The following is a 57,671-nucleotide window of genomic DNA, read 5'->3' on the forward strand; positions in this document are numbered from 1 at the left end:
TGAAATGCCACTAAACCTGACTTCTGGTGGATAGCTTTTCACCATAACAAAAGGGGTGACGCCAATCACACCGACAGTCAGACCAGTGAGGGAATAAGCACTAAATAGTTTGAGCGGTTCATGGCTGATATTGTGGTAGAAAAACCATGTTGTGGCAGCCAATAGGATGCAACCTATAATCAGCACGATACCGGCTCCCCAGCTTATCGCATAAGTATCCGGTAGAGATACAGCCAATCGCCAATGAGATAATCGCCAGACTGTTTGCTTTCAACGTCAGTGATTGTTCAAGATTAAATACTGTCTGCATATCGGTTGGCGTCATCAAGATGACAACAACAATGCCAGCAGAAAGGAGCCATGTAAGCAGCATGGAAATAGAGATGGCGCGCTTGTAATTAAAAACGACAGTTTTTAGTGGCAGCTCTTCTGCCAATGCTTTGCGTTCCTGCATTTCCTTGAAGACAGGGGTTTCATGCAGCCAGCGGCGCAGATACATAGCGCATAAACCGAAAATACCGCCTAAGAAAAATGGCAGACGCCATGCCCAATCCAGGACTTCTTGTCTGGAATAAATCGAAGTAATAATGGTTGCGACAGAGAACCAAATAAAATCCCCAAACTCAATCCTGCCGTTAAAACACCACAGGCAAATCCGATGCGTTTATGGGGAACATGTTCTGCCACAAAAACCCAGGCTCCGGGTACTTCTCCACCAATTGCGGCTCCCTGCATAATCCGCATCAGTAGCAGCAGGATAGGGGCAGCCATGCCTATGGCGTCATAGGTGGGTAACATGCCGATAGCCAGTGTTGGTACAGCCATTAACAATATGCTGAGTGAAAACATTTTTTTACGCCCAATGAGATCACCAAAATGGGCCATGATGATCCCACCTAAAGGCCGAACCAGATAACCCGCCGCAAAAATACCGAATGTCTGTAGTTGTCTGAGCCATTCAGGTATATCTGCAGGGAAAAAGAGTTCCCCAAGTGCAACAGCAAAAAAGATAAAGATAATAAAGTCGTAAAATTCCAGAGCGCCACCTAAAGCCGCTAAGGACAGTGTTTTATAATCTTGTTTATTTAATGGACGATTGTAGTGTTCTGACATAAGTTACCGATTTATAGTTATAAAATGGGTTCTGAGGTATTTATTTTCAATGTTCTGACCAGACTCAAAATAGATGAAAATAAAACTTATGCTATATTAAAAGGTATTTATTCTACAAATTTTAAAAAGAATCCATTGTGGTAATATGTCGCTTAGATTTGAACAGAGGAAGAATCTACAGCTACATATTCAGGAGAAATGTGAAATAGAAGAGTACCCAACCCACATGTTATACCACTTTCATGTCGAATATTTTTTGTCAATTAAGGGGCGAAATACTCTTCCATAACGCGATGAATTCAGAACTTACTTTGGCAGATGTTGTTTCAATAATGAAATAACGGTTTCAATATCCGGCAATGAAGGATGCCCAACTATTCGTTGTAGTGAAACATCAAAATTTTCGTGCCAAACGGGTTCAATAACGTAATAGCCATCATCACGTAATTGCGTAATATTGCGGCGTGTCACTTTTTTTCCCACATCACGTGTCCCATGACAGGAAAAAAAAGCACAGGAAATGTGGAGGCCAGAATAACCGTGGTTAATCGATTGGTTGCGCCACCACAAGCAACGGTTGCAAGTGTATTAGCGGTTGCAGGTAGGACTGCCAGAATGTCATGATCCGCGACAATACGTGAAGGTTTGTCTGTTGGCCAATCGTGTGGCATCTCTCCACTAATGACCCGATCGGCATAGAGTGCTACGGTTGAGGCGGGTAAAAAGGTGGTGGCATTGTTTGTCATCAATACTGTTAATGTACAGTCAATTGTCGCCTTAATTGCTGAAAGATATTGGGGGAGGAGAGTGATATCCACTGATCCGGTTGCCCCAATTAAGATCCGAGGTTTTATCTGTGGAATTATTTCATCATTTTTCATCGGTAAATTAGCCTCTTGTTCTAAAAATAAATGATTAGCTATATGCGTTAGCGTGTTCCAGTAATCCGTCTAGTTGTACTAAGTAAGAACCCTTATTACGACGCTCTTGCCATTCCCGCGGATATCCCAAAGAGACTTCCAAATGAGCAACATCTTGAATATATTCGAGATTGGGAATGTGTAAGTGTCCATATACCACCATACGAACCCCTTTTTTTGATGCCCATCGGTGAGTTTTTTCACTGCCACACCAAATAGAAAATTCGCTATTGCGTAAGGACTCGAGCGGCTTACGGATGATGGGGAAATGGCTTATTAGTACGATATTTTCGCCATCTGGAATGGCATTCAAGCGTTTTTGGGTATATTGGATACGTTCCTGACACCAATCGATAATATTTCTATGAGGATAGGTTTTCAGGAAGAACTCATCAGAGCTAATGACACCACAACGACGAGCGCGCTCGATGGCCTGTTCCGCTGTATAGTCACAGGTATTTCTAAATGAATAATCGTATAGGGTAAAAATAGGGGCAATGATCACCGTTGCCCCATTCCCCATGCGGTAATGACGAAACTCATCTTCAGGGGTGAGTACGTTATGTTGTCGGCAGATATTGACCAAATGTTCATAACGCAGTACGCCAGGTAACTTTAATTGATCTTTTGGTGTGCACCAAAGTTCATGATTTCCTGGTGTCCAGACGACTTGAGCAAACCGTTGTGAAAGCATACTGATGACCCAGGTAAAATCTGACTCCTGTTCTGCAACATCGCCTGCCAACAGTAGCCAATCGTCCGGTGTTGATGGTCTAAATGATTCAACGATAGCCCTATTTGTTGCGTGAGACACATGTAAGTCACTGACGGCCAACAGCATAAACTCACCTCTCTAACTTTACCTGTAAGTTTCTTTAAAAATTAGGGCGTTCCTGGAGGCGCTTCTCCCCATCCCCACTTGGGTACAGTTTCGCGACGTGAAGGGGTAGCATTGGGTTGAGAATTGGCCTCAGCTCTGCGTGAACCCCATTCGATATAACTTGCAAATGCTGAACGAAATTCAGGATCAGAAGGTAAACCGATTTCATCAGCAGATTCCATCAACAGTTCTACCCATCTTTTTCTTTGTTCGGATTGAATGCTTCTGCCTCTGTGGCGGCTTAGCATGACTTTGAAGCCGCCACGATCTTTGGTATAGCGATCTTCTCCGCCGAGCACTTCTTCCAACCACATGGCGACATGGCCTGGATGATCGGATTTCATGTTTTTGAACAGCGGAGCAAGCAGTTCATCTTTTTCGACCTTGGCATAAAAGGTGTCCATGAGTTTCATAAGCACCTCACGGCCACCCATCCATTCAAATAAGGTCGGTGTTTCATTTGCCATAACATAACCTCTCGTATGAATATATTAATGATGTTGCGACTCAGGTAATGACTACTTTTTGATACCTATTACCCTGACTCCAAAGACGCAATGGCCTTGACCTTATCCAACCGCCCCTTTGGTATGAGATTGTCACCGAATGAATAAGAATCTGAATAATTAACCATTGATATGATGGGTTGAACACCACGATAGGCAATAAAAGAAACTTCTGGATCTATCTTAAAGAAGCAGGTTGCATCGTCCACAGCCATATCCCAGTTTCCGGTCTTTGCCCAGATTAAGAATGATCGAGTTCCATTGACTAACATTGACTGATCGAATGAGACACGATTTGCTGTTCATTTGATTCATACCAACATATCCTATCCAACCGTGAATTATTGTGTTTTAAAGTCCAATTGATTTACTGATGATTTCTTGCAGCACTTCACTGGTTCCACCGTAAATAGTCTGGGCGCGGCTATTCAGCCAATTCTTGCCAGCAATGGAATCCCGCATGTAACCTAAGCCGCCGTGCAATTGTAGGCAACGATCTGCTACTTTCATTTGCAGTTCGGTCGTCCACCATTTGATGCGAGCCGCATCGACTAAACTGAAAAGCCCCTGATTAAAAAGATCAACGGCATTATCCAGGTAGATTCGGGCAATTTTTACTTCGGTATCTAATTGCGCAAGAACAAAACGGTTGTATTGAAAAGAGCCGATCGGTTGATTGAAGGCTGTTCTTTCTTTCACATATTCCAGTGTGCTCTGCAATATATGTTCTGCACTGGCAACCGCCACGGTTGAGATGCTGAGGCGTTCGCGGGGCATAGCCGACATAAAGTAATAGTTACCGAGGTTTTCACGGCCAATCAGGTTGGTGACAGGAACTTTACAGTCATGGAAAAAAAGTTCAGCCGTGTCGCTGCCATGCCAGCCAATTTTCTTTAATGGCTCTCCTCTGGTGAATCCGGGCATATCCCGTTCTATTGCCAGTAAACTGATACCCTGGCCTTGTTGCCCCTCGTCTGTTTTTACCGCTACCACGATCAGATCCGCATTGATGCCATTGGTGATGTAAGCTTTGCCGCCATTCACCAGATAGTTATTGCCTTGACGTTTAGCCACGGTTTTAATGTCTGCTGTATTGGAACCCCCACTCGGCTCCGTCATGGCAATGGCGGCAACCCGTTTTCCGCTACACAATTCTGGTAGCCATCTTTTTTTCTGCTCCTGATTACCGAGAGCAAAAATGTAGCTGGCAACAATATCGTTATGAGCAACGATCCCTGGTACAGTCACACCTGCTTTGATAAGTTCCTCTGTCAGAATGACCGCGAACCGATAATCGTTTTTTCCCAATCCCCCAAACTCAGGGCTGACACTCATACCTAATAACCCTGACTGGCCTAATTTCTCCCAAAAGGTGCGCTCAACCAGCCCATTCTCTTCCCATCTTTGATGCTCAGGGACGATTTCACGCTCCAGGAATTCACGACAGGATTTCCGGTAATTATCAAAATTATTAATCTCAATACGCATATTCACTCCAGGTTCTTTGGCGGCCCATTGTTTTATTTAAATGGTTTTATTCAGCAAGATTTGTTTAATAACATCCCAGTGGCGGTACACAGCAAAGTGATCCCCTTCAATATGGGTGAGTGAAATATCGTTAGCGGTGTAATTTTTCCAGGCTTCCATGTCTGCTAAAGTGACATAACTGTCATGAGTGGCGGAAACCAGCACCAGTGGATAGTTCACTTGTATATTGCCAAGCCGGGGAAATTGGCTGCGTATCAGGTAATCATTGCGCAATTGCCGGATGATGGGTTTTATCAGCGCAGGTTCGTTTAAAATTGCTTCGGGTGTCCCTTGATCCGCTCTGGTTTTCTGAATCAATTGCTCATCTGTCCATTCATGCCGTTCATCTTTGGGTTGACGATGAGGGGGGACAGAGCTGGATACCACGCTAAATAAAGGGGAAGTGCCATAGTTTTTCATTAACGCCTGACCCACCGCGATACTCAGCACGCCACCAAAGCTATGACCAAAGGTGATCCACTCCGTAATACCTTGCACTTGTTTCTGCTGGAAATCGGCCCAGATATCTGATGCCAGTCGTTCAATTAGGGCGTCGAGATCGTGAATTTCAGGCTCTTTAGCTAGATAACCACGACCTGGGATCGCAACGGGTTGTAAGGTTGCAAATTGGGTGGTCATGAGATCATTTAGCCAGGGGCGATAAATCGCTGTTGTTGCTCCTGCATGGGGAAAGGCATAAATCACCCGTCTGCGATTAGTTGCCATTTGTCCTCCGCTCGCTGGTGGTTTCTCTCTCTATTAAAAAACTGACAATGCGTTCAGCAGTCATAATGGTTGTCAGATTTGTTGGCATAGAGGGAATGGTGGGGAATAGAGAAGCGTCAGCAACTGTCACGCCCGTAATGCCGTGGACTCGGCCATCTTCTTGCGTGGCGCTATCAGGATCATCATGGGTGCCCATTCTGAGCGTTCCAGATGCATGCCAGCCTGGATTAACCAGGTTTTTGATTGCACTGTTCATGATTTCATCGTTATGAATCATGGAGTCTGACCAAAATTGGATGCCATCAAGGAAAACATCCACTTCTGGGTGGCGTAAAACTTGCCAAATCTTACGTACTCCCCCGACAAGGCGTGCGATATCTGATGGGGAGTGAGTCAATGGCAGATCAATTTGGGGTAATACCGTGGGCGTAGCGGAATTGATGAAAACTCGTCCTTGGATCTCTGGGCGCATTAACATGACGGAAGCACCAACCAGCATTGGATAAGTCACGCGATCTCTGAACCCCGGTACGGTGTCACTGGCAACATTGTTCAGCAAGCCAATCTGTACATCAACTTTTGCGTCATAACCGCTTCTAATACGGGCAGCAATTTGCCGCCACGGCAAGCCCGTAGTACAAACACCGGCTTTAGGCAGTGCCCAGAGTACCACGGAAGCATGGTCAGTTAGATTTTTGCCAACGGCGGGCACTTGCGCAACAACAGGGATATCTAATTTGTTCAGATGTACTGGATCACCGACACCTGAGCGTTGTAATAAAGTTGCTGAACCAATTGCGCCAGCGCAGAGAACAATTTGTTTGGCCTGATAAACCTGCTCTTCTCCCGCCTGAATAATTTTTACTCCTGAAGCGACAGTACCGTTGAAAATGATCTGCGTGACCAAGGTATCTGTCAGCACATGCAAATTTTCTCTATTCAGGATCGGTTCAAGGTATGAACGATACACATCGACTCTTTCGGCGCCGTTAACGACATTGGCGGGAACAGGGCCGACAGCGGGATCTTCACCGATATTGAGATCATCGACGTAAGGTACACCAAACTGTTCGCAGGCATGGGCAAAAGCCATATCAAGAGGGTGGATCTCGTTATTTGCTGGTCTGCGCAGACACATCGGTCCTTGTGAGCCGTGGTTATCATCACCGAGATAGTCAGTGTCATTCTCCAAATGCTTAAACCACGGCAGAACCTGCTGCCAAGACCAATTAGGGCAACCCATTTGAGTCCATTGATCGAAATCGCTTGGAAATCCTCGTAGGGCAATGGCACCGTTAATGGCGGAAGAACCCCCAAGGACTTTCCCCACGCGATAATTGAACGGCTTGCGCTCCTTGTGCTTACGAGTTTGTTGTTTGTTATCTGGTCTATGAGCAGGAAAAGCAATGAGAGCGGCGAACCGATCATCATCATTGCGCACATTGGCTTCGTAATCCCAGTTATACCCTTCCAGCACCAACCTTGACGCATCCCTGAGTGGGCTAGCAGGGTTGTGTACATCAGATCCGTGGCCTGCTTCGATCAGCAGTACGGATTTTGTGCTATTTTCAGACAGGCGAGAGGCTGCCACGCATCCTGCTGAACCACCGCCTACCACGATATAATCATATGTTTTGGTCATGCTCATTCACCGTTTGGGATTGGATGATTGTTTCGATGATGCGAGAGAAAGACTGAATATTAGAGTTCATGAACAACCCTTCGATAATGTCCTGTTCGCCAACTGGCGTAATATTAAATTCCTGTCGCAGAGCACTCAGTAAACCGACGGCATGGAGTGAATCACCGCCAATATCAAAAAAACCATCGGTGACATCAAAATCGTCATGCTGAAGCTGTGCTTGCCAGAGTTTCAGGATCTTCGCTTCTATCTCATTCGCCGGTGCAACTGGAGCATCAGCGTGTTCTTCGCTATCAGACCAGGGAACAGGCAGCGCTTTACGGTCAATTTTTCCATTACTGGTTAATGGCATATGGGGCAATAAAATGTAATAACTGGGCACCATATAAGAGGGCAACGTTTTGCGGGCAATTTCCCTCAATTGATCCTGAAAATGAGTCGGCTCATCCAACGTTTCTGGTGTTTCAGGCACAACATAGGAGACGATATGTCGTTGCCCGGTTTTGGCATGAACGGGGGCATCAATGACGACATGGCTGGCATTGTCGTGGGTTAAAAGACAGGCTTCAATTTCACCTAATTCAATGCGATAGCCATTGATTTTTACCTGATTATCTTCACGCCCTAAAATCTCTATCAAACCATCGGCAATATATCGTCCCAAGTCCCCTGTTCTGTACAGTCTTTCGCCTGTGGTGGGATGAGTAATAAAGCGTAGGGCTGTTTTTTCTGCGTCTCCCAAATAACCTTGAGTTACGCCGATTCCGCCAATATAGAGTTCTCCGGTTACCCATTTGGGGCAGGGAAGAAGCCAGTTATTCAAAACATGGAAAGTTTGATTTGCTAACGGCTTGCCATAAGGAATGCTTTTCCAGTTTTTATCAATTTTCTCAATGGGATAATGTATCGACCAGATAGAGCCTTCAGTCGCTCCACCGAGACTGATGATCGCAGTATTTGGCAAACTTTCCCGAATACGCTCAGGGAGATCGACAGGTATCCAGTCTCCGCTCATGAGAATTAGCCTTAATTGGGTTGCAGACAGTGCGGAACTATTTCTGTCTACCAATACTTTCACGGGAGCGGGAACACTGTTCCAGATCGTAATTTGGTGTTTGATTAGCATGTCTAGCCAGATTTTTGGATCATTGGCTGTTTCTGGCATGGAAAAAATAACTTTTCCTCCTGCCCCTAATAGTCCGAAATAGTCATAGACGGACAAATCAAACCCAGCAGGTGCGACAGACAACACAACATCTTTTTCTGTTACCTGAAATTTATGATTAATATCAAGCACGGTATTGGCCGCATTACGGTGGGAAGCCATCACCCCTTTCGGCTCCCCAGTTGAGCCGGAAGTAAAGATGACATAGGCCAGATCATCTAATCCTTGCATTGAAGGCATGGCAGACCAATGTGCCGTAGCTATTTGCTCTGTATCCATTGCCTGATGCATAGAACACTCATCCAGATTGATGCGAAGTAAATCCGTAAATTCATCATGTGCAAAAACCGTGCTGTCAGTGACAATCCCTTTGGCTGAACAGCGGTTGAGTAAACTCATGCGGCGTTCCGCAGGTAGTTGGGGATCAATGGCGACATAGGCAGCACCTGACATAAGAACACCCAGTAAGCCAATGACTAACTCAGGACTTTGTGGCAGGGAAACAGCGACAATATCATTGGGATGAATGGGGACAGCAGTTCGTAGTTGTTGTGCTATCGCATAGGCTCTGTTAGCCATTTCTGCATAAGTAACTTGTTTTTCGCCTTGTATAAGAGCAATGGCATTGGGAAATTTGCCAGCGGCTTGCAAAACCATTTCATGTAGCAGTTTGATATCAAGCTCGGTATCTGTTGCATTGGCTTTTGTTCTTTCCAGTAAATCTGAGGCAGGTAATTTCACCAATGATACGTTTTGATCCCAGATTGAATCGTCTTCTGCACAAGTCGTTATCAGTGCCATATAGGCATCTAACATGGTTTCCACCATGCCATCAGGGAATAGCTCATTAACTGTATTCCAGTTAATTTGTACATGCTCATCAACACGAACAATTTGGTTCTCTAACCAGATTTGTGGAGTTTGATTGCTGCTATAAACCTGGGTCGCTTCCGTCCAGCCAATATCTGCCACAACGTTATCCAAATTGGCTGTCAGGGTGTTGCTAAATACGACGGGGGCGGTTGCAGCCCGATTGCCATGACTGCGGCGGGTCAGTTCTCTTAGAACTTGAACACCATTGTAGGAACAGTGCCAGCGGTTCAGCATCAAATTAGTCTGGATCTGTACCAAACGATCATTGAGGCTTTCTTCTCCTGTACCTCCAATTCCCAGTAACATGGGTTGCAGGAAATTACCGACTACATTTTCAATACCATCAAAGTAGGGGCGGCGACCAAATTGCGTAACTGTCAGTGTAAAAGTTTGACGTTTCGACCACTGGCGAAGCACTTCTGTGTACATGCCGAGAAGTACAGTTTCTAACGTTAACTTACGTAATTCTGCTTTTTTTCTAAGCGCTAATAATGTTTCAGAAGAAATTGTTCGGCTGTAACGTTTGAATACAGGCGGAGAAATTATCTCTGGCGCATTTTTTAACGGTAACTCAGGCGGTTGAGGTAAATGCTCTAGCTGATGTTCCCAATAAGTTTTATCGCGTAATCCTTGGGGTTGTCCCTGTAGATAACGTTCTAATTTGATATAATTGGGGAAATTTAGATTGTCAGGTAGAATAGGTAGTTTATGGCCTTGATAAACTTGCCACCAGTCACGTAATACCAAACGGACACTATGAATATCGACAAACATCAAGTCGAAGTAAATATGCAGACGGGTAATATCATTATTTAATATTGTTGCCCGTATATCGAATGTAGGTGCTTTATCGACAGGTAATAATTGAGTTTCCATTTCCTGACGAAGTTTTGCCAGCCTATTGTCTTTTTCTGACTCTGACCACTTTCTACCATCCTGAATAGGAATGACGTAATTTAATGGTGCGGGTAAAATTCGCTGTTGCCCATCTAAAGATAAAGTTGCCCTTAACATAGGGTGATATTCAATGATTTTGTTTAATGCGTTATTTAATGAATTTATATCTAATGAATGAATATTTAATTCAATATATAGGCAACTGGTTAATCCTCCTAGTTCTAGTCCAGGATTACGCCCAATTAAATAGGCATATTGAATATCTGTTAGTGGGGAGTTTTCTGACTCAATCGTATCTTCTTGCGGAGTTACAGGAATAATATCATTTATTAATGGTAATCTGTTTTTGAGTATCCCATTAACCTGCTCTTTTAATTTTGATAGCTCTACTTCTAAAATTGTATTTTCTGGTTTATATAATTCAGGGAGATTAGCGGTTTCTAATCCGGATTCTTGTAATGCCTGGAGAAAATTTTGCATGCATTATCCCTTGTATTTGATTAATAGGTTAATTTATGTTTTTGAGGTTATTTTTTATCTTTGAAATAAAATAGTGCTGGAATATGGTTGAAATTATCAATAAATAATCTTTTTACAGTTCACTAATTTATTTTGGTGAAAATAAATATCATTTACTATCAGATTAATATATTGACCTGCATGTTTAAGATAAAAGCAGTGCATATTTAGACGCCTCATTAATCTTAGTAATGTGTTTAAGTTCTATTTGTTGGTTTTCTTTCGTGCAAAAATAACATGTTTATAACTAAATGTAATATCAAATAATAATGTTTTATTAACAATTCTTGTTGTCGATGTAGGTAAATTAATAACATTTTGAAATTATGTTATTGCATTATTTTTAAGTTTCTTAATGGTCATTTTATGAAATTATTGTATTTATGATTGGCAAATTCCCCATCGTTTTTCTCTCTGGTTAAATTTATTCATTAGAATTTATATAATTAATTTTTTGATTATTATATTTATCCAATATTGATTGGATAAATTTTTTGTGATTTATTTTAAGGGTTTTAATAACTGATTGTTATTAATTGATAGCTTATGTCTATCTTGCTGATAGGAAACAATTCGTAAATTGATTTAACTATAATGTTCAATATAATAATTGAATTAAGGGTGTGGGGTATTTTGCCCCCACATTTCATTTATAAGCTACATTTTAGTAACTTAAAAGTTTTTACTGAGGATCCAATATGAGTACATTAATTGAATTAACCGAAGATAATTTTGATAGTGTGGTCAGTACTAAAGGGATTTGTGTTGTTAGATTTTGGGCGCCATGGTGTGGTCCATGTCGGGCGGTAGCACCAACGTTTAATCAGTTATCAATCGATATGAAAGATAGTGCCACTTTTGGGGAAATCAATATTGATGATGCCCAAAATATCGCTATGAAATATGGTATTCGTAGTATACCAACGACATTAGTCTATAAAGATGGACAACCTGTAGATTCTCTTGTTGGGGTTGCTTCATTATCACAATTTAAGAATATGGTTTCTCAAAATTTATAGTTCAGGTCAAATTAAACTTGAGGGTTTGAAGAGCCTGCCTTACCTAACCGTCTAAACCAATATCATCATTTGTTTTTAATTAGCAAAAAACGTCGTAAAGCCCCGCTTTCAGGGCGGGGATATAAGGCGAAAAGCCCGAAGGGCTTTAAAGATCACTCTGGCGTTTCCTGTTGCCCACAGAACACCTTTGCAGTAATCGCGATCGACAATATCATCAGGGAATGAGTTAATTAAACCGAATATTTCTTATTATGAAAATAGGCATCAAGTAAAATTGGAATAATAGCTACTGTTGCTAATAGCGCTCCAATCCAACCCACAGAAGGTAACCCATAACCTGCCTTTATAGCTAATCCACCCAATAAGGGAGCTAATGTAATCCCAAATTGAAAAGCTGATACATTGGTTGCCCCGGCTAGTGTTGGCGCATCTGCTGCGATTGTGTAAACCCTATTCATCACAGCAGGGTTAACAACAAAGCCAAACATCCCAAGTAGAAATACCAAACAAATTGCCGCTATCAAATTTTCTGCCCAAACAGCCAATGCGAGAGAAATAACAATTACGCCAAGTGTTCCAATAACCAGAGTCTTGAATGGATATTTATCGGCTGTCCTCCCACCAATAGTTAACCCGATAAAAGCGCCAATACCAAAAAGGGAGAGCACTGCGGGTAACCAAGCAACAGCTAATTGACTCGTATCAATAAGCAATGCGCCTAAGTAGCCAAATGTCGCCATGTAAGCTGCTGTTGTGAATATGGTAGTGCCATACGCAATCCACAATTTGGGTTTAGCCATGACTCTTAGTTCAGTATGTAATGTAAGTTCCTGTCCCTTGCTTTGTATGTCAGGCAGCATGAACCACAAAGCAAATGCTGTAATTGAAGTTGCTACTGCAACAGCCCAAAAACCTGCACGCCAACCAGCTATATCACTGATCATGGTTCCCAGTGGCCCTCCGACAACCATTGCTAAACTTAGTCCACTCACCACAATGGATAATGCCCTAGCGGTACGATCCTGAGCCACTAAATTAACGGCTGTCGTTGCAGCAACGGCCCAAAACCCAGCGTAAGCTACACCACTTACAATGCGGGCAATCAACAATGACCAATAGTCTGGCACAAGCATTCCAATGGCAGTAGCCGCAACAAATAATGCTTGACTGATTAACAACGTTGCGCGTTTTGGCCAGCGCAGGGTTGCCACAGCCAACGGTGGTGCTCCCAACAAAACACCAATGGCAAAGGCTGAAATCAACATACCTGCGGAGGGTAAAGAAACCTGCAAGTCTTCGGCAATCTTCGGTAACACGCCTGAAATTAAAAATTCAGCGCTTCCCATTGCAAACAAACTTAAACCAAGGAGATAGACTGCTATAGGGATCTTTGATTGAGTGACATTTGAGATAGACATAGTGAACTCCAGAGTTGTTGACTAAAGGTAGAGTACAGTATTGTTATTCAATTAAACAATTTATTGTTTGTGTTTTAAGCTCAATTTATCAAAAATAAGCGCTTAAAAATAACAGTGAAAAAATAAATTTGGCCGATGAGTTTTGGCTCATCCACCTTGGGTCATCAAATTAATTCATTGGGGAAATATCTATAGGGATATTTTGGCGTCTGACTGGTTTAAATCTATCCAATATTTCTATACGCATTAAACTTCAAGTTGCAATTTACAACACGATATGAAACCTGATTTCTCCCCGCAAAGCGGGGAGAAATCACACGCATCTTGAAATTAGATTGGTATATGCGTAAGCAGTCTAAAACTTACGATAAATTCCATTCCGGCTGAAACAGCAAAAATGATGGATAAGATCCAAATTGGATAACAATAAGAAAAAGAGGTGAAAGTAAAAATGTATATTCCGTCGATAAAAATAATACAAATTTATCGACGGTTACTTAAAAATAAAATCAAGAAAATAATGTTAATAATAACGCAGATAAATATAGACCAATACCATAAATAGTATGTGTTATCAGGCTTCTTAATCTGGCTGTGTTGGGAGCCGGTGTTTTAGATGCAGCCATCCCCAGTCCCATTCCAGGTTGCATAATGAAGAAAGGGGCAACTACAGTAACGATACCGATAATTAAAGCTGGCAGAAAAGTTGGGTTTTTTGCCCAATCTAAACCATAAATGAGTAACAAAAGGCCGGCAAAAATGATGCCAATCAAATAGTGAGCAAACCAACCAATTCCGGTTTCACCTTTCACCGGTTCAGCCTGTAGAATGCTAGTATGGGTTAATTTACCTTTGGGAATATGCCCAATCCAGCGTCCTACCATGCTATAGTTCAGTGAGGGAATGCCGAAACACCGTTTTATGAAAACCGCCCAAAGATCCATAACAACCGTTGCACCAGCGCCAATCAGTACAGAATAAACAATAAACTCCAATCCTTCATTCATCTGTTGCGATCCTCCGAATTGTGGCTATCTATTAATGGTCAATCAATCAGCAAGTACTCGAAATGGCATAGAAACTCTGATACCATTACATTCAATTAATGCATTGAGTGTAATAATGGTGGAAGCGTAAAGTCAATGTTTGATAAACAACTTATTGTCGAGATTGCGGAAATTGCTAAGGTACTAGGAAATCTTCATCGGTTGGCACTACTTGAATGTTTGGTTAACACTGAACATTCCGTGGAAAAGCTATCAGAGCTTTCCGGTTTGTCAATTGCTAATACTTCCCAGCATCTCCAGCAGCTCAAACGTGCAGGGTTACTTCAGTCCCGTAAATCAGGCAAGCATGTGTTTTATCGTCAGAGCGAAGGGCCCATTATGGAGGTTATTTCCGTACTCCAGCGATATGCCGAATTTAACCGCGAAGAAATGCGCAGATTGATTGATGATTCAAACAATCAGGAAATAATTTCATGGGATGAGTTGTTGGACAGAATTAAGGAAAACAGCACGATATTACTGGATGTCAGACCCGAAGAAGAGTTTGAACAAGGCCATTTACCCAATGCCATTAATATTCCTGTTAATGAGTTGGAGAACAGACTGGATGAATTGGCTACTCATCAGAAATTGATCGCTTATTGCCGTGGCCCTTATTGCGTGCTTTCTGCCAATGCCCTCGCATTGCTGCGTGCTAAGGGAATTCAAGCCCGTCGGTTTAAAAAAGGTTTTTCGGGTTGGAAAGAGGCCGGAATGGGGATCAAAACAAAATCTTGATTTTTTAAGCACAGGCAGTGCAGAAAATGAGGGAAATGGCATGAAATACCAGATACTGGCCCATGAAATCATTGTGGGTGTTGGTGGTAAAGCAAATATTGCCAGTCTCGTTCATTGTGCGACTCGGTTGCGTTTTAAACTATGGGATCGTTCACTCGCCGATATCAATAAACTAAAAGCCCATCCCGATATCATTACGGTTGTCGAAAGTGGTGGGCAATTTCAGGTTGTGATTGGTAATCAAGTCAAAGAGGTATATCAGGTTATCCAACAAGTGTTGGCATCTTCTGATGAAACACCTTCAATGCCAAATCCAACTGGCAAGCGCGATAACTTATTTAACCATTTTATCGATATTATTTCGGGTATCTTTACCCCATTTTTAGGGGTAATGGCAGCTTCCGGGATCTTAAAAGGCTTGCTTGCCGTTACCATTGCATTTCATTGGCTAACACCTGACAGCGGTACTTATCGTATCTGGTATGCTGCCAGTATACCGCAGGCAAAAAGTTTGGGGGCAATCCATTTATTACAATGGGAATTGGCGGAGCCTTGGTACATCCCATAATTATCTCTGCTTTCGAGGCATCTATAGTTGCTGGCAGCACAACTGAATACTTTATGGGTATCCCACTCTCATTTTTGAATTATAGCTCTTCTGTGATCCCCATTATTTTTGCCTCCTGGATAAGCTGTAAAATAGAGAAAAAATTGGATTCACGCCTGCCCGCCGCCATTAAAACCTTCATTACTCCCCTTGTCTGCCTGATGTTGGTTGTTCCACTCGTCTTTATTGTCATTGGGCCAGTAGCGATATGGCTAAGCCATTCATTGGCTTATGGTTATCAGGCAGTGTATGAGTTTGCCCCGGCTCTGGCAGGGGCGATTATGGGGGCAATCTGGCAAGTTTGTGTCATTTTTGGGCTGCATTGGGGATTAGTACCAATCATGTTCAACAACTTAACGGTTTTGGGGCATGATACGTTAACTCCCTTGTTGTTACCGGCCGTAATAGGGCAAACGGGGGCTGCATTAGGCGTTTTCTTGCGTACCCGCGATGCTAAATTAAAAATGTTGTCTGGCTCTGCTGTTACCGCTGGTATCTTTGGTATCACTGAGCCTGCGGTTTATGGGGTTACCCTGCCTTACCGTTGGCCGTTTATCTTTGGCTGTATTGCTGGTGCGATTGGTGGCTCTGTGGTTGGTTATTACCAAAGTGCTGTCTATTCAATAGGACTAAACAATATTTTTACTTTTACTCAAATGATCCCGCCATCAGGAGTCGATAATACCGTATGGGGCGCAATGATTGGCACATTGCTGGCGTTTATTATCGCGACCATTTTGACGTGGTTATTTGGCCTGCCTGCTGTTACCAATTCACCTACAGAAAACAATACCGATAAAAAACCAATCTGAATTCCTACATCAGCCTTAAATATCCATGAGGGGAGGGTTTGCATGAAACAGTTTCCAACGTATTTTTTATGGGGAGGCGCGATTGCTGCCAATCAAGTTGAAGGTGCTTATTTGACGGATGGAAAAGGTTTTTCCACTTCAGATGTTTTGCCACAAGGGATTACTGGCCCCGTTGTTGAACGTGATCCTGCGGATGAAACTCGATATCTCAAGGATATTGCTATCGATTTCTATCACCGTTACCCCGAAGATATCGCCCTGTTTGCAGAAATGGGATTTAAATGCTTACGTACCTCGATTGCCTGGAGCCGGGTTTTTCCTCATGGGGATGAAAAGCAACCCAATGAAGCGGGCCTGGCATTTTATGACCGACTATTCGACGAAATGGCCAAATATGGCATCCAACCTTTGATCACATTATCTCACTATGAAATGCCGTGGACGCTAGTCAAAAAATATGGCGGGTGGGGAGATCGCAGATTGATCGCCTTTTTTGAACACTATGCGCGCACGGTATTTAATCGCTACCAGAGTAAAGTGAAGTTATGGCTGACATTTAATGAAATCAATATGTCGCTGCATGAACCGCTGACAGGTGTTGGATTATCGAGAAACAGTACTCAATCAGAGATCTATCAAGCTATTCACCATCAATTGGTTGCCAGCGCCAGGGCAGTGAAATTGTGCCGAGAGATCATTCCTGATGCCCAGATTGGTAATATGTTGCTGGGTGGTTTGATGTATCCATTAACCTGTAAACCCGAAGATGTATTGGCAACGCTTCAGAAAAATCAAAAGTGGTTGTTTTTTGGCGATGTCCAAAGCCGTGGGAATTATCCTGGCTATATGTTGCGTTATTTTCGCGAGAATGGCATTGAACTTACAATTACAGAGCAAGATAAGCATGATCTGAAAAATACGGTCGATTTTATTTCATTCAGTTATTACATGAGCGGCTGTATGACCGCAGATGAAGCGGAATACCAGAAACAGCAGGATAATATTCTGCATATGGTGACTAATCCTTATTTGCCTAGTTCAGAATGGGGTTGGCAGATAGATTCCCTTGGGTTACGCACGATATTGAATTTGCTATGGGATCGCTATCAGAAACCTTTGTTTATCGTTGAGAATGGCTTGGGTGCGAAAGATACACCGGAAGCGGATAGCAGTATTCGGGATGATTATCGTATTCAATACCTTAGCGATCATCTTATCCAGGTCAGAGAAGCGATTGAAGATGGTGTGGATATTATGGGATATACCAGTTGGGGGCCGATTGATTTGGTCAGTGCTTCAAAAGGTGAGATAAGCAAACGTTATGGTTATATCTATGTTGACCAGAATGAACAAGGAACCGGTTCATTGGCGCGACGTCGTAAGAAGAGTTTTTATTGGTATAAGCGGGTGATTGAAACCAATGGCAGTAGTTTGGGTGAGTAATTCTATTTTTTTATCCATAAGGTTCTGAGCCTGTTCAGAACCTTTATGGTATTCAATGAATTGGACTTTTAACGACGTGCACTTTTCGGCCTGAACGCGGCGACAACGCTTTCAGCCGTTTCCACATAAGGGCCATCCAGCAATTGGATGCAATAGGGAACACTGGCAAAAATTCCCGCTACCAACACCTTGCCATTTTCGTCTTTTAATCCTTCCAGTGTTTCTGCGATGGCTTTCGGTTGTCCGGGAAGGTTGAGAATCAGCGCTTGATTGCGGATCACGCCGACTTGTCGGGATAGGATGGCGGTTGGCACAAATTGGAGGCTGATTTGACGCATCTGTTCCCCAAATCCTGGCATTTCACGATCCGCAATTGCCAACGTTGCATCTGGTGTGACATCACGACGCGCAGGTCCTGTTCCCCCCGTGGTGAGTACCAAATGGCAGCCCAGTTCATCGACCAATTCACACAATGTTTGTTCAATCAGGATTTGCTCATCAGGAATAAGGCGGGTTTCTACGCTAAAAGGTGTGGTAATCGCTTTTTTCAGCCATGTTTCCAGTGCGGGCAGCCCTTTATCCTGATAAACACCGTTTGAAGCACGATCGGAAACAGACACGAGGCCAATGCGCAATACATTCATACAAACCTCAATTAATTATAATAATAGGAAAAATAATAAAATTTGTGGGTGGTAACGTGAAATAAACAAAAGGCGACCTATTTTGTCGCCTTTGTGCAAGAAAAAATAGCGTATCGCTTGAAATTACAGCAAGTCAGCGATCATGCTTTCAAGTTTGCCTTGGTCTACTGCAAACTTACGGATACCTTCTGCCAGTTTTTCCGTTGCCATTGCATCCTGGTGGTGGTTCCAGTAGAACTCAGCTTCAGTCATTGGTGCTGGGCGCTCTTTGATTTCGCCTTCATAACCCAATTTACGTTCAACTTCACCCGCTGTTTCTGACAGCTCTTTCAGCAGTGCTGGAGAGATTGTCAGGCGATCACAGCCTGCCAGTTCCAGAATTTCACCCGCGTTACGGAAACTTGCACCCATAACAACCGTGTTGTAACCGTGTTCTTTGTAGTACTGATAAATTTCAGTAACGGAAATCACGCCTGGATCTTCATGCGGTGCGAATTCTTTCTGGTCACTATTTGCTTTATACCAGTCAAGGATACGGCCAACAAATGGAGAGATCAGGTAGACCCCCGCTTCTGCACAAGCACGTGCCTGGGCAAAGGAGAACAACAGAGTCAGGTTACAGTTGATGCCTTCTTTTTCCAGTTGTTCCGCAGCACGGATACCTTGCCAGGTAGAAGCCAGTTTGATCAGAATGCGATCGTTGCTGATACCTGCTTCGTTGTACAGCTTGATCAGACGTTTTGCTTTCGCTACGCTTGCTTCGGTGTCATAAGACAGGCGTGCATCAACTTCAGTGGAGATACGGCCAGGGATCAGTTTCAGAATTTCCAGACCAATGTTGACAGCCAATTTATCGCTGGCATCAATAACTTGTTGTTCACGGGAATCGCTTTGACCACGCGCCCATTCAACAGCTTCATCGATCAGTTGGCGATATTCTGGAATTTGTGCTGCATTCAAAATCAGGGAAGGGTTGGTGGTCGCATCTTGCGGCTGATACAGTTTCATCGCCGCGATATCCCCGGTATCTGCTACTACTGTTGTCAGTTTACGCAGGGAAGTCAGTTTATCGGTCATGTTTAATATCTCATCGTTATACGTAAAATTTTTGGCAACATTGCCTCGCCATCTGGTGATAATAACATGGTCAGGCGCGGCTGTAAGGTAGGAAAATTCTCTTGCTAAGATTCTCCTCTTTTTGTCTTTTTTGCTAAAGTGAGAGAAGTCTGGATTATTAGGAAAAAATAATGCTTATTACCATTTCACCGGCAAAAACACTTGATTATGAAAGCCCTCTTGCAACCCAAAAATATAGTCAACCACTGCTATTGGCGGAAGCCCAACAATTGATTGAGATTTGCCGGACTTTAACGCCTGCGCAAATCGGCAGTTTGATGAGTATTAGTGATAAGTTGGCAGGATTGAATGCTGCTCGTTTTGGTGAATGGCAGCCCCATTTCACGCCAGACAATGCCCGCCAGGCGATTTTGGCATTTAAAGGTGATGTTTATACCGGTATGCAGGCTGAAACTTTTTCTGCTGACGATTTTGATTTTGCCCAAACACATTTAAGAATTCTATCTGGCCTGTATGGCGTTTTGCGTCCTCTCGATTTGATGCAGCCTTATCGTTTGGAAATGGGCATTAAGTTAGAAAATCCACGTGGTAAGGATCTGTATCAGTTTTGGGGCGACCGCATTACTGAAAATTTAAATGCGGCTCTGGAACAGCAAGGTGATGAGATTCTGGTCAATCTGGCATCAGATGAGTATTTTAAATCAGTAAATAGCAAAAAGCTGGCAGCCAGAGTTATCAAACCTGTTTTTCTGGATGAAAAAAATGGAAAATACAAGGTCATTAGTTTCTATGCTAAAAAAGCCCGTGGCCTGATGAGCCGTTTTATTATTCAGAACCAACTGACCGATCCAGCACAGCTGGTGGCGTTCAATCTGGAAGGATACGCTTTTGATGAATCTCTTTCTAAAGGAGATGAGTTGGTATTTAAGCGTTCTGAGCAACATTAATTTTCAATACCTGATATCACTCCACCTATAAATAGGCGGAGTGATAAATGCCATGTTATTTCGATGTTTTTTCCATCAAAAATTCACGCAATGTTGAGAAATCAGCGGGCATAAAGTGGGATAACAAGTCCAGATCTGCGCGCTCAGATAATGCTTGTGGCAAGGGCAATGGTTGGCCGAGAGTGGCCTCGACGCTTTCCTTAAATTTGGCTGGATGAGCAGTGCCCAGGAACAAGCCATATTCCCCTTCTTGTAATTGATCTCGCAAAACACGATAAGCGATGGCAGCATGTGGTTCGGAAATATAGCCTTTTGCCGCCAGTTCGCGCATGGTGCTTTGAGTGGTTGAGTCATCCACAACCCCGTTTGCCAGTTCACTCAGTGCCCAGCCTTTGCGTTTGAACAATTCTTCAATACGTGGCCAGTTATTGGGCTGGCTGACATCCATGGCATTGGATAGCGTCGGAATGGTCTGATGTGGCTGCCACTTACCTGCCGCTAAATAACGAGGAACGGTATCATTGACGTTGGTTGCCGCGATAAAACGTTTTACCGGTAGTCCTAATGATTTTGCTAGCAGCCCGGCGGTTAAATTACCAAAATTTCCGCTTGGGACGGAAATGACCAATTGCTCACGTTTTTCTGCGGGGATCTGCGCAACGGCTTCAAAGTAATAACAGATTTGTGCCAGTAGGCGGCTGATATTAATTGAGTTAGCTGAGTTGAGATGTAAAGCCTGTTTCAGTTCTTCGTCATCAAAAGCCTGTTTGACCAATGCCTGGCAAGCATCGAAATCCCCCTTGATAGCAACTGTATGAATATTGCCACCCAGAGTACAAAAGAGTTTTTCCTGCAATGGGCTGATCTTGCCTTCGGGATAAAGGATCACCACCTGTACGTTATGCAAGCCATAGAAAGCATGGGCCACTGCGGCGCCGGTATCACCGGATGTTGCAGTTAAAATCGTGACGGGCTGCTCTCCTGCAATTTGAGCAAGAATTTGTGCCATAAAACGGCCACCAAAGTCTTTGAACGCCAGTGTCGGGCCGTGATAAAGCTCCAGTGAAGCGATATCATCTTCGACAGTTGCTACAGGGGCAGGGAAGGCAAACGCGTTTTTTACGCGGGCTGCCAATTGTTCTGTGGGAATTTCATCGCCAATAAAAGCAGAGAGAATGCGTTGGCTGCGGCTGACAAAATCCAATTTCAATAAATCGTCAATTTCATTACGGCTGAATTCTGGCAAATCCTGCGGAAAAAAGAGGCCCTGCTGTTTACCTAATCCTTGTTTTACCGCCTGTGAAAAACTGACCTGCTCACCGTTATCTTTTAAGTTATATAATTTCATGGTTACTTTACCTGTCGTGCGCCTGCGAGATCCAGACGGCAAATGTGTACAAAGCCTTCATCATTCTGTACGTAATGTTGTTGCAGCCACTGTGCAACCTGTTCTGCTACAGCCATTTCATGGCAAATTGCAAACAGTGTCGGGCCGGAGCCAGAAATGCCGCACGCCAGCGCCCCTAATGTTTTGACTGCATCACGTGCATGAGCAAAGCCGGGTAACAGTTGTGTGCGATAAGGTTCTGCCACAACATCTTGCATTAATTTGGCAGCCAACCCTGATTGCTGGGTATGGCAGGCATGGATAAAGCCAGCAAAGTGACGTCCGTGCTCAATGATGTCCTCACGGGCATAGTGATTGGGTAGGATTGCACGGGCTTCTGCTGTCGATACTTTGATGCCGGGATAAGCCATTACCCATAGCCAATCAGCAAATGTGGGAACAGGCAGACAGGTGGTATCTTCCTGAGATAATATCAATTGCAATCCGCCCAAATAGCAGGGCGCGACATTATCATAATGAACACCACCGGAAATACGTCCTTCTAATTCTCCCATCATCTCCAGCAACTGGTGTTGGTTAAATGGGCGGCCAGCATATTCATTCAATGAGACTAAACCAGCGACGACAGAGCAGGCACTGGAGCCTAATCCCGAACCGATCGGCATATTTTTCTCTAATGTCATGGTAACGGGCAGGTCTTTTCCCAGTCGTTGACAAAAAAGCTGCCAGCATTGATAGACGATATTCTGTTTGGGATCGGCCGGTAATTTGCCAACAAACCGTCCTTTATTATTCAAACTGAAACTATCAGCTTCACTTACAGAGACACAATCTCCAAGTAACGAGCCATCAATGGGAGAAACTGCTGCGCCAAGCACATCAAATCCGACGCCAACGTTCCCGATAGAGGCAGGCGCATAAACCCTGATAACCATTAAACCCCCAATTTCCATGACAGAGTGCGTAATATATCAGCAAAAACACCGGCTGCCGTTACATCATTTCCTGCGCCATAACCACGTAATACCAGTGGAATGGGTTGATAATAACGGGTGTAGAAAGCCAAAGCATTTTCGCCATTTTTGACTTTATAAAGCGGATCGTTGCCATCAACAGAGACAATTTTCACTGTACAACGGCCTTGCTCAATTAAGCCAACATAACGTAATACTTTTCCTTGTTCTGCGGCTTGTTCCGCACGTTGGCTAAATTCCTGATCCAGTTGTGGTAAATGTTGCAGGAAACTATCAACATCGCCGCTGGCGTCGAACGATATAGGTAAAACGGGTTCGACATGAATATCTTCCAGTTCCAGTTCATAACCTGCCTCACGTGCCAGAATCAGCAGCTTCCGCGCAACATCCATGCCGGAGAGATCATCGCGTGGATCGGGTTCAGTAAAGCCTTTTTCTTTGGCTAGCCAGGTCGCTTGTGACAGCGTCATACCTTCATCCAGCATACCGAAAATATAGGACAAAGAACCCGACAGAATGCCACTGAACTGCACTAATTCATCACCGGCATTAAGCAGATTCTGTAAGTTTTCGATAACCGGCAATCCAGCCCCTACGTTAGTGTCATACAGGAACTTACGTTTCGATTTCTCGGCGGCCTGACGGATTTGGTGATAATAAGCCATTGATAAGGTATTGGCTTTTTTATTGGGGGTGACAACGTTAAAGCCATCGCTGAGGAAACTTGCATACTGTTCCGCAATCGACTGATTGGAAGTGCAGTCGACAATGACAGGATTCAGGAGATGGTACTCTTTTTCAAGGCGGATCAGGCGACTCAAGCTAAAAGGTTCGGTGGCTTCTGAGAGAGCCTGTTGCCAGTTATCCAGACAGATGCCTTGCACATCAGTCAATAAAGCGCGGGAATTGGCAATACCACAGACGCGCAGATCGATGTGTTTCTGTTTGAGCCAGGTTTGCTGACGACGTATTTGTTCGATCAACGCACTGCCTACCCCCCCCACACCGACAACGAAGACTTCAACAACCTGAGCGGTGTTAAACAGCATTTGGTGGCAAAGACGAACAGCTGTGGTCGCGGCATCGTTTTCAATAACGGTGGAAATGGAACGTTCAGAAGAGCCTTGCGCGATGGCAATGATGTTGATATTGGCGCGAGTCAATGCGGAGAAGAAGCGGGCAGACGTTCCTGGTTGAGTGCGCATACCATCGCCAACGACAGAAATAATGGCAAGATTACCGATCACGTCGATGGGATCAAGCACACCATCTTTCAGCTCCAGGTAAAATTCTTCTGTCAGTGCCTTTTGTGCTTTTGCCAATTCTTTTTGTGGTACACAGAAGCTGATGCTGTACTCTGATGAAGACTGTGTGATTAATACAACGGAAATACCCTTGCGTGACATGACGGAAAAGATCCGTGCCGCCATCCCGACCATACCTTTCATGCCAGGGCCAGAAACGTTGAACATCGCCATATGATTTAGATTCGTAATGCCCTTAATAGGCATGTTCTGGTCTTTTTGCCCATCATTAATGCGTGCATCGCCAATAAAAGTACCCGGTGCATCGGGATTGGCAGTATTTTTTATCAGGCAAGGAATTTGAAACTGGGCAATCGGGGCGATAGTGCGAGGATGGAGGACTTTCGCGCCGAAATAAGACAATTCCATTGCTTCCTGATATGACAAACTCTTCAGTAAGCGTGCATCTTTCACCGCCCTTGGATCACAAGTATAAACACCGTCTACATCCGTCCAGATTTCACAACAATCCGCACGCAGACATGCTGCCAATACTGCGGCTGAATAGTCAGAACCGTTGCGTCCCAACACGACCAATTCGCCATTTTCATTGCCCGCAGTGAAACCCGCCATCAGGATAATATGGTCAGCAGGAATGTTAAGTGCTGCAATGCGTTTGGACGATTCATGGATATCGACGGTGGATTCGAGACAATGCCCATGCGCTAAAAGGTTTTTGACCGGATCAATGACAGTCACTTTATGACCACGAGCCTGTAATACGGATTCCATGATGGCAATCGACAGTTTTTCGCCACGACAGATCAGGGAGGCATTAATGCTATCTGGGCATTGTTTTAACAAGGAAATGCCGTGCAGAGTCTGTTTAAGGCTGGCTAGCTCACGTTCTACTAGTCCTTTCAGACGTTCATAATCAAACCCTGGCTGTTGCTCTTTCAATCCTGACAGCAAATCAGTAAAGATTTGGCTAGCATCACTCATGTTGGAAACAATATCTTGCCCGGCAACCGTTTTTTCGATCATCGCCACCAGATGGTTTGTGATTTTTGCTGGTGCAGAAAGTACTAAGGCAACTTGCCCAAGGGATAACTCATTCTCGGCGATATCTGCAACACTCAGTACACGCTGGTGATTCGCAACTGAGGTTCCGCCAAATTTCAATACTCGCATTAACGTTCTTCTCCTGATTTCTGTCCAAAAAAAAGCCCGTATCTTGTGGGATACGGGCTTATTGTTGTTTTATGTGTATGCGTCAGCCCGCACCGCAACTCATGGTTCCGGTGGTAATCGTGGTTGTAGTAATGGTTGTAGTGGTGTTTGCAAGAACCATTTTTTTCGGGCTGATGTGGTGCATAGTTTCCTGTCTGTCTTTTTAATTCGCTTGACCCCCTATTGGTTAAATTAAATTGTGGTCAATGTCAAATATTTTTTATGGCGAAAGAAGAAAAAAACGTCATTTTCCGTATCGAAATTATTCAAAATATAGCCCAAGTGGCAAATCATTATTTGGTTAATCAGGTTATTTATCAGCATTTAATTTTACAAAAAACATATTTTGTAATTATTTTGTCTTTATGATAAAAAAGTGTCATCTGGATATTTTAATGTCAAGTGAATCTTTGTAAGTATTCACGATAATTTAACATTCATTAACGTAATTTATTCAATTTAATAACAAATGGCCTGGATAAAAATTAACAATTACAATTAATGTTAACGTGCTACAATTGATTTTGATATGTATCAACAAAAGTTAGTTTTTTTAGAAGGCAAATGCATTACTAGCTGTTATATTGCTGTTAATAGACTAATATAGAAGCCTCGTTTAATCGGGTATGTGCCCTCTAGGAAAGCGACGCTAGCTTTTAGCGTAAAACATATCAAAACGTTTATTTCGGGCATAAGCTGGTTTTCTGTCATTCAGAACAAGATCAGCATATTTTCTTTTAATAATAGCAGCTTGTGCCATACAGATTCTGTTTTTTAGCGATTTTAGGTAGCAACCATGCAAACCCCGCACATTTTGATTGTTGAAGACGAAATTGTCACACGCAATACCCTTAAGAGTATTTTTGAGGCTGAAGGGTATGTTGTGTATGAAGCCAATGATGGTTCAGAAATGCACAACATTTTGTCAGATAACGATATCAATTTAGTCATTATGGATATCAATCTGCCAGGTAAAAATGGCTTACTTCTTGCCCGTGAATTACGTGAGCAGGCAAATGTTGCGTTGATGTTCTTAACCGGCCGTGATAATGAAGTGGACAAAATTCTTGGTCTCGAAATCGGTGCTGATGATTATATAACTAAGCCATTTAACCCACGCGAATTAACCATCCGTGCACGTAATTTGCTTTCGCGGACAATGAACCTGAGTCATCCAGGTGAAGAGCGTCGCCAAGTTGAAAGTTATAAGTTCAATGGATGGGAGTTGGATATTAATAGCCGATCTTTGGTTAGCCCGATGGGAGATCATTACAAACTGCCGCGTAGCGAATTCCGTGCGATGCTTCATTTCTGTGAGAATCCAGGAAAAATCCAAACTCGCGCAGAATTGTTGAAAAAAATGACGGGCCGTGAACTGAAACCTCACGATCGTACTGTTGATGTGACTATTCGTCGTATTCGTAAACATTTCGAATCGACACCAGATACCCCAGAAATTATTGCGACCATCCACGGTGAAGGTTACCGTTTCTGTGGTGATTTAGAAGACTAATTAATACTTTTTAGTAAGTAGATTTTCTACATGGCGTATCTTAAAAGCCCCGTATGTCTTATGGCATCAGGGCTTTTCTTGTTTCGGTGATGAGTTATTCACTCTTTCCACGGCATAATCGGCACAGCACTGATTGCATTTTTAGGCGAACCATCGATGACTTTGTCAGAGTAAGTTAAATAAATTAGTGAATTACGCTTTGGATCATAGAAGCGGACAACCTGCAATTTTTTAAATACCAAGGAAGTGCGTTTCTGGAAGACGACTTGCCCTTTTTTTGGGGATTTCTTTATCTTATCTGCTAATTCAATCGGTCCAACTTGCTGGCAGGATATGGCTGCATCAGATGTATCTTCTGCCAATCCCAACCCTCCCTTAAGCCCTCCTGTCTTGGCTCTGCTCAGATAACAGGTGACATTTGTCACGTCAGGGTCATCAAAGGCTTCTATTACTATCTTGTTATCGGGACCAAAAAGTTTGAACACTGTGTCAACAGAACCGATCTCTTCGGCATGCAGAACTACAGGCAAAAAAAGTAAGGTAGCCGCTATCACTATTTTCTTCATTATTACCATATTTAGTCCAATTGAATTAAATAAATACAGTGAAAATATCTATTATTCACATATAATGTAGCCCAATGAATTTAATTAAATTATTTTCACTGAAAATGTATCTGTGATGGAAAACCAGGGCATTATAGCTGAATATGTATCCAAGACGAGTAAGTCATGGTCTTTAAAATTTAATACCATTGAAATTAGGTCGACATTCATCACATTAGTAGAAAATACATTTTACTTTATAATTTAACAAGTTGAATTATTTTCCAAGACAATGCTTGACATATTGCTAATTCTACTATTAATTTATTCCAAGGAAAACCTTGGTTAATTTTATTGATGGTTTGTTGGTAGCATCAATGTAACAATCAATATTCTTAATGGAATAATCTTAGCATAATTGTACACGCGGAATTACTTTCATTAAGTAACAGTAATAAAGGGTAATTATTTCTGGAATAGGTATATTTTGGGAAAAGTATAGGTGTTGATTATTGATCAAATTAAAGAATATCCTTTTTTAGAAAAGTATTTGTTTTTCAATCAAATAAGTTATTTTACATTTGTATAATTTTCTTTTTGTCTTAATGACTGAGGGAGATGTATGGATCAAACCAACATCATTCGGGACTTGCTGCATTGGGTAGATAATAATCTGGATCGTCCGTTGTCTCTTGATAACGTTGCAGCAAAAGCAGGTTACTCCAAATGGCATTTGCAGCGTATGTTTAAGGAGGTAACAGGCCAGGCAATAGGTTCTTATATCCGTGCGAGAAGGTTATCCAGAGCTGCCGTTGCATTACGTTTAACCAGTCGTCCTATCTTGGACATTGCCTTGCAATATCGCTTTGATTCTCAGCAAACTTTCACAAGAGCTTTCAAAAAACAGTTTGACCGAACGCCGGCAGCCTATCGTCGAAGTGAAGAGTGGCGTGCAAAAGGAATATGTCCCCCTATCTTGCTGGATAACAAACCTCTGCCAGAGCACAAATTTGTCACATTGGAAGAGAAATCACTTATCGGCACTGAGCATACTTGCAGTTACACGCTTGAGCAATGGTCAGAAGATTGCAAGAATATGCGTTATGAGTTTTGGATTAACTATCTACAGAATGCTGAGGTATTACCACCGAGACTTTATGGGTTATACCATACAGCCCCCTGTATGGAGAATGAAGATGAACAAACGGTGTTCTATACCACGGCTATAGAGCCAAAATATGCTACCTTTGATACCAAAGATAGCCGTCCAGTCGTCTTGCCGAGTGGGGATTATATTTCATTTAGTTATTTTGGTGATAAAGAGCAGTTACAAGAATTTCTCTTTACAGTTTATGGCGTTTGTCTGCCTACACTAAATATAACTCGCAGAAAGGGATATGATGTCGAGCGATATTACCTCACTAATCTTGAATGGAAAAATCTTGGGAATGAGACACAAAACCATGTTGTGGAATTTGAGTATCTCATCCCAATTGAACGTTAACCTTGTAATTCATCCAAGGCGGGCATATCCAGATGAGTGATATCGCCCGTTGTTTCAACTATCCAACCTGGGGCCAGCCATGGACTATCCTGGTAATCTACCCGTGAAATGGAACAATTTCTCAACCGTAGACGGCGTTCTGAGTTAGCGGGAAGGCCCAGAATAGAGCCGATCAAACTGACGAGGGCTATTCCATGACTGACCAACAGTGGGCGGCTACCCGCAGGCAGGTTAAGGCAATTTTCCAGTGCGGCACGCATACGGGTAGACACTTCATGCATCGACTCACCTTCTGGGATCCGCCCATTTGGTGTACCATCCACAAGACTTTTACGCCAAGATTCTTCTTCTGGTGTGAGGGAAGTCAGTTCGCGATTTTCCAGAATACCCATATTTAACTCTCGCAGGCGTGGTTCCAGTATGATGTCGCAGCCACAAGCTTGAGCGATGATTTCTGCTGTTTGGCGTGTCCGACCAAGGTCACTGGTGATAACATGAGTAATGTTTTCTGATTTAACTTTCTGCGCGACCAAGTGAGCTTGACGCCGGCCAGTTTCAGTCAGAGGACTGTCAGATTGTCCCTGAATACGGCGAGCCACATTCCATTCGGTTTCGCCATGACGAACAAGATAGACCTGTAACATAGTTATTTTCCGTTATACTGCATCATGAAATAGTTCAAAGGATAATTTATTTATATGTACCACGTTATTGCAGCAACAACTAACCCTGCGAAGATAAAAGCGATTAGCCTTGCATTCGATGATGTTTTTGGCCCAGGCACCTATCATATAGAAGATGTAAATGTAGATAGTAGTGTACCTCAGCAACCCATTGGTAATACTGAAACTCGCACAGGCGCACGTCATCGAGTTATGGCTGCTCGCCAAGTCCGGCCAGAAGCTGATTTCTGGGTTGGGGTTGAAGCAGGAATTGAAGATGACATGACGTTTGCCTGGATGGTTGTTGAACATAAACAAATTCGGGGAGAATCGCGTTCTGCTAGTCTTATGTTGCCAGAAAAAGTCTTGGAAGGTATTCGTAAAGGACGCGAACTTGGCCATGAAATGGCGAATGTAACTGGCGTCGATAATATCAAGCAGAAAGGTGGTGCGATTGGCTTTTTCACCCATGGTATCCTGACGCGTACCAGCGTTTATCATCAAGCTCTGATACTGGCTCTTGTGCCTATCCATCATGAAATTTACAAAGAGTTGAGTAACTAATTTTTACGATACTTAGTTGTGTGGGGGTAGGATTAGATGCCCCCACTGAATTATTTCATTTGTGATTTTATCGTAGCTATTATCAATCAGTTAGTAACTGATCCTCCAGCCATTTCTTAACATGAGCTGGTGCGTTCTTTAAGCTGTTTGAACCACGTGTAATTGTTGCAATACCAACGCCTAGCTCATTTTTCAGTTCGCGCTGGCTCATTTGCCCACGCATTAATTCCTGAACAATCCGAACCCGCGTTGACAGAGCTGTACGCTCATCGGGAGTCAATAATAGCTGCAAAATAGAATGTTGCAAATCTTGTTCAAACGCTTCTTTTAACAACTCGACAAAATTGAGCCAGTCATCACTACCTTCTGGGGAAAGTGCCGGATCAATCAAATGATTTTGTGTCATAATTAGCTGCCATACTATTTAACTAGTACGGCAGCATACCATATTTATTTTAAATTAATAACGTCTTTGCCATTCAGCACTTGTCAGTACATTTGACATTTTCCCCATAAAATTATGGTAGAACATGTCGTAGGCAAGAACATTTTTGACATAAGTACGCGTTTCCGCAAAAGGAATGCTTTCAATAAAGGCGATGGGATCAATGTTTCCAGCGGTATTAGTTAACCAACGCTCAACATTTGCAGGGCCGGCATTATAAGCGGCGCTAGCAAGAATACGATTATTGCCAAAACGCTGATAGACAGACTCCAGATAAGCGGTACCAATTTCAATATTCGTAATCGGGTTCATTAATTGATTGCTGTTGACATAACCCTGAATTTTCTTACTCTTCACGGTATGCTCGGCGGTTTTTGGCATGATTTGCATTAATCCAGTGGCTCCTTTGGAAGAACGAGCCTGTGGATCCCAGGCACTTTCCTGACGGGCAATTGCCATGGCGTAACTTTGTGAAATATTTTTATCTAACGTGAAGTTTGCAAATTCGTTTTGCCATGCCATCGGGAAACGCTCTTCAAGGTGATCCCACATTTTTCCCGCAATGGTAGCTTGTACACTGAATGCGGGCCAATGCTGCTCAAATGCATAACGGGCCAACTTTTCTTGTTTCACGCGATCTTGCGAAGAAACCAGGAGGAGCCATTCTGAGCGTGCCAAATTATCCATATTCCAATACAGTAATTCCCGTATGCGCTTAATTTCCGGCATAGTGGTGATGGAAAGATCTGGCCTCTCTGATTTGTTGATGGTCAGAGGATAAGAAATATCTAATTTCTGGGCTGCCGCCATGGGATAAAAACCACGATGTTCGGTCAGCTTACGTAATATCGCGTTGCCTTCTGCGCTTTTCCCTTGATTGAGCAAAATAATAGCATGCCAATATTGCCATTCATCTTGTTGCAACGCTTTTTGTGGCAGTAACAAAATCCATTCTTCAAGCCCAGAATGATCGCCATCCCTCAGTGCCAAGCGGGCACGCCTTTCAATCAATTTGATAGAGTGTGAGTCACGAATGGTATCATCCCGCCATTTTGCCTGCTCTGGTGTGACGTTTCCCATCAATTGCCATGCGACGATGTCTTTTAATTGTTGTCGCTCGGCGTGATTCATCTTTTGTGCGTGGACAAGGGTAGGGATGCTTGCTCTGGCAAGTTCAGCATTTATGCGGACAAATTGAGAAAAGGTCGTTATGGTAACTGAGCGGGTGAAGTCGGTTGGTGTGGTAGTTGTGGCAAACTGTTCAATTAATTTTGGATCACGTTGCAGCTTCAGCAAGCTCGTACCCAAGCCCTGATAGCGTAATGGCAAGCGTTTGGCAAGATAGGTAACCAGTGTGGTGTTATTGGCTTTCATAGCTAATTCGATACGCTGTAAAATTAAATTGGTAGACAGGTATCCAGCTTGCTCCCAGGCAGTGAGTAGTTTATCGCAGCTACCAGGTAATGCGTTGCCATTGAGCCAAATTTCTTGGGCACCTTGCCAGGCGACTTGTTGATGTCCTGTGGCCCATTGCGCAAAGTAATAATCACAGCGTTCTGCAACGGTATTTGGTGGGTTGGGACTGAATGCCAAGATGCCGCGCCAATCATTATTGTTTGCTAGCACATTGATAAATCGTGATGCTAGCGAACGAGCTGGTGGCAAGGTAGGGTGAGTATTAATAAAGTGCTGAACTTGCTGAGGTGTGGACGTTGCTAGATCCTGAGATAATTGACGATATTCGAGATAGGGATACAGGGGATAATTTTTCAGCGTTGGCATCAGACGTGCCACTTCCGCGCTATTTTTGGCATCCCATGCCTGCTTTATTGCTTGATATCGTTGACGTTGGTCATCCAGAGAATCGGCATGTGCCACTCCAGTAACAACAGAAACCATACTCACAGCCGTAATGAAATGCTGCCACTTACTCATTCCCACGTACCCCTTCGGAAGACTACTATCAGTGTCCAAATGCCCTGTGTCTAAATGCTTGCTCAGGTGCGTTGTCCAAGTGAATTGTTAAGATGTTATGTAATTATAATCATATTATTGGTATGAGTTATTACAATTGTCATACCAAATGGAAAACGCTGAAAAAGTGTTATTTTATAATTGGATAGGTAAAATACACCATCCAGGCTCGATAAATACAAACGATTTTTTAATCAAAAGACAAAATTCATTTGCTCCAGGCGTGCGGGATCCCAGCAGGAACTGCGGCATATTAAAATTGAGACGCAATAAAACAGCAGTTAAGCGGCACTAGAAAAGAGAAATCCGTATGAGTCGGGTTAGGTTATTCGAAAAAATGATTTGCGCCAATCAATGAAATCAATCGAGCCAAAACCTCGTCCATCACATCAGATTCAGCTTCAGTTACAAACTGGGATTTCCTGTCTTTCCATGGCAATGTTTGAATCAGACTTGCAGCAACAACGCTTGCTTTTGCCAGATTATTTACTGGCACTTCAGTCATTCCACCACGGATACTTGTACTAATTGGACATATCATGACTAACCCAGTTTTTTTATTGTATTCCTCACTTGAAAGAACAAGTGCCGGTCGGTACTTACCGATCTCTTTTCCTTTAACGGGTTCAAAATCAAGGAAAATTATGTCATTTCTTTTAGGTAAGTAAGGAGACATTATGAACCTAACTCCGTGCTGGTCGTGATTGCTAATTCATCCGCATGAGAATTATGCTCATTAATATCCGCAAGCAGCGCACTCTCAGAGAAGATTTTCCTTTTTCTCTTTGGGGTTAAAATAATTTTTCCAGAATCAACCTGCATATCCAGCGCTTCACCGGTTTTCAGACCAACCTGATTGAGGATATGGGTAGGTATAATAATTCCTTGACTATTTCCCCATTTTTTAATGGCAGTAGACATACAAACCTCCACTATGAACGTTTATACATAGTATATACTTCTATCTGTGAGAACGACAAGGTGATAAAAAAGGCAGGACAGTGATTACAGCGAGAAAGATCCAACTTCCTCAGTTGGCAAGTTAAAAAGAAGTCGTACAATACCAGATCCATTAAGCAGATAATCAAAAGGTAAACTACATTGGCTCAATTTGTTTATAGTATGCATCGTGTGGGAAAAGTTGTTCCTCCTAAAAAGCATATTCTGAAAAATATTTCTCTGAGTTTTTTCCCTGGAGCAAAAATCGGTGTTCTCGGCCTCAATGGTGCTGGTAAATCTACTTTACTGCGTATCATGGCGGGTATTGATAAAGATATTGAGGGAGAAGCACGTCCACAACCGGGTATTAAAATCGGCTATCTGCCGCAAGAACCTAAGCTTAATCCTGAACATACGGTTCGTGAAGCTGTGGAAGAAGCTGTTAGCGAAGTTAAAAATGCGTTGACTCGCCTGGATGAAGTTTATGCTGCTTATGCTGATCCAGATGCGGATTTCGATAAGCTGGCAAAAGAGCAAGGTGAACTGGAAGCGATTATCCAATCCCATGACGGCCACAATCTGGATAATCAGCTTGAGCGAGCGGCTGATGCTTTGCGTCTGCCTGCATGGGATGCGAAGATTGAACATTTGTCTGGTGGTGAACGCCGTCGTGTAGCGATTTGCCAGCTGTTGTTGGAAAAACCAGACATGCTGTTGCTTGACGAACCCACTAACCACCTTGATGCTGAATCTGTCGCATGGCTGGAGCGCTTCCTGCACGATTATGAAGGCACAGTGGTTGCGATCACCCACGACCGTTACTTCCTTGATAACGTTGCTGGTTGGATCTTAGAGCTTGACCGTGGTGAGGGTATTCCGTGGGAAGGCAACTACTCTTCATGGCTGGAACAAAAAGATGCACGTCTGGCACAGGAAGCGGCGTCAGAAGCGGCTCGTCGTAAATCCATTGAGAAAGAACTTGAGTGGATCCGCCAAAATCCGAAAGGACGTCAGGCAAAAGGCAAGGCACGTTTAGCGCGCTTTGAAGAACTGAATAGTGTTGATTACCAGAAACGTAATGAAACCAGTGAATTGTTTATTCCACCTGGCCCACGTTTGGGGGACAAGGTGCTGGAAGTCACCAATCTAACCAAGTCTTATGGTGATCGTGTACTGATCGACAACTTGAATTTCTCTTTGCCAAAAGGGGCTATTGTTGGGATCATCGGCCCGAACGGTGCAGGTAAATCAACGCTGTTCCGTATGTTGTCCGGTCAGGAGCAGCCAGATTCTGGTTCAATTACACTGGGTGAAACGGTTAAATTAGCTTCTGTTGAGCAGTTCCGCGATAGCATGGATGATAGCAAAACCGTTTGGGAAGAAGTTTCTGGCGGCCAAGACATTATGCGCATTGGTAACTTTGAAATTCCGAGCCGTGCCTATGTGGGTCGCTTTAACTTCAAAGGCGTAGATCAAGGCAAGCGTGTTGGTGAATTGTCTGGTGGTGAGCGTGGTCGTCTGCATTTAGCTAAACTGCTGCAAGTTGGCGGCAACATGTTACTGCTTGACGAACCAACTAACGATTTAGACGTTGAAACTTTGCGTGCATTGGAAAATGCCCTACTGGAATTCCCAGGCTGTGCGATGGTTATTTCCCATGACCGTTGGTTCCTTGACCGTATCGCAACACACATTATTGATTATCAGGATGAAGGTAAAGTTACCTTCTTTGAAGGAAACTTCAGCGAATACGAAGATTACAAAAAGCGGACTATGGGAGCGGAAGCACTAGAGCCTCACCGCATTAAATATAAAAAGATCAGCAAGTAAGCCTGGCAGAAAAAACGGCCTAATATTAGGCCGTTTTTTTATTGATAGTAACTATACGCATTAAACTTCAAGTTGCCATTGACAACATTATATGAAACCTGATACTTCCCCGCGAAGCGGGGAGATATCACACGCATCTTGAAGTTAGATTGGTATAACTCATTGTCATTACGACACTAAAACTCGTTGATTCAGCATGGATTCATAAGTCTTAGTTGCCTTTCCACTTGCTAAAGTGATAACGCTATCTGCATGTTGCATCAGGCGTTTATCTTGGGAGGCAATGACAACCGTACCTTTCTGCTCGTGGGCAATAAATTTAAAGATATTAATGAATGTCTGAAATACCTGATGATCTAAATTGCGTGTTGGATCATCTGCAAATAAATATTCAGGTCTTCTGACAATGGCTTTTGCCATTGCAGCCGATTGTTTCTCATTTTCAGACAGCTCTCCTGGGTAATAACGGCTTTTATCGCCTAACTTCACAATATCCAGCGATTTTTGTGCGATTTTTTCGGCTTGCTCGCGAGTCAGTGATAATCCATAAGACGTTGATAATAACAAGTTATCTAATAGAGTGAGTTCGCTAAATAAGTTGAAATCTTGGAAAATAAACCCGCTATTTTCATGATGAAATTTTCCTAATTCAACATCATTCATTAGTTTCAATTTGTTATTATTAATTAATACATCTCCTTGATCTGGTTGTAACATACCCGATGCAATCGACAACATTGTACGATTAGTCGATGCCCTTGGCCCTGTTATCAAAGTAATTTCACCTGGTACAATAGAAAATGTGATATCTGAAATCATTCCATGACTAACTGTTGCATCAGTTAAACCATATGAAATATTGATAACCTCAATCGATTTAAATTGATTTAAGTTCATATTCTCAACACAATTAAGTTAGAAGATTAAAGCTTTTTCCTTAAACATATGCTGTCTAAATTCATTCGTAACAATACTGATATCCTTATGATATTGTTAGGGTAAAAATAGTCTACATGTGAAACATATTTACTAAGGATACTCATCTTATGTCAATTATTATTTACAATGAGTATCTCATGAATGAGATGTTTCTTAGTCTTGGAATAAAAATCAAAAACATTAATGAATTATGCTTAAACCAACGTCGAAAAAATAGCATAAATTCTTTTATTTTTATTCCATTTTTATAATAAGAGAAAAAGTCACTTTATATTCCGTTAATACTTTACTATTATTTTTCTTTACCTCCGTTATCAATATAAATACCTAGGATATTTGTGGGTTTGTTAGTAATCAATAAATTTTATATAAATAAATCAATAGGTCCATTCATTAAATGACTTATTTTTCTGTAATTCAAGTCAAAACAGGAAAATTAAAGTATCAAAAAATATTATTATCACAATCTATCTTATTACATCTGTGAAAATAACCAAAGTAAACATTTAACTCATTGTTAAAATAGGGTAAATATAAAAAGAAAAAGATTACACTAAATAATAAAGAACCATCAATTAGTTGTGCTAATAATATCAGTGTAATCTATTTTATATAAAAAAGTTCGTTATTCCATTAACATCTGTTGAACCAGCTCAACGCAACGTAGAAAACGCTGATCATAATCTGGGGAATCGACACGGACATAATCGAGATTATTTTTTTTCAACAAACGTTCTAGCAAATGTTGAAATTCTTTTCGATCTTGCTTGCTGCCTAAACTTCTTAAACCATCTGCGATCCACGGTGTATTGTTTTCTAAAAGAATAACTAAATCAAATCGATACTCATCAATCATCGCCTGAACGAAAGGATGTTCTTTTCCTTCGTAGCGTTTGCAAAATGCCTGCGTTGTCACAAAATCAGTATCGATAAATGTCACTTTATTGGCGTATTTAACTGCAAAATCAATGTATTGAGCATGGCCTAATGCAATTTTATCGTAATCTGAGTATTGCAAAGCCATTTCATCTCCTCCCAGATGGGAAAATACGTATTCGCGTCCATATTCCCATGCACTGGTAGTGTTAAACATGTTGGCCAGTTTATTCACTAATGTCGATTTCCCGCTCGATTCTCCGCCAAGAATAGCCACTGTACGCACAAAAAATGGTTTTACTTCTGTAGGGATATATTCCCAGTAACGGAAAGGCGCCTGGCGGATTTGGCTGCCGCTAATATTCATGAATGAGCGTTGTGGATCGATGAGCACAGTTTCAACGCCAAAGTATTCTTTATAACGAGGAACATCCTGTGCTTCACTGGAATAAATATAATTAGGATTAATGTTTTTTGCTGCCAGAAACGACTTAACGCTTTGACTCCACGCTTCCCAGCCATTTGGGTAAGGCTCCATTCCTTGTTCATTAAGCGCATGGATATGAATATTTTTTTGATACTTGAATGTTTGCAGCAACCATCTTAAACGGTCACTTACAGTAGGTTGTTGAGACATCGAACTGTTGATAAATAATTCACGATCACGCACTTCGTCATAACAAAGAACAACATGTAGCTCATCAACTTGACTGGATGCTCGCTGAATCAAATAAATGTGCCCAGTGTGTAATGGGTAAAATTTACCAAACACAATTCCGACGGTTTTCTTTTCCATAGGATACGCTAACCCTAGATATTGGTGAAGAGAAGCCAGTTTCTGTGCGCTAGGACTTTTTATTTTGTCATTAATAAGTTGGCTTAGATAGCCTTTGGTCATTCCGCTGGCATCAGCAACCTGCTGTAACGTGTAACCAGCCTGTTTGATTGCTTCTTTTAAATAGTCAAATTGTCCCATAATACCCTCTCTTTATGTTTAGTATACTAAACAAAGTAACATGCTTGTTGTGAAAGGTAAAAACAAAATTGGTTGTTTATTGATTGTTTGAGATTAAATTCCGTTATCTTAACTATAATAAATATTTAAAATTGGATAATCGGCTATTTATATTAAATAAAATAATCACATGCTAAATTGGTAGTTAAACAATAAAAGTGAATGACAACAGCGTCTGTTCAATTTTCATTAAACAGGCTATCTGGATTTATTAGTTATACCAATCTAATTTCAAGATACGTGTGATTTCTCCCCGCTTAGCGGGGAGAAATCAGGTTTCATTTAATGTTATAAATTGCAACTTAAAGTTTAATGCGTATATATAAATAACATCATGTGTAAGAATAGAAAAAATTTAAATAATATAGTGATTAACTATTTTGTGTTTTATTTAAACAGAATGAATAAAAATATTTACCCAAAATTTATTATTTTTCTTGTTTGATATGCGATGGTTGGTGAGAAAATACTCTTCTTAATTAGTAGGTTAATAGATTTCAAGTTCTATTGGATAGATATACCAATCTAACTTCAATATGCGTGTGACTTCTCCCCGTGAAGCGGGGAGAAGTCAGGTTTCATAGCGTGTTGTCAATGGCAACTTGAAGTTTAATGCGTATAGACCTAAAAGGAACAAAGGATAGTATCTTAATCCAGATCATCCAGAACAGACAACGCATCAGCCAGTTTTTTGACGCCAAATACTTTCATGTCAGGTAGTGATTTTTTCGGCATGTTAGCATGGGGAACAATAGCGCGTTTAAAACCGTGTTTGGCTGCTTCTGAAATGCGTTCTTGTCCGCTGGGAACGGGACGAATTTCTCCTGCCAGTCCCACTTCTCCAAATACCACCAGATCACGGGGCAGAGGCCGGTCACGGAAACTGGAAACCAGAGAAAGTAATAACGCTAGATCAGCACTCGTTTCCGTTACTTTTACCCCACCTACTACATTTACAAAAACATCTTGATCAGCCATTTGTAACCCGCCGTGTCGGTGCAGAACGGCAAGCAGAATAGCCAACCTGTTTTGTTCAAGACCTACGGCTACGCGACGTGGGTTTGACATCATGGAATGATCGACTAATGCCTGAATTTCAACGAGTAGAGGACGAGTACCTTCCCAGACAATCATGACCGAACTGCCCGAAGTAATTTCATCGCCACGACTCAGGAAAATGGCGGAAGGATTATTGACTTCCCGTAACCCCTGTTCGGTCATTGCGAATACACCGAGTTCATTAACGGCACCGAAGCGGTTTTTATGGCTGCGCAGGGTGCGGAAACGGGAATCCGTTTCACCATCCAGCATGACGGAGCAGTCTATGCAGTGTTCGAGTACCTTGGGGCCTGCCAACGTGCCATCTTTTGTTACATGTCCAACCATAATGATGGCAACGCCACGGGTTTTGGCAAACCGTGTCAGGTAGGCGGCAGTTTCCCTGACTTGTGCAACACTGCCTGGTGACGATTGGATATCTGCCATATGCATGACTTGAATTGAATCAATTACCATCAGTTTAGGTTGTTCTTGCTCTGCAATCAGACAAATCTGCTCAATGCTGGTTTCTGATAGCATATTCAAGTGATCTGCCGGCAAACCCAGCCGATGTGCTCGCATCGCTACTTGTTGTAATGACTCCTCCCCTGTTACATAAAGGGTTTTCATCTGGGTTGATAGCTGACACATGGTTTGTAAAAGTAAGGTACTTTTCCCCGCACCAGGGTTACCGCCAATCAAAATGGCACTGCCAGGAACCACACCACCGCCGAGTACACGGTCAAACTCTTTAAACCCTGTTGAAAAACGAGGCAGTTCTTCCAGGCTGATATCAGAGAGTTTTTGTACCTTACTGATTCCAGCATTTCCGGCATAGCCACTGAAACGCTCATTACGGGATGATGAAGCTGCGGCTAAACGCACTTCCGTAATGGTATTCCATGCGTGGCATGCGGTACATTGCCCCTGCCAACGAGGGTAATCCGCACCGCATTCGTTACAGACAAATGCCCGTTTTGCTGCTTTTGCCACTTTGTACTCCCTCAATATAATCACTTTTTCCTGTGAGCATTAGCGTTCTTCATGTTTCAAACCACCGCTCAACACACATAGGACGCCCATTAAATCTGCATGGCGGATAGCAACTTTGGCCTGGGCGTAAACTTTTGGTTTAGCATGATAGGCTATTCCCAATCCTGACTTGCGGATCATTTTCAGATCATTGGCACCATCCCCAATAGCAACGGTTTGACTCAGAGGAATGTTCAGTGCTTTTGCCAATCTTATCAGCGTAGTTGCCTTGTATTTTGCATCGACAATTGGCCCTTTGACCTTACCGGTTAGCTTGCCATCTTTTATCTCCAATTGATTGGCGACTGCGTCAAAAAGGCGTAGTTGCTGGCGAAGATTATCGGCAAAGAAAGTAAAACCACCGGAAGCAATTGCGACGTGCCAATCCAATGATTGTAATTTGCGAACTAGGCTGGTTAGCCCTGGCATGAGAGGAAGTGTTTCCATTACTTGTTGCAAGATTGATACATCGGCGCCTGCCAACTGAGCAACTCGCTCATGCAGACTTTCTGAAAAATCCAGTTCGCCTTGCATCGCCCGTTCGGTGATTTCCGCCACTTTATCACCAACGCCAGCCAGGTGGGCAATTTCATCAATGCATTCAATCTGGATAGCGGTAGAATCCATATCCATCACTAATAAGCCAGGCGAGCGGAGTCGAGGGATCTGCCCCAAGGGAACGACATCTAAACGGCATTCATCTGCCTGTCGTTTAATACGAGGTGAAAGGCTACCGGCAATACGGACAACCTGATAATCATCGATTCGCCATGAAGAGACGACCACAATGGCTACCCCCAATCGGTGCTGGAATTCGCTGATACGTTGTTTATCCAAACCACGTCCATACAGCAACCAACCACTATCTCCTGCCCGGTAATCCAGTGGCATGACTTCATCGCCGCTGAGGGATAAGGGTAATCCGGGCCATTTATGGATCTCATCCGGTAAGTAGCGATAGGCCAGATTATTAGACATGAACATCGACTCCTGTAATTCCATATAATTTGGTGCAGGTAAAAAGCGCTTTTCAAACTATCCTATCATTACTGCATCTGGCAACATGTGCTTTCTAAGTATGGGATGAGATAATCATGATAAAAGCAAAGCTAAAAGTTAGACTGCACAAGACGGCGATTATATTAATATGTATAGCACTGTTAGTACTGCTGATGCAGGGTGTTTCCTATTTCAGCCGTTCTCAACAACAAGCGCATATGGATCAATTTGAAGATCTGGCGAAAACATTGGCAAAACAGGTCGCATTCAGCTTGTCTGATTATATGGATAATGGTAGCAAAGATCTTAATAATAAAAAGATTGTTGCTAGCTTAGATTACTTGACTCGCAACAGTCGCATTTTGGATGCCAGTGTCTATTTGGAGAATGGCACACAGATAGCACGAAGTGGTGAACCGGTTTCTGTTCGTGAACGATTATCGTTGGAAGGCAAAAAATCCAGTGGTTATTTCAACCAACAAATTGTTGTGCCGATACCAGGAAAAAATCATCCAAAAGGTTTCCTTCGCCTGACACTGGATACGCATCGATTGGCAACTGAGGCTAAACAGGTCGATAACACAACTAACTTACTTAGAGTAATGCTCCTGTTATCTTTGGCTATTGGATTTATTTTGGCTCATAACTTGCTGAAATTGTATCCTAGTCGCTGGCAACAATCCCCTTATCTGCTGACTGCCAATACTAGACCTTCTGATGAAGCGGATAGTAAAGAGCAAGGTGATGATCCCCAACGGTAACATTACGGTTGGGGATCGTGCTGATGATTTTCCTCATTATCAATATCCTTTCCATAGTACCGCTTGAAACAAATGGAATAGAGTATGCCGTGTAGAAGCGCAATCATTACTGCGCCGTAAAACACAATCGGCTGGTTGGAAACATTAATATGTACAATCGGAATATTGTTAAAACGAAAGACATACATATGAAAGGCCATAGCTACGATTGCAAGTAAGATCCCCGCTGCATTATGGTGGATCCGGCGTGACAACAGGAAGCGCTTTAAGATGAAGAAAAAAGGGATAAGCATTAATAAAGAAATAACTATGTAAACCATTATCATTTCCTTAAGTTTTTATTCGGAACGTTGATGTAAATAGATAGATTGAACGCTGTCATAAACATGTAGCATGTTTCAATTATCTGTCTAATATGCCAGTTATTTAGCGTTGTGAAGTAAGTCTATAACATGGTTTATATATAAATAGTAAACATAGTTATTATTAATATTTTTAATTTAATTGATAAATTATAGTGTTTTATGGGAAGAATACTATTCAGGTTCTTATGGCCTAAGTCTGGCTGAAAAACGGAGTTCAGGCCCCTGTTTTCTCGCCGTAAACCTTCGCCCAATTGGATAGGGATATAAGTATAAAATTCAAGATCGAGATCACATTTTTAATGTTATATCACGTTACATATCATTAGATTTACGATCTCTTTCTCACTACAGACATAATGTATAAAAATACGCTTTACTGGCATGACTCAATAGAATAAAAACATGTCTAAAAATAATAGAAAACTTGAAGGACATGATATGAGAAAAATGGATAACCTGGAGTTTAACGTATTAAAATCTCAGGAAAAATCCTTTTCTCTTCTTATCCTGAAATTACTCTTTTTCTAGAGTGAATTAGATCGTAACAGTTGGTTTTTCTAAAGTAGTTATCACTAGCTTTGTTTCGATTTAATTATGAAAAAGACTCCAACCCAGGGAAAACAAAATATACGTCAGGTGGTATTGCTCGAAATATTGCACATAACATCACTATATGAAAAAACGATAGTTATTTGGTCTCTGTTTTTGATGACAGGGTGAGAGCGTGAATTTTTTGTTAACAAAATTTAGGGTTGACGGATAAGAAAAAACATCATCTCATCCTTCTTTTTTTAGGAAGTATTCTCATGAGCATCAATGCCTTTTCTCAATATTTCAGTACGTTAACAGACCCTCGCCAGTCGTCTAAATCAGTTATCCTTTGTTTGATATCCTTTTTCTGGCAATTACATCCATCATCGCCGGCGCGGAAGGATGGGAAGATATTGAAGATTTCGGCGAAACGTATCTGGACTGGTATCAAAAAAAATCACTTTTCCCGAATGGAATACCGGGACATGATTCTATCGCTCGACTTATTTCTCGTCTCAATCCTGTTGAGTTTCAGCACTGTTTTATCCAGTGGGTTCAAGGGATTAATGAACGTTCTGAAGGGGAAATTATCGCCATTGACGGGAAAACATTGCGGGGAACTTATCACGGCAAGGATCGGCAGTCGATGTAAGTGCGTTTGCCACCCAGAATGGCGTTGTGATGGGGCAATTGAAGACAGACAAAAAGTCCAATGAAATCACTGCGATCCCTAAATTACTCCGTTTGCTGGATATCAAAGGCTGCCTGATAACGATTGATGCGATGGGATGTCAAACGAAGATTGCGGAACAAATTGTGCAGCAAGAAGGTGACTATCTTCTGGCGGTGAAAGGCAATCAGGAAACGCTGTATCACGCCGTCAAGAAGGCGTTGTCTGCGCAAGTCTCAGCAGTGAGTCATGCCGAAAATATCACGATAGAACAAGGGCATGGTCGTATAGAAGCGCGTGAATATCATGTATTGTCTGCACAAGCGTTATCTCAACCATTTCCTGAATGGAAAAACTTAAAAAGCATCGGCGTAGCAATCGGGTATCGAATTAATAATAAAGGAAAAGAGTCGCTCGATTATCGTTATTACATCAGTTCAGCGGAGCTAAACACGGATAAATTTGCGACCGCTGTCAGGAGCCATTGGGGGATCGAAACACGATTACATTGGGTTCTTGATGTCACTATGGGAGAAGATGCTTGCCTTATCCATCGGGGAGAATCGGCTGAAATATTGGGATGTATGCGTCATATCAGTGTCAATATGTTGCGGGCAGAAACAACCAAAAAAGCGAGTATTCGCCGAAAACAACGGCTTGCGAGCATGGATATTAACTATCTGGACAAGGTATTAGTCGCAGGATTTACGGTATTGGGCAAGAAGTGAGCATTCACGCTCTTGCCCTGTTTTTGATGATGATTTATATGGAAAAAGTTCTTTAGGGATACCTGGTTAGCGGAGGTTGATGTTAGTCATTTTTACAGATTAAATAATGGAGGGAGATTGGCCTATCATTCAATAATTGATAATAATTGCGATTTACAAATTGCAACCGTTAGCAATATTATGGTTTTGGTGAAGCAATAATGGTAGGGTTAGTTCAGATAGATGAATAGGCATAGAACCTCAGTAAATAAAAATTATTGTCATTAGAGTTATCCAGTTAAATTAATTATAAAATAATATTTTTATATACGCATTAAACTTCAAGTCGCAATTTACAACACGATATGAAGTCTGATTTCTCCCGCGAAGCGGGGAGAAATCAGACGCATCTTGAAGTTAGATTGGTATATCCTATAAACGTTATAAAACATAAAAATAAAAAAGTCTTAGGTTATTTGGTTAAAGTCGGGTTAAAACCCGACAATTTTTTTGATATTTTTCCTGCATGACAAACATTATCTGCCCATCAAAAACAATATGGAAATACTTATGCTCAATGGGATGAAGTACTCCTACAGATGAGGAGGTAATAGGCTGCGAGCTTAAAACTGGCAAATTAAGCACCAGTATGGATTCAATGATTTTTGTCACTCTATTAACATAGGTATAGTTTGATCTGACTGCACAGGAACAAGCTTTATTGTTCCTGTGCAGTGTGGCTAGAATTGATTGTAATTATCGGGATTTGGGCCTATCCGCTTCCCAATATCCAGTTCAGCCATAGCTGTTAAGTCTTCTTTTTCCAGTCTGAAATCAAATACATCAAAATTTTCTTTAATACGGGAAGGCGTAATAGATTTAGGAATGGCAATCATGCCGCATTCAAGATGCCAACGAATCACAACTTGTGCTGGGGTTTTGCCGTATTTAAGTGCTAGACGTTCAACCAGTGGAGAATTAAAAACGCCTTTTCCACCCCGTGATAACGGACTCCAGGACTCGGTTGTAATGTGGTGGGTGGCATTCCATGAGTGAAGTTGTCGCTGTTGCAGCAAAGGGTGCAATTCAATTTGATTGATCACGGGAACGACACCTGTTTCCTGTATTATTTTTTGTAAGTGCTCGATATGAAAATTACATACTCCAATACTGTGGGTCAGGCCAGCTTCTTTCAGTTCAATCAGTTGCTTCCATGCATCAACATAATGATCCTGTTCAGGCATTGGCCATTGAATGAGATAGAGATCAACATAATCTAACTGTAGTTTATCTAGGCTTTCTTGTAGTGCTGCACGAGCATCCAGATGGCGATCATTCCAAAGTTTGGTGGTGATGAAAATTTCTTCACGTGGGATATCAGTTTCCTGCAAGGCTTTTCCCACACCATCTTCATTATGAAAAATTGCTGCTGTATCAATGGAGCGATAGCCGACTTCTAATGCGGTATGGATAGATTTAACAACCTGTTCATTACTCGCTTTCCAAACGCCAAGCCCCAATTGTGGCATGTGATTTTCATCAGCGAGTTTAATAATTGTTTGCTGACCCATTATTACCTCCTATTACGCCTAAACCTAATTTCGATGTGGGTTGGTTAATGAGGTTGTCCATCCCATGCAGGGGGCGTTATTCAGCACGTTAAATTTGAGCACAGCTTAAATAGTTAGCAGTAACAGTACCTGTTGGAATGGACTCTGGTTGTTCAATTATTGAGTTGATAATCCAGTAAGATGATAGTCAAGTAAATAGAAAATCAAGTAAATAGAAAAAATAGTGGTTTTTTGCGATCGTGTTAAGACGATAAGCCCGTTATTTTTTTTTCTTTGCTGCTCCTCTCTTATGACGGCAATACATCAGTACAGAAGCTGACAACCCACTGATCAACAGAATGATAGGCAAAATCACCAAAATATTCATGACCATATCTTGATGTGCCTTAACGAAAGGGATCTGGTTCAAGGCATAGCCAAAACCCACGATAATAATGACCCATAAAAAGCCACTTAACCAGTTAAAAAATTGAAAGCGTTTATTATTTAGTCCAGAAATACCGGCAAATGTAGGTAGAAGAGTGCGAACAAACGCTAAAAAGCGTCCGATAAGTAGGGCAGACAGACCGTGTTTAGAGAATAACGTATCGGCACGTTGGCGATATTGCAAAGGAAGTTGAGCCAACCAGTTTTTGACAATACGGGTATGGCCGAGCCAGCGCCCCTGTAAGTAACCCAGCCAACAACCCAGGCTTGCCGCGATAGTGAGTAGAACTACCGTGGGGATGAAACTCATGACACCTTTGGCAATTAAGGCACCGGAGAGCACCAGCAGAGTATCGCCGGGTAAAAAGGCGGCTGGCAGTAGCCCGTTCTCCAGCACTAACGTGACAAAGAGAACGCCATAAATCACCCAGATGACATCAGGGTTGGCAAGTTGGTTAAAATCATGATGCCAGAGTGCATGAACAATCTCGCTTAACGTTTCCATTATTTATCCTGTGACTTTTGCGAGTAAACATAATTAACAGACAGATCTACCCCAGTGTACCGCAAAATGATGAGATAGAGGGTGATTTGTTCCGCATCAGGGGAAACCACGGCTATCTGCAAATACGCAATAAAATAAAGAGATAGCCATAGTTTAAAGGTGAAAGTTAACGAGTTGCCAAACGAGCAAAACCTGCTTCCAGATCATCAATCAAGTCTTGTAGATTTTCCAGTCCAATATGGACGCGGAATAAAGTGCCAGTTTTTTTCGGCGAAGGATATTGACGCAGTTGTTGCAGCGTTTCTGGTTGAATGCCTAAAATCAATGACTCAAAACCTCCCCACGAAAAGGCCATCTTAAAATGATTCAGGTTATCGAGATAATCAGCAAATTGTTGGTGTGTAAGCTGGGTATTCAGGAGAAAAGAAAATAGCCCACAGGAGCCAGTAAAATCGCGTTGAAAGAATTGATGCCCTGGGCAAGAAGGTAGGGCAGGATGATAAACCTCGGCAACCTCCGGCCGCTGTGCAAGCCATTTGGCAATTTTTATACTGTTTTCTTCGTGTTGTTTTAAACGAATCGCTAACGTTCGCAGCCCTCGGTTTGCCATATACACTGTATCGGGATCGGCGATTTGTCCTAGCAGGTAAGATCCTTCTCTAAGCTGATCCCAACATCGTGCATTGGCGACAGCTGTACCCAGCATCCCGTCGGAATGACCAATAATATATTTGGTGGCGGATTGGATAGAAATATCGATGCCAAAATCCAGGGCTTTAAACAGTACGCCAGCCGCCCATGTATTATCAATGATAATCACAATCTCAGAATTGACTTGTCGAATAGCACGCACAATGGCAGGAATATCTTGTACTTCCATCGTCAGGGAGCCAGGTGATTCCAGAAAGATAACTTTGGTATTAGGCTGAATCAGCGAAGCAATATTTTCTCCGATCATGGGGTCAAAATAATCGGTGGAAACCCCCATTTTTTTTAGAACATGCTGGCAAAACTCCTGTGTAGGTTCATAGGCTGTTCCTGTCATTAAGACATGATCACCGGTTGCCACAAATGCCAAAATTGAATGGGCAATAGCTGCCGTACCGGAAGGATAAAGTGCACAGCCAGCCCCGCCTTCCAGCTCAGCCATCGCTGCCTGAAATGAAAAGTGAGTCAAAGTGCCACGGCGTCCATAAAATAATTCGCCCTTGGCGCGGTTCTTCAAAGCATGCTTTAAGTCTTCAACGGTATCAAAAATGACAGACGAAGTGCGTTGAATCAGTGGGTTAACGGCACTTTGCGTATATCTTTTTTGTCTCCCTGTATTAACCAATAAAGTTTCTAGTTCTTTTTCTGTCATGGCATCTTTCCCCAAGTTATTTCCTGCCTATACGCATTAAACTTCAAGTTGCCATTGACAACACGCTATGAAACCTGATTTCTCCCCGCAAGGCGGGGAGAAATCAAACGCATCTTGAAGTTAGATTGGTATATATCTAAATAGAATTGTTCAAATAATGATTAGCAAGTTAAAAGATTTGGGAGAGTTTTACCAAAGAGATTCGAGCAACTTGACGAAAATTCAAGGTGAGCTGGCATGGTCGATTAAGACTGATTAACGAAGCAATATCATTAAGTGGGACTTTTTTATTAAATAGTAATGATAATTACTATCAAATCGCCAAATGTCTGATATCATTTGTAGCGGACTTTTTCCTCTTCCGAGGTAAGAGGCCTGGATTAGGGTTCAAACGAGACCTGCATCTTCCTGAATTTACCTTGTAGTGCAGCTATCAAGCTGTGAGAGGGTGAAGATACAAGGTTGAAAGGTGAGCCATGACTCAGGACATATTAGGATTAGCAAGATGAGTAAACGTGATTCACTGCTAAGTAACAGAATCTATAAGAAAGAGAGTAAGGCTAACTGATGCGTAATTTGACAGCTTCTATTCTATTGGCACTCGGATTAACAAGTTCAGCATGGGCTGATACAACACCAGCCACGCCAGAAAATCAGGCTGCTGCTCAGGTAGCCGCTCCGGCAACACCAGTATCTTCCTCAGCTCCGCAAGCGGCTGAACCAACAACTGATGCACCATCAACCCCAGATGCGCAAACCGTGGCGGCTGATACCACAGAAAATGTAACGGTGACGACGGAAGAAACCGTTGTGGCACCCATTAAAGAAGTTTCTGGCAACCAGTCTGGTGGTTTTGCAACGGATCTGTCTGTTTGGGGCATGTACCAAAACGCAGATGCGGTAGTAAAAACGGTTATGGTGGGACTGGTGATCGCTTCTGTCATCACATGGGCGTTATTTTTCTCCAAAGGTACTGAACTCTTAATGGCTCGCCGTCGTTTGCGTAGAGAGCAATTGGCTTTGGTTGACGTTGCCAATCTGGATGAGGCAGTGAAAGTTGCAGCAGATTTTGGCAATCGCAGCGTCAGTCGCCTGTTGTTAAGTGAAGCACAGTCTGAGCGCACCCTGTCTGTTGACAGTATTGACAAGGTTGGAACTAAAGAGCGAACTTCTTTCCGTATGGAACGTGCTGTCGCAGCAATTAGCCGTCATATGGGGCGTGGTAACGGTTATCTGGCGACCATTGGTGCAATTTCTCCGTTTGTGGGGCTGTTTGGTACTGTTTGGGGGATTATGAACAGTTTCATCGGCATCGCTCATTCACAAACGACTAACCTGGCCGTTGTTGCACCAGGGATTGCGGAAGCACTGTTAGCGACCGCATTGGGGCTGGTGGCAGCAATCCCTGCGGTTGTGATTTATAACGTCTTTGCTCGCGTTATTTCATCATATCGTGGTCAGGTGGGTGACATGGCCGCTAAGGCAATCCTGTTGCTGGGGCGTGATCTTGATCTGGCTGAAAGCAAAACAGAAAAAGCAGAAGCAAGGTAATAAATTATGGCAATACGTCTTAATGAAGATTTGGACGATAGCGGCGAACTGCATGAAATTAACGTTACGCCGTTTATTGACGTGATGTTAGTACTGTTAATTATTTTCATGGTGGCAGCACCATTGGCAACGGTAGATATTAAAGTTGATTTACCGGCATCAACCGCTAAGCCGCAACCACGACCAGAAAAACCGGTATTTTTGACGGTAAAAGCAGATAAGCAGTTGTATGTGGGAGATCAAGCCATTGATCGTGATAACTTGTCTTTGGTACTGGATCAAACCACGCAATCCAACAAAGACACGACAATTTTCTTCCAGGCTGATAAAACCGTGGATTATGAAACCCTGATGAGCGTCATGGATTCTCTACGTAAAGCGGGTTATCTCAAAGTGGGATTAGTGGGGATGGAAGCAGTTTCCGCGCAATAACGTTTCTTGGATTACCTAAAATATGAACTGCCCGATTAACGATTCGGGCAGTTTTGGGGAAGCACCAATATTGTTTCTTTAAATATTTATTTAATTGAGTTGGGAATATTAGATTGGTATAGATAGCTCAGTTTGTTATATTACGAATAAACTCAATAACCGATTGTGCTATCTCCTTCTTATTGTCGCCTTCAACTCGAATAATCACTTCCATGCCACTTTTGATTCCCATTGACATCACTTTAAACATACTTTTTAGATTTGCGCTTTTATCTTCCCTGACAATTTCAATTTTGCCACTGTAAATTTTGACAAAATTTGAGCATAAGGCCGCATATGCAACCCGAAGGCGCAGTCACAATTTGCAATTTACAACACGCTATGAAACCTGATTTCTTCCCGCTTCGCGGAGAGAAATCAAACGCATCTTGAAGTTAGATTGGTATATACGAATCTCCAATAATATTTATAAATAATGACAAAATGATAGGTGACACACAATATTTTACGAATTTAACTGTTAATTTAATTTCTTTAATGCGGGCAAATACTGTGATGTGGTTATCTTTTCCTAAGAAGGATACCTCCAGGAACGCCCCGATTATCATTCCAGAACAAACAAAGGAAAAGAAATGTCTTATATTCAATCTCATTTGGCGGGGCAAGTTTGGTTCTCACTCGGCGACAGCATAACAGAAAGAGGGTGGTATCAACCCATCGTGACTGAAATATTAGGCTTAAAAGAATTTGTTAATTACGGTATTGGCGGGACATGTATAGCTCAAAAAGATAAAGATGATAGTTCTGCTATATGTTTAAGATATAAAGAAATGGGGAATAATCCAGACATCATTACTATATGGGGAGGGGTTAACGATTTTGGTTATGATTTTGGTTCTCATGGCGGGATAGAAATAGGTGACAGTAAAGATAAAACCTCATTAACATTTATTGGCGCCATGAATTTATTGCTGGCAGGAGTGACAAAACAATACCCATTATCACGGATAGGATTCATCATAACAACGCCTCTCTCAATACAAAGAGGAATGAACGAAAAAAATTTGAAAGGATACTATTTGTCTGATTATTGCCATGTTTGCAGGGAAGTTTGCGAAAAATATTCCATCCCGTATCTGGATTTATTGAAAAACTCCGGCTTTAATGAGGGAAATATCGATATCATGACGAGCAATAGCTTAGGTACTGTGTCCGATGGATTGCATCCATCAAAAATAGGTATGGCAAAAATAGCGCCTAAAATTGCAAATTTCATGTTATCAATTTAAAAGGGATTTTAAATGAGGATCCTAACTATAGATTTATTAAAGATAATGTCTATATTTTTCGTTGTCGTATCCCACGTCACATTGTTCTTTTTGTCACGCCATGATAATGACGTGATTTTATATTTGTATAGACAAGCAGGTCAGTTGGGTGTTTCGTTATTTTTTATGTGCAGTGGTTATTTTTTTCTGAATAACAAACATGAAAACCAAACAGCTTATGCAATTAATAAAGTAAAGAATATTCTCATTGTATTATTGTTTTGGTTGGTCTTTTATTATTGTTATGATAATTTCTTTATTAGTAAATTCACAATAATTCCTTCTGTCAGCTTTTTAAATTATGTTAACGTTAGCAATATTATATCCGATGCCACGCATTTATGGTTTTTATTTGCAATAATTGCTCTTTACATACTAACCCCATTAATACGAAGTTCATTTAATTTAGAGAATGCTAAGGGGCTTATAAAGATAATAATCATAATGTTTATTATTTCTAATTTTACTTTGTTGAATGCATTGACAGATTATAAATATCACTTTTCCATTGTGCCCTTTAATATTTTACTTCCATTCCAGGTTCAAGGGCTTCTTAGTTTTCTGATAGGTGGGTATATAGGACTGACTAATCCTACAATAAAAACTTTCTCCTTTAACCACATCACTCTGTTGGCGTTATCCATTATCTCGTTGATATTGTTATCATTCATCTCAGTCAGGACAGGAATGGCCTTCTTTTATGGGAAATTTTATAATGTTTTCCTTCAGGTGTCTTCCGTATGCTTATTTTTATTCTTGGTTAATTTAAATGTAAGTAAAATATCAAATATAACAAAAGATATAAACAAAAATATACTGGGGATATACCTCGTTCACAATATTTTTGTTGTTGAGATACATAATGAATTTATCCACGAGTTTTTGTTAAGGAAATTTTATTACGTAAATATATATATTTATATAATAGTGTATTCATTACTGGCTTTTTTCCTGTCATATATGCTGTGTGTTTTATTACGAAAATTTAAGATAACTTCGTCAATCATCACTGTTTAATGTGATGAATTGAAGGACGTATGTGATGGGGTAAAAACGCGCCGTTCCCGATGGAATACGGCGCCTTAGGGTACTCGATTTGGAGTAAAAGCCTTAAAGGGTCAAAGAGACTTTAACGTATCTACGATATTTGGATTTTTCTCTATCAAAAATAACATTTTTAGTGCCGTTCCTGATGGTATACGACGCTTTTGTTCCCAACTCCGAACCAACGAAACACTTGCTCCTATCATTTCCGCAAATTCGGATTGTTTCATGCCAAAATGTTTGCGAATAGATTTAACATTAGGAATAGCATAGCGGTGGGTATGCTCAGGTTTAGGGTGATATTCACCATTCTCGATCGCAACCATCTCCTCTACGCTACTAAGAAGATTATTAAATAAATTATTTTCCATAGAATTATCCTCGTTCTCGTTATAGATAGATTAACCGCTGAAGACGATGTTTATTTCATCTGTTGAATAGCATTTTTAAGTTGAGCCTTCTGTTCTTGTGTTAGGTCAGCTTGTACATTTTTAGGGTAAACTAGTAACAAATATATTCGCCCACTTAATGTCTTGACATAGTAGATGACCCTTATCCCACCACGTTTGCCCATCCCTTTACGACGCCAGCGAATTTTTTTTGCATCCACCAGTTTGACTAATCGTGTCACCACTCTCATAGTATTTCAGTAAGTAACTTTGGAGTTCTTGGAACTCATCATCTTCCATTAGTTCGATTCGTACCTTACTGAATGTGGTAATTTCGATAAATTCCAAATAATCCACGGTATCCTCTCTCCGTGCTGATAGTATAGTGGTACAGCGTACCACTTTCCAGTAAAAAAGTAATACATTGTACCACTTTTATTAATGGCTATTGATGATTATCACTAAAAATGCGTAGTAGGATATTTTCTTTAAAGCCTAAAGTTGATCAGGACTTAGCTAAAAGTCGCCAAACCCTCAGCAAGGTGTAGAGTAGTCACACTAACGTATACCGACAGCTTCATTGGTCGAGAAAGTATGGCTATGAATATCTTCATGATGAAAGCGGGAATGCTCTCAGAAGATGAATTTTTTGGGAGCTTGTAATGCCGCAATAATTTGACATATACCGTAACCCATCGACCAAAAAAACAGGTTTTGGTCGTATAATATTATTATTCAAAATGATTAACTATCACCTTCTTGGACACAAATAAAATCAATAAATCAGATTTTATTTGTAATATTACTTTATCAAGAAGTGAAATTATTTCAGCGCTTAATGCTATACCAATCTAACTTCAAGATGCGTGTGAATTTCTCCCCGCGAAGCGGGGAGAAATCAGGCTTCATATCGTGTTGTCAATTGCGACTTGAAGTTTAATGCGTATATATGACTAACACTGAATTCGGTTATGATTTTAACTATGTATTGATTAACACATTGAATATTATAAGACCAAACGAATAAAGATAAAATTAAAAGGCCTGAATACGGTGGAATACCGAAATCAAGCCTGGTCAACGAGTTAATCAAAGTGCCTAATTTTATGATATCACTTCACTAAGCATATACTTTGATTTAGAGTATCGATTTTGGTAAATTAATTATCACTCCACTTGAGACTAAAATGTTTGGTTTGGCCTATTTGTTGCTTCAATATGTTACCTAACTTGTATATATCAGAGTCTTCAGCGTATTCTGTGTAAACGACGCTACACGTATAATTGGCATTGTCTCCTAGTATACTACTAGGACTGTCAATCATAAGATTATAAGTTACATTATCAACAGTGACATAAAGAGTTTTATTAAGAAGTGCCATTACTTTCTGATAGCTATTCTGATTCGAGGATATATGCAAAGACAGTGAGGTAGGAATTATATTAGGAACTTTACCTCCCTTCTGAGTCCTACCCCTCCCATCCTTAAAAAGGAACTCCGAAATATGTTCAATATCTGTATTAGGTTTCAACCCAGTTAAAGAACCAATATTAGGTTGATTGTCACTTGTATAACCCCAATATTCTATATCATCCCCATTTTTAGCAGTCCCTAATGTGAGATCGAAAGACAGCATAATATCCTTTGAGCCACCTGAACCGCCTGAACCGCCTGAACCACCTGGCGTCGATTCCAGCAATTTCCAGTCACAAGCCACTAAATCTTCCGGCGTTGGTTTCCAAATTGCCCAAAATCCATCTTGATCGCTTTTCTCAATATAAGGATTTCCTTTATTATTGCTACCAGCCTCCATTTTATAGGCAAGACGCATGTATTCTTCAGGCGCATTCCAGCCACTGCGATGTACTTGTTTTCCTAAATACACTTGAATCAGTGCCCACGGACAAGTACCAACGGGTGTTACATTATCAACCTGAACTTTGTATTGAGTAGGGTCTAATGAGCATTGTTGATCAGCATTACTTTCTAGCTTCTTTACTTCAGACATAATTTCCTCACTTATTAATCATTAAAGTAAAAGGTCATTTCATCCTACTGCTAAATCGCCAGTTAATGTTACTTAAGTTAAATTTAATCTCAATAGGATGCCGTCATATAGCTATTAATTCGCATTAATATTTGGTGTTTTATTATAAAATATGTCTTCACTCTGAGTGAATGATCTGCTGGAGGGTAAATTCAAAATTTGCTGCTGATCTTTTTTTATTAGATGGATAACGCATAATTATAATATGTGTATTAATATAAATTAATAGTAATTTTAAAATTAAACTCTAACAAAGTTCTAGTATAATTTTTAACAATATTATTTTCATTTAAATACGAAATGTTTACAATCAATTTTTTTATAAATCCCCACCCTTATTATAGAAAAATAAAAAGGCCATGCCAGAAGCATAGCCTTAGATTCAGAGTATATCTGGGGAGTTAATTATCACTCCATTTGAAGCAAAAGTGCTTGGTTTGGCCTGTCTGCTTTAATATATCACTTAATTCTTTGTTAATAAAAGTAATCTCTATACCATAGCCACCGAGCAAAGCAGCCCCGCCGGTCTCTGGGTTGCCAATATCAAAGCTTGTGCCATCAACAGTGAGAACCAATCTTTTATTAAGCAATTCCCCTGCTTTCGAAAAATCATTGTCATTATGATTAGAGGAGACATATATTGTTATGAGTTCAAAGAGTCTTGAATAACTAAACTGTAGAACATTTCCAATACCTGTATCAGTTGTTTGCAACTCAGTTAAAGTACCAAAAGCTTGTTCACCAAGTTGCACTTCCCCGTTGGCAGATAAGTACCCCCAATTTTGGTTAGTCTCATCATATGTATTAGTCCCTAATTTGAGATTGAAAGACAACATGCAGTTAACTGGTTCTGGTTTAACGTTATCCGATTTCAGCAATTTCCAGTCACAAGCCATCAGATCCTCCTGTGTTGGTGTCCAATGAGACCAATAACCATTTTTATCACTTTTCTCAATATAAGCAGCTCCATCATCGGAACTGCCAACCTCCGATTTGTGGGCAAGACGCATGTGTTCTATGGGAGCATTCCAGCCATTACGATGTACTTGTTTCCCTAAATACACTAAGCTAAGCGCCCAAGCGGAAGTACCGGCTGGTACAGTAATATTGTCATAACCAATATCATATTGGTCACGATTAAATGGACATTGTGTATTTTCAGACATAATTTCCTCACTTATTAATCAATAAAGTAAAAGGTCATTTCATCCTACTGCTAAATTGCCAGTCAATATTACTTAAATTAAATTTAATCTCAATGAGATGTAGGAAAAAAGGAATTAATTCGCATTAATATCTGGTATTTTATTATAATATTTATTTATTCGACGAGAGCATGATCTACTGGGGTGTAAATTCAACGTTTTCTACTGATATTGGTTATTGAATGGATTATGAATAATTAAACTTGGATTGGACTAATAAGCACAACTTCTGATAAAGCGCTATTACAATTGATAATATTGTTGTGGGAAAACAAAAAGGCCATGCCAGAAGCATAGCCTTGGATTCAGGGGGTAGATATTATATTGTTATATTTTTAGGTCTAAATTATATTGGTTATTGTTCTTTGTCGTATTATCGTAATTCACTCCAATTTTCGATCTTCTCTACTTTCTGAATCATGTATGTCATGCCAGCCGGAACAATAAACGTGATATTACTAAACGTGGGCGGGATACTTTCAAGTGTTGCCAGTGTGGCAATATGTACTCCATTAACAAAAATATTAGAATCCTGACTTCCTGGATAAGCAGAAATAATAACTTGAATAGGCGAACTTGTTTCATTTACGTATACTGTGTCAGGTTTTCTGGTATTGGTGACATTTTGCCAATTTTGTCCAACACCGATCACATTCTCTTTCAGGGCATTTTTGTTGGCGGTATTGGCTAGATCGTATGCCGCTTTAACTGCTTTAGATGTTGCTGCATGAACCTCACTATCACTATCAATGTCATTACTGAGGGTAACGAAACCTCTATCCTCCAATGTTGCGTAAGGATGGTTTCGGCTTTGTGCGTGTTCTTCGATTGCTTCTTTGATCGAATCTTTGACATATTCCGGTGTTGCAACGACAACAAGACCATCATCTTCTAATTCTAAAACTTTTATTTCTGGCTTTTTATTTTGAGTATTCATATTCATTCCTGATTAATATTAAATGATGGGATATTTCTTCGACTGTGAACATTAATAAAATCTGTTCATTAATATTGGATAGTACAGTTTAATTAAATTCAGTTGATTAATGTTTGGTAAGTTACATATTTGGATAGCAGGATGAGATAAAATATTAGGCTGGTAAATAATAAAATGTATCAATTGACTGATAAAACTAATTACGAAAAAAGTGAGATTTTCCACCTCAGTAGATAGAGAGTTTGTGCGAGTTGATTTATTTAAACCTTATGGTTTTAGTAACATGCAGGTATAATATAGAATGATGATAAGATTGTGTAAAGTATTAAGATTGATATTATTGATAAATAAAAGGCTGGGAATTTATTTCTCAGCCTTAATAATAAATATTACTCATATTCAAGTAAACTAACCGCTGCGTTAATCCGAGGTGTCATATCCGTTTCTGGCAATGGTGGAAGAATACCCAGTGCCATTTTTCTGAGTGGTTCTGCAATTACCATCGAGATGATAAGTTCACTGATAATATGAAAATCCATTTTTTTTAGTAATTCTTTTTGATACTGGCGCTCAAGCCAATTTGCCAATATATTTCTGCTTTTTTCAATTCCACTTTGTTGATATTTATCCAATAATACTTCACGATGAGGA

49 protein-coding genes, 5 pseudogenes and 1 other annotated feature (1 of these 55 running past the window's edge) are annotated in these 57,671 nt (G+C 41.4%); of the genes and pseudogenes, 16 read left to right on the forward strand and 38 right to left on the reverse strand.

What is annotated here, in order from left to right; all coding sequences use genetic code 11:
* Positions 1–118 precede the first annotated feature (118 nt).
* The 10 genes and pseudogenes from AAC853_RS17905 to AAC853_RS14775 form a co-directional block, all read right to left on the reverse strand.
* Positions 119–1,113: pseudogene (locus AAC853_RS17905) on the reverse strand (MFS transporter).
* A gap of 306 nt (positions 1,114–1,419) precedes the next feature.
* A complete protein-coding gene (locus AAC853_RS14735; RefSeq protein WP_340614989.1) occupies positions 1,420–1,584 on the reverse strand; it encodes a hypothetical protein in 165 nt (54 codons plus the stop codon).
* Positions 1,581–1,994, reverse strand: a complete 414-nt coding sequence (locus AAC853_RS14740) for a flavoprotein (protein WP_340614990.1) — start codon at positions 1,992–1,994, stop codon at positions 1,581–1,583. Before AAC853_RS14740 ends, AAC853_RS14735 begins: the two co-directional genes overlap by 4 nt.
* A gap of 34 nt (positions 1,995–2,028) precedes the next feature.
* Positions 2,029–2,874, reverse strand: coding sequence for a metallophosphoesterase family protein (locus tag AAC853_RS14745; protein ID WP_338883356.1), 846 nt, complete (start codon positions 2,872–2,874; stop codon positions 2,029–2,031).
* 41 nt (positions 2,875–2,915) lie between these two features.
* Positions 2,916–3,380, reverse strand: a complete 465-nt coding sequence (locus AAC853_RS14750) for a group II truncated hemoglobin (RefSeq protein ID WP_338883355.1) — start codon at positions 3,378–3,380, stop codon at positions 2,916–2,918.
* A 68-nt stretch (positions 3,381–3,448) separates the two neighbouring features.
* Positions 3,449–3,634, reverse strand: coding sequence for a hypothetical protein (locus AAC853_RS14755; protein ID WP_340614991.1), 186 nt, complete (start codon positions 3,632–3,634; stop codon positions 3,449–3,451).
* 136 nt (positions 3,635–3,770) lie between these two features.
* Positions 3,771–4,907, reverse strand: coding sequence for an acyl-CoA dehydrogenase family protein (locus AAC853_RS14760; RefSeq protein ID WP_340614992.1), 1,137 nt, complete (start codon positions 4,905–4,907; stop codon positions 3,771–3,773).
* Between the two features lie 36 nt (positions 4,908–4,943).
* On the reverse strand, positions 4,944–5,672 hold the full coding sequence (locus tag AAC853_RS14765; RefSeq protein WP_338883353.1) for a thioesterase II family protein: 729 nt from the start codon (positions 5,670–5,672) through the stop codon (positions 4,944–4,946).
* Positions 5,662–7,314: a GMC family oxidoreductase gene (locus AAC853_RS14770; protein WP_340614993.1), complete on the reverse strand. Its 1,653-nt coding sequence runs from the start codon at positions 7,312–7,314 to the stop codon at positions 5,662–5,664. The genes AAC853_RS14765 and AAC853_RS14770 overlap by 11 nt, the downstream gene beginning before the upstream one ends.
* Positions 7,298–10,729, reverse strand: a complete 3,432-nt coding sequence (locus AAC853_RS14775) for a non-ribosomal peptide synthetase (RefSeq protein WP_340614994.1) — start codon at positions 10,727–10,729, stop codon at positions 7,298–7,300. Before AAC853_RS14775 ends, AAC853_RS14770 begins: the two co-directional genes overlap by 17 nt.
* 737 nt (positions 10,730–11,466) lie before the next feature.
* Here AAC853_RS14775 and trxA point away from each other — a divergent pair.
* Entirely contained in the window at positions 11,467–11,787 is a 321-nt protein-coding gene (trxA, locus tag AAC853_RS14780; RefSeq protein WP_338883350.1) for a thioredoxin, read from the forward strand.
* A 230-nt stretch (positions 11,788–12,017) separates the two neighbouring features.
* Here trxA and AAC853_RS14785 read toward each other — a convergent pair whose 3' ends face one another.
* Entirely contained in the window at positions 12,018–13,205 is a 1,188-nt protein-coding gene (locus AAC853_RS14785; RefSeq protein ID WP_338883349.1) for a Cmx/CmrA family chloramphenicol efflux MFS transporter, read from the reverse strand.
* Positions 13,206–13,714: 509 nt separating this feature from the next.
* Complete coding sequence (locus tag AAC853_RS14790; RefSeq protein ID WP_338883348.1) at positions 13,715–14,212, reverse strand: DUF2938 domain-containing protein; 498 nt, start codon at positions 14,210–14,212, stop codon at positions 13,715–13,717.
* Between the two features lie 135 nt (positions 14,213–14,347).
* Here AAC853_RS14790 and AAC853_RS14795 point away from each other — a divergent pair, with 135 nt between their 5' ends.
* The 3 genes and pseudogenes from AAC853_RS14795 to ascB all read left to right on the forward strand — a co-directional run bounded on the left by AAC853_RS14795 (position 14,348) and on the right by ascB (position 17,851).
* Positions 14,348–14,989 carry an ArsR/SmtB family transcription factor gene (locus tag AAC853_RS14795; protein ID WP_338883347.1) on the forward strand — a complete coding sequence of 214 codons (642 nt, stop codon included), beginning with the start codon at positions 14,348–14,350 and terminating at the stop codon, positions 14,987–14,989.
* 40 nt (positions 14,990–15,029) lie between these two features.
* Positions 15,030–16,366, forward strand: a pseudogene (locus AAC853_RS14800) (PTS transporter subunit EIIC); the annotation flags it as partial.
* An 84-nt stretch (positions 16,367–16,450) separates the two neighbouring features.
* On the forward strand, positions 16,451–17,851 hold the full coding sequence (gene ascB / locus AAC853_RS14805; RefSeq protein WP_340614995.1) for a 6-phospho-beta-glucosidase: 1,401 nt from the start codon (positions 16,451–16,453) through the stop codon (positions 17,849–17,851).
* A gap of 68 nt (positions 17,852–17,919) precedes the next feature.
* Here ascB and mog read toward each other — a convergent pair whose 3' ends face one another.
* Together mog and tal are read right to left on the reverse strand one after the other, a co-directional pair.
* The gene (gene mog / locus AAC853_RS14810; RefSeq protein ID WP_273558054.1) at positions 17,920–18,495 is read right to left on the reverse strand and encodes a molybdopterin adenylyltransferase; all 576 of its coding nucleotides are present in this window, start codon (positions 18,493–18,495) and stop codon (positions 17,920–17,922) included.
* A gap of 123 nt (positions 18,496–18,618) precedes the next feature.
* A complete protein-coding gene (gene tal, locus AAC853_RS14815) occupies positions 18,619–19,572 on the reverse strand; it encodes a transaldolase (RefSeq protein ID WP_340614996.1) in 954 nt (317 codons plus the stop codon).
* A gap of 170 nt (positions 19,573–19,742) precedes the next feature.
* Here tal and yaaA point away from each other — a divergent pair, with 170 nt between their 5' ends.
* Positions 19,743–20,519, forward strand: coding sequence for a peroxide stress protein YaaA (yaaA, locus tag AAC853_RS14820; protein WP_340614997.1), 777 nt, complete (start codon positions 19,743–19,745; stop codon positions 20,517–20,519).
* A 55-nt stretch (positions 20,520–20,574) separates the two neighbouring features.
* Here the strand turns inward: yaaA and thrC are convergent, their stop codons facing one another.
* The 3 genes from thrC to thrA are packed head-to-tail and all read right to left on the reverse strand — an operon-like array spanning position 20,575 to position 25,276.
* Entirely contained in the window at positions 20,575–21,867 is a 1,293-nt protein-coding gene (gene thrC / locus AAC853_RS14825) for a threonine synthase (RefSeq protein ID WP_340614998.1), read from the reverse strand.
* A 2-nt stretch (positions 21,868–21,869) separates the two neighbouring features.
* A complete protein-coding gene (thrB, locus tag AAC853_RS14830) occupies positions 21,870–22,820 on the reverse strand; it encodes a homoserine kinase (protein WP_340614999.1) in 951 nt (316 codons plus the stop codon).
* Complete coding sequence (gene thrA / locus AAC853_RS14835; RefSeq protein WP_340615000.1) at positions 22,802–25,276, reverse strand: bifunctional aspartate kinase/homoserine dehydrogenase I; 2,475 nt, start codon at positions 25,274–25,276, stop codon at positions 22,802–22,804. Before thrA ends, thrB begins: the two co-directional genes overlap by 19 nt.
* A gap of 25 nt (positions 25,277–25,301) precedes the next feature.
* Positions 25,302–25,417: a sequence feature (Thr leader region), on the reverse strand.
* A 694-nt stretch (positions 25,418–26,111) separates the two neighbouring features.
* Here thrA and arcA point away from each other — a divergent pair.
* Positions 26,112–26,828, forward strand: a complete 717-nt coding sequence (arcA, locus tag AAC853_RS14840) for a two-component system response regulator ArcA (protein WP_074022800.1) — start codon at positions 26,112–26,114, stop codon at positions 26,826–26,828.
* Between the two features lie 98 nt (positions 26,829–26,926).
* Here arcA and creA read toward each other — a convergent pair whose 3' ends face one another.
* Positions 26,927–27,403, reverse strand: coding sequence for a protein CreA (gene creA, locus AAC853_RS14845; protein ID WP_340615001.1), 477 nt, complete (start codon positions 27,401–27,403; stop codon positions 26,927–26,929).
* A 592-nt stretch (positions 27,404–27,995) separates the two neighbouring features.
* On the opposite strand from creA, the gene robA reads away from it, so the two are divergent.
* Positions 27,996–28,877, forward strand: a complete 882-nt coding sequence (gene robA, locus AAC853_RS14850) for an MDR efflux pump AcrAB transcriptional activator RobA (RefSeq protein WP_340615002.1) — start codon at positions 27,996–27,998, stop codon at positions 28,875–28,877.
* Here robA and gpmB read toward each other — a convergent pair.
* Positions 28,874–29,521: a 2,3-diphosphoglycerate-dependent phosphoglycerate mutase GpmB gene (gene gpmB / locus AAC853_RS14855; RefSeq protein WP_338883332.1), complete on the reverse strand. Its 648-nt coding sequence runs from the start codon at positions 29,519–29,521 to the stop codon at positions 28,874–28,876. The two genes, robA and gpmB, sit on opposite strands and share 4 nt — an antisense overlap.
* Before the next feature lie 54 nt (positions 29,522–29,575).
* Between gpmB and yjjX the strand changes: the two genes are divergently transcribed.
* Entirely contained in the window at positions 29,576–30,103 is a 528-nt protein-coding gene (gene yjjX, locus AAC853_RS14860; RefSeq protein ID WP_338883331.1) for an inosine/xanthosine triphosphatase, read from the forward strand.
* An 82-nt stretch (positions 30,104–30,185) separates the two neighbouring features.
* Here the strand turns inward: yjjX and trpR are convergent, their stop codons facing one another.
* From trpR to AAC853_RS14880, 4 genes are all read right to left on the reverse strand, one after another.
* Positions 30,186–30,509, reverse strand: a complete 324-nt coding sequence (gene trpR, locus AAC853_RS14865; RefSeq protein WP_338883329.1) for a trp operon repressor — start codon at positions 30,507–30,509, stop codon at positions 30,186–30,188.
* 54 nt (positions 30,510–30,563) lie between these two features.
* Positions 30,564–32,483 (reverse strand): murein transglycosylase, encoded by a 1,920-nt coding sequence (sltY, locus tag AAC853_RS14870; protein WP_340615003.1) that lies wholly within the window; start codon positions 32,481–32,483, stop codon positions 30,564–30,566.
* A gap of 364 nt (positions 32,484–32,847) precedes the next feature.
* On the reverse strand, positions 32,848–33,198 hold the full coding sequence (locus tag AAC853_RS14875) for a type II toxin-antitoxin system PemK/MazF family toxin (RefSeq protein ID WP_340615004.1): 351 nt from the start codon (positions 33,196–33,198) through the stop codon (positions 32,848–32,850).
* On the reverse strand, positions 33,198–33,443 hold the full coding sequence (locus AAC853_RS14880; protein WP_340615005.1) for an AbrB/MazE/SpoVT family DNA-binding domain-containing protein: 246 nt from the start codon (positions 33,441–33,443) through the stop codon (positions 33,198–33,200). The genes AAC853_RS14875 and AAC853_RS14880 overlap by 1 nt, the downstream gene beginning before the upstream one ends.
* 180 nt (positions 33,444–33,623) lie before the next feature.
* Between AAC853_RS14880 and ettA the strand changes: the two genes are divergently transcribed.
* Positions 33,624–35,291, forward strand: a complete 1,668-nt coding sequence (ettA, locus tag AAC853_RS14885; RefSeq protein WP_338883324.1) for an energy-dependent translational throttle protein EttA — start codon at positions 33,624–33,626, stop codon at positions 35,289–35,291.
* Positions 35,292–35,459: 168 nt separating this feature from the next.
* Here the strand turns inward: ettA and AAC853_RS14890 are convergent, their stop codons facing one another.
* The 4 genes from AAC853_RS14890 to serB form a co-directional block, all read right to left on the reverse strand.
* Positions 35,460–36,188, reverse strand: a complete 729-nt coding sequence (locus AAC853_RS14890) for an ATP-binding cassette domain-containing protein (protein ID WP_340615006.1) — start codon at positions 36,186–36,188, stop codon at positions 35,460–35,462.
* 667 nt (positions 36,189–36,855) lie between these two features.
* Positions 36,856–38,082 carry a multifunctional transcriptional regulator/nicotinamide-nucleotide adenylyltransferase/ribosylnicotinamide kinase NadR gene (gene nadR / locus AAC853_RS14895; protein WP_338883321.1) on the reverse strand — a complete coding sequence of 409 codons (1,227 nt, stop codon included), beginning with the start codon at positions 38,080–38,082 and terminating at the stop codon, positions 36,856–36,858.
* A gap of 687 nt (positions 38,083–38,769) precedes the next feature.
* On the reverse strand, positions 38,770–40,152 hold the full coding sequence (gene radA / locus AAC853_RS14900; RefSeq protein ID WP_340615007.1) for a DNA repair protein RadA: 1,383 nt from the start codon (positions 40,150–40,152) through the stop codon (positions 38,770–38,772).
* Between the two features lie 39 nt (positions 40,153–40,191).
* On the reverse strand, positions 40,192–41,169 hold the full coding sequence (gene serB / locus AAC853_RS14905; RefSeq protein WP_340615008.1) for a phosphoserine phosphatase: 978 nt from the start codon (positions 41,167–41,169) through the stop codon (positions 40,192–40,194).
* A gap of 116 nt (positions 41,170–41,285) precedes the next feature.
* Here serB and AAC853_RS14910 point away from each other — a divergent pair, with 116 nt between their 5' ends.
* Positions 41,286–41,951: a YtjB family periplasmic protein gene (locus tag AAC853_RS14910; protein WP_338883317.1), complete on the forward strand. Its 666-nt coding sequence runs from the start codon at positions 41,286–41,288 to the stop codon at positions 41,949–41,951.
* 2 nt (positions 41,952–41,953) lie between these two features.
* Here AAC853_RS14910 and AAC853_RS14915 read toward each other — a convergent pair whose 3' ends face one another.
* Entirely contained in the window at positions 41,954–42,271 is a 318-nt protein-coding gene (locus AAC853_RS14915) for a hypothetical protein (RefSeq protein WP_338883316.1), read from the reverse strand.
* An 851-nt stretch (positions 42,272–43,122) separates the two neighbouring features.
* On the opposite strand from AAC853_RS14915, the pseudogene AAC853_RS14920 reads away from it, so the two are divergent.
* Positions 43,123–44,245: pseudogene (locus AAC853_RS14920) on the forward strand (ISAs1 family transposase).
* 719 nt (positions 44,246–44,964) lie between these two features.
* On the opposite strand, the gene dkgA reads toward AAC853_RS14920, so the two are convergent.
* The 3 genes from dkgA to metC all read right to left on the reverse strand — a co-directional run bounded on the left by dkgA (position 44,965) and on the right by metC (position 48,086).
* Positions 44,965–45,795: a 2,5-didehydrogluconate reductase DkgA gene (gene dkgA, locus AAC853_RS14925; RefSeq protein ID WP_338883315.1), complete on the reverse strand. Its 831-nt coding sequence runs from the start codon at positions 45,793–45,795 to the stop codon at positions 44,965–44,967.
* Between the two features lie 259 nt (positions 45,796–46,054).
* Positions 46,055–46,726: a DedA family protein gene (locus tag AAC853_RS14930; protein ID WP_338883313.1), complete on the reverse strand. Its 672-nt coding sequence runs from the start codon at positions 46,724–46,726 to the stop codon at positions 46,055–46,057.
* Between the two features lie 166 nt (positions 46,727–46,892).
* Positions 46,893–48,086 carry a cystathionine beta-lyase gene (gene metC / locus AAC853_RS14935; protein WP_338883311.1) on the reverse strand — a complete coding sequence of 398 codons (1,194 nt, stop codon included), beginning with the start codon at positions 48,084–48,086 and terminating at the stop codon, positions 46,893–46,895.
* A gap of 567 nt (positions 48,087–48,653) precedes the next feature.
* Here metC and exbB point away from each other — a divergent pair.
* Both exbB and exbD read left to right on the forward strand, forming a co-directional pair.
* A complete protein-coding gene (exbB, locus tag AAC853_RS14940; protein ID WP_338883309.1) occupies positions 48,654–49,637 on the forward strand; it encodes a tonB-system energizer ExbB in 984 nt (327 codons plus the stop codon).
* A 6-nt stretch (positions 49,638–49,643) separates the two neighbouring features.
* A complete protein-coding gene (gene exbD, locus AAC853_RS14945) occupies positions 49,644–50,069 on the forward strand; it encodes a TonB system transport protein ExbD (RefSeq protein WP_338883308.1) in 426 nt (141 codons plus the stop codon).
* Positions 50,070–50,196: 127 nt separating this feature from the next.
* Here the strand turns inward: exbD and AAC853_RS17910 are convergent, their stop codons facing one another.
* Positions 50,197–50,424 carry an HPr family phosphocarrier protein gene (locus AAC853_RS17910; RefSeq protein WP_422824228.1) on the reverse strand — a complete coding sequence of 76 codons (228 nt, stop codon included), beginning with the start codon at positions 50,422–50,424 and terminating at the stop codon, positions 50,197–50,199.
* Between the two features lie 277 nt (positions 50,425–50,701).
* On the opposite strand from AAC853_RS17910, the gene AAC853_RS14950 reads away from it, so the two are divergent.
* Together AAC853_RS14950 and AAC853_RS14955 are read left to right on the forward strand one after the other, a co-directional pair.
* Entirely contained in the window at positions 50,702–51,358 is a 657-nt protein-coding gene (locus tag AAC853_RS14950) for an SGNH/GDSL hydrolase family protein (RefSeq protein WP_338883307.1), read from the forward strand.
* Between the two features lie 12 nt (positions 51,359–51,370).
* Positions 51,371–52,414 (forward strand): acyltransferase, encoded by a 1,044-nt coding sequence (locus AAC853_RS14955; RefSeq protein WP_340615009.1) that lies wholly within the window; start codon positions 51,371–51,373, stop codon positions 52,412–52,414.
* Positions 52,415–52,515: 101 nt separating this feature from the next.
* Here the strand turns inward: AAC853_RS14955 and nadS are convergent, their stop codons facing one another.
* Together nadS and AAC853_RS14965 are read right to left on the reverse strand one after the other, a co-directional pair.
* Entirely contained in the window at positions 52,516–52,812 is a 297-nt protein-coding gene (gene nadS / locus AAC853_RS14960; RefSeq protein ID WP_338883304.1) for a NadS family protein, read from the reverse strand.
* 50 nt (positions 52,813–52,862) lie between these two features.
* A pseudogene (locus tag AAC853_RS14965) lies at positions 52,863–53,130 on the reverse strand (type II toxin-antitoxin system RelE/ParE family toxin).
* Positions 53,131–53,580: 450 nt separating this feature from the next.
* On the opposite strand from AAC853_RS14965, the pseudogene AAC853_RS17915 reads away from it, so the two are divergent.
* A pseudogene (locus tag AAC853_RS17915) lies at positions 53,581–53,685 on the forward strand (CcdB family protein); the annotation flags it as partial.
* 305 nt (positions 53,686–53,990) lie between these two features.
* On the opposite strand, the gene AAC853_RS14970 reads toward AAC853_RS17915, so the two are convergent.
* The 4 genes from AAC853_RS14970 to AAC853_RS14985 form a co-directional block, all read right to left on the reverse strand.
* Positions 53,991–54,839 (reverse strand): Thoeris anti-defense Tad2 family protein, encoded by an 849-nt coding sequence (locus AAC853_RS14970; RefSeq protein ID WP_340615010.1) that lies wholly within the window; start codon positions 54,837–54,839, stop codon positions 53,991–53,993.
* A gap of 440 nt (positions 54,840–55,279) precedes the next feature.
* Positions 55,280–56,044 carry a Thoeris anti-defense Tad2 family protein gene (locus AAC853_RS14975; protein ID WP_340615011.1) on the reverse strand — a complete coding sequence of 255 codons (765 nt, stop codon included), beginning with the start codon at positions 56,042–56,044 and terminating at the stop codon, positions 55,280–55,282.
* A 412-nt stretch (positions 56,045–56,456) separates the two neighbouring features.
* Positions 56,457–57,020, reverse strand: a complete 564-nt coding sequence (locus tag AAC853_RS17925) for a tail fiber protein (RefSeq protein WP_422824227.1) — start codon at positions 57,018–57,020, stop codon at positions 56,457–56,459.
* Positions 57,021–57,409: 389 nt separating this feature from the next.
* Positions 57,410–57,671 carry the 3' portion of a TetR/AcrR family transcriptional regulator gene (locus AAC853_RS14985; protein WP_338883299.1) on the reverse strand. 365 nt of this gene lie beyond the right edge of the window, so 262 of the gene's 627 nt are visible here — the last part of the coding sequence; its start codon lies beyond the right edge, outside the window; the stop codon is at positions 57,410–57,412.

The sequence above is a fragment of the Xenorhabdus thailandensis genome (assembly GCF_037996785.1).
Lineage (GTDB): Bacteria > Pseudomonadota > Gammaproteobacteria > Enterobacterales > Enterobacteriaceae > Xenorhabdus > Xenorhabdus griffiniae.

What these genes read in the sequence shown, in the direction of transcription:
- AAC853_RS14775 (WP_340614994.1), bottom strand. Translation starts at nt 10,729, where the DNA reads ATGCAAAATTTTCTCCAGGCATTACAAGAATCCGGATTAGAAACCGCT.
- thrB (WP_340614999.1), bottom strand. Translation starts at nt 22,820, where the DNA reads ATGGAAATTGGGGGTTTAATGGTTATCAGGGTTTATGCGCCTGCCTCT.
- trpR (WP_338883329.1), bottom strand. Translation starts at nt 30,509, where the DNA reads ATGACACAAAATCATTTGATTGATCCGGCACTTTCCCCAGAAGGTAGT.
- serB (WP_340615008.1), bottom strand. Translation starts at nt 41,169, where the DNA reads ATGTCTAATAATCTGGCCTATCGCTACTTACCGGATGAGATCCATAAA.
- AAC853_RS14890 (WP_340615006.1), bottom strand. Translation starts at nt 36,188, where the DNA reads ATGAACTTAAATCAATTTAAATCGATTGAGGTTATCAATATTTCATAT.
- yaaA (WP_340614997.1), top strand. Translation starts at nt 19,743, where the DNA reads ATGCTTATTACCATTTCACCGGCAAAAACACTTGATTATGAAAGCCCT.
- AAC853_RS14750 (WP_338883355.1), bottom strand. Translation starts at nt 3,380, where the DNA reads ATGGCAAATGAAACACCGACCTTATTTGAATGGATGGGTGGCCGTGAG.
- exbD (WP_338883308.1), top strand. Translation starts at nt 49,644, where the DNA reads ATGGCAATACGTCTTAATGAAGATTTGGACGATAGCGGCGAACTGCAT.
- AAC853_RS14910 (WP_338883317.1), top strand. Translation starts at nt 41,286, where the DNA reads ATGATAAAAGCAAAGCTAAAAGTTAGACTGCACAAGACGGCGATTATA.
- AAC853_RS14745 (WP_338883356.1), bottom strand. Translation starts at nt 2,874, where the DNA reads ATGCTGTTGGCCGTCAGTGACTTACATGTGTCTCACGCAACAAATAGG.
- yjjX (WP_338883331.1), top strand. Translation starts at nt 29,576, where the DNA reads ATGTACCACGTTATTGCAGCAACAACTAACCCTGCGAAGATAAAAGCG.
- arcA (WP_074022800.1), top strand. Translation starts at nt 26,112, where the DNA reads ATGCAAACCCCGCACATTTTGATTGTTGAAGACGAAATTGTCACACGC.
- ascB (WP_340614995.1), top strand. Translation starts at nt 16,451, where the DNA reads ATGAAACAGTTTCCAACGTATTTTTTATGGGGAGGCGCGATTGCTGCC.
- thrA (WP_340615000.1), bottom strand. Translation starts at nt 25,276, where the DNA reads ATGCGAGTATTGAAATTTGGCGGAACCTCAGTTGCGAATCACCAGCGT.
- gpmB (WP_338883332.1), bottom strand. Translation starts at nt 29,521, where the DNA reads ATGTTACAGGTCTATCTTGTTCGTCATGGCGAAACCGAATGGAATGTG.
- exbB (WP_338883309.1), top strand. Translation starts at nt 48,654, where the DNA reads ATGCGTAATTTGACAGCTTCTATTCTATTGGCACTCGGATTAACAAGT.
- AAC853_RS17925 (WP_422824227.1), bottom strand. Translation starts at nt 57,020, where the DNA reads ATGAATACTCAAAATAAAAAGCCAGAAATAAAAGTTTTAGAATTAGAA.
- AAC853_RS14915 (WP_338883316.1), bottom strand. Translation starts at nt 42,271, where the DNA reads ATGGTTTACATAGTTATTTCTTTATTAATGCTTATCCCTTTTTTCTTC.
- creA (WP_340615001.1), bottom strand. Translation starts at nt 27,403, where the DNA reads ATGGTAATAATGAAGAAAATAGTGATAGCGGCTACCTTACTTTTTTTG.
- AAC853_RS14950 (WP_338883307.1), top strand. Translation starts at nt 50,702, where the DNA reads ATGTCTTATATTCAATCTCATTTGGCGGGGCAAGTTTGGTTCTCACTC.
- AAC853_RS14930 (WP_338883313.1), bottom strand. Translation starts at nt 46,726, where the DNA reads ATGGAAACGTTAAGCGAGATTGTTCATGCACTCTGGCATCATGATTTT.
- AAC853_RS14755 (WP_340614991.1), bottom strand. Translation starts at nt 3,634, where the DNA reads ATGGCTGTGGACGATGCAACCTGCTTCTTTAAGATAGATCCAGAAGTT.
- sltY (WP_340615003.1), bottom strand. Translation starts at nt 32,483, where the DNA reads ATGAGTAAGTGGCAGCATTTCATTACGGCTGTGAGTATGGTTTCTGTT.
- metC (WP_338883311.1), bottom strand. Translation starts at nt 48,086, where the DNA reads ATGACAGAAAAAGAACTAGAAACTTTATTGGTTAATACAGGGAGACAA.
- dkgA (WP_338883315.1), bottom strand. Translation starts at nt 45,795, where the DNA reads ATGGGTCAGCAAACAATTATTAAACTCGCTGATGAAAATCACATGCCA.
- nadS (WP_338883304.1), bottom strand. Translation starts at nt 52,812, where the DNA reads ATGGAAAATAATTTATTTAATAATCTTCTTAGTAGCGTAGAGGAGATG.
- AAC853_RS14790 (WP_338883348.1), bottom strand. Translation starts at nt 14,212, where the DNA reads ATGAATGAAGGATTGGAGTTTATTGTTTATTCTGTACTGATTGGCGCT.
- AAC853_RS14970 (WP_340615010.1), bottom strand. Translation starts at nt 54,839, where the DNA reads ATGTCTGAAGTAAAGAAGCTAGAAAGTAATGCTGATCAACAATGCTCA.
- trxA (WP_338883350.1), top strand. Translation starts at nt 11,467, where the DNA reads ATGAGTACATTAATTGAATTAACCGAAGATAATTTTGATAGTGTGGTC.
- AAC853_RS14760 (WP_340614992.1), bottom strand. Translation starts at nt 4,907, where the DNA reads ATGCGTATTGAGATTAATAATTTTGATAATTACCGGAAATCCTGTCGT.
- AAC853_RS14785 (WP_338883349.1), bottom strand. Translation starts at nt 13,205, where the DNA reads ATGTCTATCTCAAATGTCACTCAATCAAAGATCCCTATAGCAGTCTAT.
- AAC853_RS14770 (WP_340614993.1), bottom strand. Translation starts at nt 7,314, where the DNA reads ATGACCAAAACATATGATTATATCGTGGTAGGCGGTGGTTCAGCAGGA.
- robA (WP_340615002.1), top strand. Translation starts at nt 27,996, where the DNA reads ATGGATCAAACCAACATCATTCGGGACTTGCTGCATTGGGTAGATAAT.
- AAC853_RS14740 (WP_340614990.1), bottom strand. Translation starts at nt 1,994, where the DNA reads ATGAAAAATGATGAAATAATTCCACAGATAAAACCTCGGATCTTAATT.
- AAC853_RS14955 (WP_340615009.1), top strand. Translation starts at nt 51,371, where the DNA reads ATGAGGATCCTAACTATAGATTTATTAAAGATAATGTCTATATTTTTC.
- mog (WP_273558054.1), bottom strand. Translation starts at nt 18,495, where the DNA reads ATGAATGTATTGCGCATTGGCCTCGTGTCTGTTTCCGATCGTGCTTCA.
- AAC853_RS14975 (WP_340615011.1), bottom strand. Translation starts at nt 56,044, where the DNA reads ATGTCTGAAAATACACAATGTCCATTTAATCGTGACCAATATGATATT.
- thrC (WP_340614998.1), bottom strand. Translation starts at nt 21,867, where the DNA reads ATGAAATTATATAACTTAAAAGATAACGGTGAGCAGGTCAGTTTTTCA.
- AAC853_RS14880 (WP_340615005.1), bottom strand. Translation starts at nt 33,443, where the DNA reads ATGTCTACTGCCATTAAAAAATGGGGAAATAGTCAAGGAATTATTATA.
- AAC853_RS14795 (WP_338883347.1), top strand. Translation starts at nt 14,348, where the DNA reads ATGTTTGATAAACAACTTATTGTCGAGATTGCGGAAATTGCTAAGGTA.
- tal (WP_340614996.1), bottom strand. Translation starts at nt 19,572, where the DNA reads ATGACCGATAAACTGACTTCCCTGCGTAAACTGACAACAGTAGTAGCA.
- AAC853_RS14875 (WP_340615004.1), bottom strand. Translation starts at nt 33,198, where the DNA reads ATGTCTCCTTACTTACCTAAAAGAAATGACATAATTTTCCTTGATTTT.
- AAC853_RS14765 (WP_338883353.1), bottom strand. Translation starts at nt 5,672, where the DNA reads ATGGCAACTAATCGCAGACGGGTGATTTATGCCTTTCCCCATGCAGGA.
- nadR (WP_338883321.1), bottom strand. Translation starts at nt 38,082, where the DNA reads ATGGGACAATTTGACTATTTAAAAGAAGCAATCAAACAGGCTGGTTAC.